Origin of the sequence: Amycolatopsis iheyensis (genome assembly GCF_024703995.1) — a bacterium.
Lineage (GTDB): Bacteria > Actinomycetota > Actinomycetes > Mycobacteriales > Pseudonocardiaceae > Amycolatopsis > Amycolatopsis iheyensis.
On the sequence record NZ_JAMXQV010000002.1, the window covers coordinates 288358 to 343949 of the forward strand.

Annotated in this window: 57 protein-coding genes (2 of these 57 only partly in view); 29 read left to right on the forward strand and 28 right to left on the reverse strand. The window is 72.3% G+C overall.

The window, feature by feature from the left end:
- Window positions 1–816, forward strand: partial view of a VWA domain-containing protein gene (locus M8542_RS05045; protein ID WP_257918801.1) — the 3' portion only. The gene continues 165 nt to the left of window position 1, outside the view; the window shows 816 of its 981 coding nt (coding positions 166–981); its start codon lies beyond the left edge, outside the window; it ends in the stop codon at window positions 814–816.
- Here M8542_RS05045 and M8542_RS05050 read toward each other — a convergent pair.
- From M8542_RS05050 to M8542_RS05080, 7 genes are read right to left on the reverse strand one after another with little or no spacing between them, the layout of a single operon-like run.
- The gene (locus M8542_RS05050) at window positions 767–1327 is read right to left on the reverse strand and encodes a hypothetical protein (RefSeq protein WP_257918802.1); all 561 of its coding nucleotides are present in this window, start codon (window positions 1325–1327) and stop codon (window positions 767–769) included. The two genes, M8542_RS05045 and M8542_RS05050, sit on opposite strands and share 50 nt — an antisense overlap.
- Before the next feature lie 23 nt (window positions 1328–1350).
- Window positions 1351–1812 (reverse strand): tRNA (cytidine(34)-2'-O)-methyltransferase, encoded by a 462-nt coding sequence (locus M8542_RS05055; protein ID WP_257918803.1) that lies wholly within the window; start codon window positions 1810–1812, stop codon window positions 1351–1353.
- Window positions 1813–1815: 3 nt separating this feature from the next.
- Window positions 1816–2247, reverse strand: a complete 432-nt coding sequence (locus tag M8542_RS05060) for an acyl-CoA thioesterase (RefSeq protein ID WP_257918804.1) — start codon at window positions 2245–2247, stop codon at window positions 1816–1818.
- A gap of 17 nt (window positions 2248–2264) precedes the next feature.
- On the reverse strand, window positions 2265–3254 hold the full coding sequence (locus tag M8542_RS05065; protein WP_257918805.1) for a TAXI family TRAP transporter solute-binding subunit: 990 nt from the start codon (window positions 3252–3254) through the stop codon (window positions 2265–2267).
- Window positions 3251–4642, reverse strand: a complete 1392-nt coding sequence (locus tag M8542_RS05070) for a sensor histidine kinase (protein WP_257918806.1) — start codon at window positions 4640–4642, stop codon at window positions 3251–3253. Before M8542_RS05070 ends, M8542_RS05065 begins: the two co-directional genes overlap by 4 nt.
- A gap of 3 nt (window positions 4643–4645) precedes the next feature.
- The gene (locus M8542_RS05075; protein ID WP_257918807.1) at window positions 4646–5314 is read right to left on the reverse strand and encodes a response regulator transcription factor; all 669 of its coding nucleotides are present in this window, start codon (window positions 5312–5314) and stop codon (window positions 4646–4648) included.
- 8 nt (window positions 5315–5322) lie between these two features.
- Complete coding sequence (locus M8542_RS05080) at window positions 5323–6633, reverse strand: MFS transporter (protein WP_257918808.1); 1311 nt, start codon at window positions 6631–6633, stop codon at window positions 5323–5325.
- Between the two features lie 183 nt (window positions 6634–6816).
- On the opposite strand from M8542_RS05080, the gene fabG reads away from it, so the two are divergent.
- Together fabG and fabI are read left to right on the forward strand one after the other, a co-directional pair.
- Window positions 6817–7521 (forward strand): beta-ketoacyl-ACP reductase, encoded by a 705-nt coding sequence (fabG, locus tag M8542_RS05085; protein WP_257918809.1) that lies wholly within the window; start codon window positions 6817–6819, stop codon window positions 7519–7521.
- A gap of 38 nt (window positions 7522–7559) precedes the next feature.
- Window positions 7560–8327 carry an enoyl-ACP reductase FabI gene (gene fabI / locus M8542_RS05090; protein ID WP_257918810.1) on the forward strand — a complete coding sequence of 256 codons (768 nt, stop codon included), beginning with the start codon at window positions 7560–7562 and terminating at the stop codon, window positions 8325–8327.
- A 3-nt stretch (window positions 8328–8330) separates the two neighbouring features.
- Here the strand turns inward: fabI and M8542_RS05095 are convergent, their stop codons facing one another.
- Together M8542_RS05095 and M8542_RS05100 are read right to left on the reverse strand one after the other, a co-directional pair.
- Window positions 8331–9491 (reverse strand): Cmx/CmrA family chloramphenicol efflux MFS transporter, encoded by a 1161-nt coding sequence (locus M8542_RS05095; protein ID WP_257918811.1) that lies wholly within the window; start codon window positions 9489–9491, stop codon window positions 8331–8333.
- Between the two features lie 70 nt (window positions 9492–9561).
- The gene (locus tag M8542_RS05100; protein ID WP_257918812.1) at window positions 9562–10143 is read right to left on the reverse strand and encodes a TetR/AcrR family transcriptional regulator; all 582 of its coding nucleotides are present in this window, start codon (window positions 10141–10143) and stop codon (window positions 9562–9564) included.
- Window positions 10144–10230: 87 nt separating this feature from the next.
- On the opposite strand from M8542_RS05100, the gene M8542_RS05105 reads away from it, so the two are divergent.
- Entirely contained in the window at window positions 10231–11274 is a 1044-nt protein-coding gene (locus tag M8542_RS05105) for a ferrochelatase (RefSeq protein ID WP_257919232.1), read from the forward strand.
- Between the two features lie 114 nt (window positions 11275–11388).
- Here M8542_RS05105 and M8542_RS05110 read toward each other — a convergent pair whose 3' ends face one another.
- Complete coding sequence (locus M8542_RS05110; protein WP_257918813.1) at window positions 11389–12186, reverse strand: Rv1486c family protein; 798 nt, start codon at window positions 12184–12186, stop codon at window positions 11389–11391.
- A 100-nt stretch (window positions 12187–12286) separates the two neighbouring features.
- Between M8542_RS05110 and M8542_RS05115 the strand changes: the two genes are divergently transcribed.
- Together M8542_RS05115 and M8542_RS05120 are read left to right on the forward strand one after the other, a co-directional pair.
- Window positions 12287–13684 carry an ATP-binding protein gene (locus M8542_RS05115; protein WP_257918814.1) on the forward strand — a complete coding sequence of 466 codons (1398 nt, stop codon included), beginning with the start codon at window positions 12287–12289 and terminating at the stop codon, window positions 13682–13684.
- Complete coding sequence (locus M8542_RS05120) at window positions 13681–15645, forward strand: VWA domain-containing protein (protein WP_257918815.1); 1965 nt, start codon at window positions 13681–13683, stop codon at window positions 15643–15645. Before M8542_RS05115 ends, M8542_RS05120 begins: the two co-directional genes overlap by 4 nt.
- Here M8542_RS05120 and fxsT read toward each other — a convergent pair.
- Window positions 15621–17870, reverse strand: coding sequence for an FxSxx-COOH system tetratricopeptide repeat protein (gene fxsT, locus M8542_RS05125; protein ID WP_257918816.1), 2250 nt, complete (start codon window positions 17868–17870; stop codon window positions 15621–15623). The two genes, M8542_RS05120 and fxsT, sit on opposite strands and share 25 nt — an antisense overlap.
- Window positions 17871–17998: 128 nt before the next feature.
- Between fxsT and M8542_RS05130 the strand changes: the two genes are divergently transcribed.
- On the forward strand, window positions 17999–18757 hold the full coding sequence (locus tag M8542_RS05130) for a MerR family transcriptional regulator (RefSeq protein WP_257918817.1): 759 nt from the start codon (window positions 17999–18001) through the stop codon (window positions 18755–18757).
- Between the two features lie 70 nt (window positions 18758–18827).
- Window positions 18828–20066, forward strand: coding sequence for a cysteine--1-D-myo-inosityl 2-amino-2-deoxy-alpha-D-glucopyranoside ligase (mshC, locus tag M8542_RS05135; RefSeq protein ID WP_257918818.1), 1239 nt, complete (start codon window positions 18828–18830; stop codon window positions 20064–20066).
- Between the two features lie 59 nt (window positions 20067–20125).
- Here the strand turns inward: mshC and M8542_RS05140 are convergent, their stop codons facing one another.
- Together M8542_RS05140 and M8542_RS05145 are read right to left on the reverse strand one after the other, a co-directional pair.
- Window positions 20126–21757 carry an ABC-F family ATP-binding cassette domain-containing protein gene (locus M8542_RS05140; RefSeq protein WP_257918819.1) on the reverse strand — a complete coding sequence of 544 codons (1632 nt, stop codon included), beginning with the start codon at window positions 21755–21757 and terminating at the stop codon, window positions 20126–20128.
- Window positions 21758–21914: 157 nt separating this feature from the next.
- A complete protein-coding gene (locus tag M8542_RS05145; protein ID WP_257918820.1) occupies window positions 21915–22391 on the reverse strand; it encodes a MarR family winged helix-turn-helix transcriptional regulator in 477 nt (158 codons plus the stop codon).
- 146 nt (window positions 22392–22537) lie between these two features.
- Between M8542_RS05145 and M8542_RS05150 the strand changes: the two genes are divergently transcribed.
- The 3 genes from M8542_RS05150 to M8542_RS05160 are packed head-to-tail and all read left to right on the forward strand — an operon-like array spanning window position 22538 to window position 25184.
- Window positions 22538–23125, forward strand: a complete 588-nt coding sequence (locus M8542_RS05150; protein WP_257918821.1) for an ArsR/SmtB family transcription factor — start codon at window positions 22538–22540, stop codon at window positions 23123–23125.
- Complete coding sequence (locus M8542_RS05155; protein WP_257918822.1) at window positions 23122–24387, forward strand: MFS transporter; 1266 nt, start codon at window positions 23122–23124, stop codon at window positions 24385–24387. Before M8542_RS05150 ends, M8542_RS05155 begins: the two co-directional genes overlap by 4 nt.
- Window positions 24351–25184 (forward strand): metallophosphoesterase family protein, encoded by an 834-nt coding sequence (locus tag M8542_RS05160; protein WP_257918823.1) that lies wholly within the window; start codon window positions 24351–24353, stop codon window positions 25182–25184. Before M8542_RS05155 ends, M8542_RS05160 begins: the two co-directional genes overlap by 37 nt.
- A 146-nt stretch (window positions 25185–25330) precedes the next feature.
- Here the strand turns inward: M8542_RS05160 and M8542_RS05165 are convergent, their stop codons facing one another.
- Window positions 25331–25876 (reverse strand): CGNR zinc finger domain-containing protein, encoded by a 546-nt coding sequence (locus M8542_RS05165; protein ID WP_257918824.1) that lies wholly within the window; start codon window positions 25874–25876, stop codon window positions 25331–25333.
- A gap of 38 nt (window positions 25877–25914) precedes the next feature.
- Here M8542_RS05165 and M8542_RS05170 point away from each other — a divergent pair, with 38 nt between their 5' ends.
- A complete protein-coding gene (locus tag M8542_RS05170; RefSeq protein ID WP_257918825.1) occupies window positions 25915–26850 on the forward strand; it encodes a phosphotriesterase family protein in 936 nt (311 codons plus the stop codon).
- A 1-nt stretch (window position 26851) separates the two neighbouring features.
- Here M8542_RS05170 and M8542_RS05175 read toward each other — a convergent pair whose 3' ends face one another.
- The gene (locus M8542_RS05175; protein ID WP_257918826.1) at window positions 26852–27757 is read right to left on the reverse strand and encodes a PAC2 family protein; all 906 of its coding nucleotides are present in this window, start codon (window positions 27755–27757) and stop codon (window positions 26852–26854) included.
- Between the two features lie 38 nt (window positions 27758–27795).
- On the opposite strand from M8542_RS05175, the gene metH reads away from it, so the two are divergent.
- From metH to hisG, 6 genes are all read left to right on the forward strand, one after another.
- The gene (metH, locus tag M8542_RS05180) at window positions 27796–31350 is read left to right on the forward strand and encodes a methionine synthase (protein WP_257918827.1); all 3555 of its coding nucleotides are present in this window, start codon (window positions 27796–27798) and stop codon (window positions 31348–31350) included.
- A gap of 42 nt (window positions 31351–31392) precedes the next feature.
- Complete coding sequence (locus M8542_RS05185) at window positions 31393–32025, forward strand: HAD family hydrolase (protein WP_372508493.1); 633 nt, start codon at window positions 31393–31395, stop codon at window positions 32023–32025.
- Between the two features lie 58 nt (window positions 32026–32083).
- Entirely contained in the window at window positions 32084–33547 is a 1464-nt protein-coding gene (locus M8542_RS05190; protein ID WP_257918829.1) for an AlkA N-terminal domain-containing protein, read from the forward strand.
- 8 nt (window positions 33548–33555) lie between these two features.
- Window positions 33556–34062 carry a methylated-DNA--[protein]-cysteine S-methyltransferase gene (locus M8542_RS05195; RefSeq protein WP_257918830.1) on the forward strand — a complete coding sequence of 169 codons (507 nt, stop codon included), beginning with the start codon at window positions 33556–33558 and terminating at the stop codon, window positions 34060–34062.
- A gap of 66 nt (window positions 34063–34128) precedes the next feature.
- Complete coding sequence (locus tag M8542_RS05200) at window positions 34129–34392, forward strand: phosphoribosyl-ATP diphosphatase (RefSeq protein ID WP_086681128.1); 264 nt, start codon at window positions 34129–34131, stop codon at window positions 34390–34392.
- Between the two features lie 46 nt (window positions 34393–34438).
- Window positions 34439–35284, forward strand: a complete 846-nt coding sequence (gene hisG, locus M8542_RS05205; protein WP_257918831.1) for an ATP phosphoribosyltransferase — start codon at window positions 34439–34441, stop codon at window positions 35282–35284.
- A gap of 40 nt (window positions 35285–35324) precedes the next feature.
- On the opposite strand, the gene M8542_RS05210 is transcribed toward hisG, so the two are convergent.
- From M8542_RS05210 to M8542_RS05220, 3 genes are all read right to left on the reverse strand, one after another.
- Entirely contained in the window at window positions 35325–36263 is a 939-nt protein-coding gene (locus tag M8542_RS05210; protein ID WP_257918832.1) for a ParA family protein, read from the reverse strand.
- Window positions 36264–36327: 64 nt separating this feature from the next.
- Window positions 36328–37119, reverse strand: coding sequence for a thioesterase family protein (locus M8542_RS05215; RefSeq protein ID WP_257918833.1), 792 nt, complete (start codon window positions 37117–37119; stop codon window positions 36328–36330).
- The gene (locus M8542_RS05220; RefSeq protein WP_257918834.1) at window positions 37119–38021 is read right to left on the reverse strand and encodes a RecB family exonuclease; all 903 of its coding nucleotides are present in this window, start codon (window positions 38019–38021) and stop codon (window positions 37119–37121) included. Before M8542_RS05220 ends, M8542_RS05215 begins: the two co-directional genes overlap by 1 nt.
- Window positions 38022–38326: 305 nt before the next feature.
- Here M8542_RS05220 and M8542_RS05225 point away from each other — a divergent pair, with 305 nt between their 5' ends.
- Complete coding sequence (locus M8542_RS05225; RefSeq protein WP_257918835.1) at window positions 38327–39478, forward strand: site-2 protease family protein; 1152 nt, start codon at window positions 38327–38329, stop codon at window positions 39476–39478.
- A 62-nt stretch (window positions 39479–39540) separates the two neighbouring features.
- Window positions 39541–40371, forward strand: a complete 831-nt coding sequence (locus M8542_RS05230; protein ID WP_257918836.1) for a tRNA (adenine-N1)-methyltransferase — start codon at window positions 39541–39543, stop codon at window positions 40369–40371.
- Between the two features lies 1 nt (window position 40372).
- Here M8542_RS05230 and M8542_RS05235 read toward each other — a convergent pair whose 3' ends face one another.
- Both M8542_RS05235 and M8542_RS05240 read right to left on the reverse strand, forming a co-directional pair.
- Window positions 40373–40819, reverse strand: a complete 447-nt coding sequence (locus tag M8542_RS05235; protein WP_257918837.1) for a hypothetical protein — start codon at window positions 40817–40819, stop codon at window positions 40373–40375.
- Window positions 40820–40829: 10 nt separating this feature from the next.
- Complete coding sequence (locus tag M8542_RS05240) at window positions 40830–41669, reverse strand: hypothetical protein (protein WP_257918838.1); 840 nt, start codon at window positions 41667–41669, stop codon at window positions 40830–40832.
- 365 nt (window positions 41670–42034) lie between these two features.
- Here M8542_RS05240 and arc point away from each other — a divergent pair, with 365 nt between their 5' ends.
- Window positions 42035–43837: a proteasome ATPase gene (arc, locus tag M8542_RS05245; RefSeq protein ID WP_257918839.1), complete on the forward strand. Its 1803-nt coding sequence runs from the start codon at window positions 42035–42037 to the stop codon at window positions 43835–43837.
- Window positions 43838–43888: 51 nt separating this feature from the next.
- Here arc and M8542_RS05250 read toward each other — a convergent pair whose 3' ends face one another.
- Window positions 43889–44821 (reverse strand): DMT family transporter, encoded by a 933-nt coding sequence (locus M8542_RS05250; RefSeq protein WP_257918840.1) that lies wholly within the window; start codon window positions 44819–44821, stop codon window positions 43889–43891.
- Window positions 44822–44922: 101 nt separating this feature from the next.
- Here M8542_RS05250 and M8542_RS05255 point away from each other — a divergent pair, with 101 nt between their 5' ends.
- Window positions 44923–45771: a DUF3626 domain-containing protein gene (locus tag M8542_RS05255; protein WP_257918841.1), complete on the forward strand. Its 849-nt coding sequence runs from the start codon at window positions 44923–44925 to the stop codon at window positions 45769–45771.
- Here the strand turns inward: M8542_RS05255 and M8542_RS05260 are convergent.
- Window positions 45748–46629: a TIGR03620 family F420-dependent LLM class oxidoreductase gene (locus M8542_RS05260; protein ID WP_257918842.1), complete on the reverse strand. Its 882-nt coding sequence runs from the start codon at window positions 46627–46629 to the stop codon at window positions 45748–45750. The genes M8542_RS05255 and M8542_RS05260 overlap by 24 nt on opposite strands.
- A gap of 67 nt (window positions 46630–46696) precedes the next feature.
- Window positions 46697–47035, reverse strand: coding sequence for an ArsR/SmtB family transcription factor (locus tag M8542_RS05265; RefSeq protein WP_257918843.1), 339 nt, complete (start codon window positions 47033–47035; stop codon window positions 46697–46699).
- A gap of 46 nt (window positions 47036–47081) precedes the next feature.
- On the opposite strand from M8542_RS05265, the gene M8542_RS05270 reads away from it, so the two are divergent.
- The 3 genes from M8542_RS05270 (at window position 47082) to M8542_RS05280 (ending at window position 49015) form a co-directional block, all read left to right on the forward strand.
- Window positions 47082–47420: a hypothetical protein gene (locus M8542_RS05270; protein WP_257918844.1), complete on the forward strand. Its 339-nt coding sequence runs from the start codon at window positions 47082–47084 to the stop codon at window positions 47418–47420.
- Window positions 47417–48358, forward strand: a complete 942-nt coding sequence (locus M8542_RS05275) for an aldo/keto reductase (protein WP_257918845.1) — start codon at window positions 47417–47419, stop codon at window positions 48356–48358. Before M8542_RS05270 ends, M8542_RS05275 begins: the two co-directional genes overlap by 4 nt.
- 63 nt (window positions 48359–48421) lie before the next feature.
- On the forward strand, window positions 48422–49015 hold the full coding sequence (locus tag M8542_RS05280; RefSeq protein WP_372508494.1) for a hypothetical protein: 594 nt from the start codon (window positions 48422–48424) through the stop codon (window positions 49013–49015).
- Here M8542_RS05280 and M8542_RS05285 read toward each other — a convergent pair.
- A complete protein-coding gene (locus M8542_RS05285; protein ID WP_257918847.1) occupies window positions 49006–49524 on the reverse strand; it encodes an NUDIX domain-containing protein in 519 nt (172 codons plus the stop codon). The genes M8542_RS05280 and M8542_RS05285 overlap by 10 nt on opposite strands.
- A 42-nt stretch (window positions 49525–49566) precedes the next feature.
- Between M8542_RS05285 and dop the strand changes: the two genes are divergently transcribed.
- From dop to prcA, 4 genes are all read left to right on the forward strand, one after another.
- On the forward strand, window positions 49567–51069 hold the full coding sequence (gene dop / locus M8542_RS05290) for a depupylase/deamidase Dop (RefSeq protein ID WP_257918848.1): 1503 nt from the start codon (window positions 49567–49569) through the stop codon (window positions 51067–51069).
- Between the two features lie 86 nt (window positions 51070–51155).
- Window positions 51156–51350: a ubiquitin-like protein Pup gene (locus tag M8542_RS05295; protein ID WP_013226725.1), complete on the forward strand. Its 195-nt coding sequence runs from the start codon at window positions 51156–51158 to the stop codon at window positions 51348–51350.
- A 126-nt stretch (window positions 51351–51476) separates the two neighbouring features.
- A complete protein-coding gene (prcB, locus tag M8542_RS05300; RefSeq protein ID WP_257918849.1) occupies window positions 51477–52331 on the forward strand; it encodes a proteasome subunit beta in 855 nt (284 codons plus the stop codon).
- Between the two features lie 53 nt (window positions 52332–52384).
- Window positions 52385–53185 carry a proteasome subunit alpha gene (prcA, locus tag M8542_RS05305; RefSeq protein WP_257918850.1) on the forward strand — a complete coding sequence of 267 codons (801 nt, stop codon included), beginning with the start codon at window positions 52385–52387 and terminating at the stop codon, window positions 53183–53185.
- Window positions 53186–53230: 45 nt separating this feature from the next.
- Here the strand turns inward: prcA and M8542_RS05310 are convergent, their stop codons facing one another.
- From M8542_RS05310 to M8542_RS05325, 4 genes are all read right to left on the reverse strand, one after another.
- Window positions 53231–53575: a hypothetical protein gene (locus tag M8542_RS05310; protein ID WP_257918851.1), complete on the reverse strand. Its 345-nt coding sequence runs from the start codon at window positions 53573–53575 to the stop codon at window positions 53231–53233.
- The gene (locus tag M8542_RS05315) at window positions 53539–53961 is read right to left on the reverse strand and encodes a class I SAM-dependent methyltransferase (protein ID WP_257918852.1); all 423 of its coding nucleotides are present in this window, start codon (window positions 53959–53961) and stop codon (window positions 53539–53541) included. The genes M8542_RS05310 and M8542_RS05315 overlap by 37 nt, the downstream gene beginning before the upstream one ends.
- 45 nt (window positions 53962–54006) lie before the next feature.
- Window positions 54007–55173: an alpha/beta hydrolase gene (locus tag M8542_RS05320; protein ID WP_257918853.1), complete on the reverse strand. Its 1167-nt coding sequence runs from the start codon at window positions 55171–55173 to the stop codon at window positions 54007–54009.
- 103 nt (window positions 55174–55276) lie between these two features.
- Window positions 55277–55592, reverse strand: the 3' portion of a protein-coding gene (locus M8542_RS05325) for a bifunctional phosphatase PAP2/diacylglycerol kinase family protein (RefSeq protein WP_372508495.1). 1109 nt of this gene lie beyond the right edge of the window; only the last 316 of its 1425 coding nucleotides appear in the window; its start codon lies off the right edge, out of view — the gene reads right to left on this strand; its stop codon occupies window positions 55277–55279.

Sequence of the window (55592 nt, forward strand, 5' to 3'; positions counted from 1 at the left end):
GTCCGGCACCTGCCGGCGGTGCTGATCGTGCTGTCGCTGCTGATCCTCACGGTGGCGCTGGCCGGGCCGACCGCCGAGCAGAAGGTGCCGCGCAACCGCGCGACGGTGATGCTGGTGATCGACGTGTCGCTGTCGATGGAGGCCACCGACGTCGCGCCGACGCGGCTGAAGGCGGCGCAGGACGCGGCGACGCAGTTCGCGCAGAACATGACACCGGGGATCAACCTGGGCCTGATCTCGTTCGCGGGCACGGCGACGGTGCTGGTCAACCCGACCACCGACCGCAACGGCGTGATCAAGGCGATCGAGAACCTCAAGCTGGCCCAGTCGACGGCGACCGGTGAAGGCATCTTCGCGGCGTTGCAGTCGGTGGAGAGCTTCTCGAGCGTCGTGGGCGGCGCGGACGGTCCACCGCCGGCGCGGATCGTGCTGATGTCCGACGGCAAGCAGACCGTCCCGGAGGACCTGTACGCGGCGCGCGGCGGGTACACGGCGGCGCAGGCGGCGAAGCAGGCGGGCGTGCCGATCTCGTCGATCTCGTTCGGCACGACGCACGGCTCGGTCGACATCGACGGCAAGGCCCAGCCGGTGAGCGTCGACGACGAGTCGCTGCGGGAGATCGCCCGCCTGTCGGGTGGCGACTTCTACAAGGCTGCGAGCGCCGAGGAGCTGAAGAAGGTCTACGGCGACCTCGGCGAGCAGATCGGCTACGAGCTCAAGGACGCCGACGCGAGCAAGCCGTGGGTGGTCGTGGGAATGCTGATCCTCATGCTGGGCGCGGCGGCGAGCTTGTTCTTCGGGCAGAGACTGCCGTGACCCAGGCTCGGCGGACGCCGTAGAGGCTTCCGCCGAGCAGGGTCACCCCGGAGAGCACGCCGCTGACGAACGGCACCCACGCCGCGGCGCTGCCCAGCAGCACGAGCCCGGCGACACCGAGCACGGTCAGGACCACGCCGACCACGAGGATCGAGCGCGTCTTCCACGCCGACGCCAAGGCGACGAAGTGCAGCCCGACGATCGTCGCGATCCACGCGACGTTCGCCTGCACGGGCGCGTCGAGCAGGCGCAGCACGAAGAACCCGGCGACCAGCAGGACCACTTCGCCGAGAACGATGAACCGGTAGCTCGGCCCGAACATCGGCCGGCCTTCGAGCGTCGGCCGCCCGCCGGCCCGGAGGCCGAGGAACACCACGGCGGCCAGCGCGAGGACGGCTAGGCCGCGCAGGACCCAGCCGATCGCCGACGGAAGCGGGTCACCGGAGTTGACCAGGACGAACACGGTGCCGAACGCGGCGCCGATGAGCGCCCCCAGGAACTGCTGTCGCATCCGGCGAACCTACCGGACGGTGATCAAGCGCCCGCGAAGCCGTTCTGCCGCCACGCCTCGTAAACCGTGATCGCCGCGGTGTTCGCGAGGTTCAGCGACCGGCTCGTCGGCAGCATCGGCAGCCGCACGCGGTCGGTCACCTCCGGCGCCTCCTGCACCGGCACCGGCAGGCCGACCGACTCCGGCCCGAACATCAGCACGTCTCCCGGTCCATAAGGGACATCCGTGTACAGCCGCTTCGCCGAGGCGCTGAACGCGTACACCGTCGCCGGCAGCAGCACCTCCCACGCCGCTTCGAGCGACGCGTGCACGTGAACCCGGGCGAGGTCGTGGTAGTCGAGCCCCGCCCGGCGCAGTTGCTTGTCCTCCAACGTGAACCCGAGCGGCTCGACCAGGTGCAGCTCGCAGCCCGTGTTGGCCGCGAGGCGGATCGCGTTGCCCGTGTTCGGCGGGATTTCCGGGTGGTAGAAGAGAACTCGGAACACGGCTCAGGCCCCGAGGTCCTCGAGCAGGGCCGCGTACACCTTGCGGACCGCCTCGGGCGGGGCCGCTGGGCGCACGGTGGCCGGGTCGATGAAGACGTAGCGGATGTTCGCCGCCAGCAAGAGGGTGCCGCCGCGGTGGATCTCGAAGTCGAAGACCAGCGACGTCGTGCCGAGGTGGGTCAGGTACTGGGAAACGACCAGGTCCTCGTCGAAGCGGGCCGGGGCGCGGAACTTGAGGTTGGCCTCCGCCACCACGACGTCGCCGCCGTGGGCCAGGAACTCCTCGTGCGAGCCGAACAGGGCCTTCTCCGCCTCGAAGGCGCACATGTCCACATAGGCCATGTAGTGGGCGTTGAAGACGATGCCCTGGCCGTCGCACTCGTGGTAGCGCACGCGCAACGGCATCTCGACGATCGGGCGGCGGGGTTGCGTCACGGGCCCCAATCTAGCGCTCAGCCGTGCAGCGCCCGGTACGCGGCTGCCGCGCCCGGCTGCAGCGGCACCGGCTGGGTGCCGATCAACGTCCGCACGTCGAGGAACTGCGTCCCGACGGCCTCGGCCGGGACGAGGTCGGTCGCCCGCCCGACGAGCAGCCGGACGACCGCCGCGGCGACGTCGTCGGGCAGCGCGGGGGAGCAGACCAGCAGGTTCGCCACACCGATCGTGCCCAGTGCCCCCACCCCGCGGTAGGCCTGGTCCGGCACCTGCACCTGGTCGTACACCGGGCCGTACGCGGCGCGCAGCGCGGGCACCACCGCGTCGAGCGGCAGCAGCGCGATCGGCGTGGTGCGGGTGAGGTCGGCGAGCTTCGGCGTCGGCACCCCGCCCGACCACAGCATGGCGTCGATCCGGCGGCCGGCCAGCGCGCGGACGGCGTCGTCGAAGAGCAGGTGGCGGACGTCCACCGAGACTCCGGCCTTGGCGAACAGCCGCTCGCCGAGCTGGGCCGCGCCGGACCCGCCCGCGCCCAGCGACACCGGACGGCCGGCGAGGTCGGCGAGCCGGCGCACCGGGCCGTCCGCGCGGACCACGAGCTGCAGGTAGTTCTCGTAGACGCGGCCGAGGGCGAGCAGCGGCACCTTGCCGGCGAACGGCGGGTTCCCGGCGAGCGCGGTCTGGGCGACGTCGGTGAGCACCAGGCCGAGGTCGGCCTGCCCGCGGCGAACGAGCTCGACGTTGGCGACACTCGCCTCGGTCGGCACCGCGGTGGCATGCAGCAACGGCTCGGCCCGGGTCAGCTCGGCCGCCAGCAGCTCGGCGAAGGCCAGGTAAAACCCGCCGCGCTCGCCGGCGGCGATGGTCACCGTGCGCTCCGGCCCGGTGTAGCCGGACGTCGAGCAGCCGGCCAGCGCGAGGCCGAGGCCGCCGAGGAGTGCGGTGCGCCGGGTGAGGTTCGTGGTGCCTCCACCGCCGAGCAGTGCGGTGCGCCGGGTGAAAGTCATGGCGCCTCCGCCAGCGGTAGCGTCACGCGTACTTCGAGCCCGCGCGGCAGGGCCTGCCGCAGTTCGAGGACGCCGCCGCGGGTGCGTACCTGCTGGTGCGCGATGGCCAGCCCGAGCCCAGTGCCCCGGGTCGCGCCTTCGCCACCCGCGCGCCAGAACCGCTCGGTCGCCCGCGCCCGGTCCGCAATGGACAGTCCCGGCCCGTCGTCGCGGACGACGAGGGTCGCCGTCTCCGGGCCGCTTTCCCAGTCGGTGGTGATCTTCGCGCCGCGGCCGGCGTAGTGGACGGCGTTGTCCAGCAGGACGTCGAGGATCTGCGCGAGCTCGCCTTCCGGACAGCGCACGGTCACCGGCTCGTCGTGGCCCGGTGGCGGGACGAGGGCCGACCCGGCGTCGTCGGCGGCCGGGCGCCAGGCGTCGACGCGCTCGGCGAGCACCGAAGCCAGGTCGCAGGACTCGTCCGTGCCGCCGGCCGCGACCCGCGTCGCGGTGCTCTCGGCCAGCGCGAGCGCCAGCATCCCGTCGAGGAGCTTCTCCAGCCGCTCCACCTCGGCCACGGTCGCGCGGTAGGTGGCGCTGTCGCCCTCGACCCGGTCGGCCAGGGAGTCGACGCGCAGCCGCAGCGCCGCCAGGGGGTTCCGCAGCTGGTGGGAGGCGTCGGCGACCAGCCGGTGCTGCTGGTCGGCCGCTTCGAGCACGGCTTCGGACATCCGGTTCACTTCGCCGGCCAGCACCCGCAGTTCGCGCGGCCCGGCGCGTTCGGGGACGTGCGCGCGGTGCCCGGCGGCGACGGCCAGCACCCCGGTTTCCAGCTCGTGCAGCGGCCGCACCATCCACCGGGCCAGCACGACGGCGAGCAGCACGAACACCACCGCGACCAGCAGGGCGCCGGCGCCGATGGTGCCCCAGCGGGTGGCGACGTCCGCGGCCGCCGTGGTCACCGACGCCCGCAGCACCACGACGCCGGACACCCGCGTGCCGGTGCCGACCGGTCGCGCGAAATAGGCCGGTTCGGCCGACCACGGGTCGAGCTGGTCCACCCCCGGCGCGGGCTCGTTGCGCATGGTGGCCTCCACCAGCGCGTGCACTGCCGGGTCCGCCACGCTCAGCCCACCGGCCTGGACCAAGGGGTCGCGTCGCGCGTCGACGATGACGACGCCTTCGCCGTACAGCTCGGCGTAGCGGGTGGCGTCGGCGGAAAGGGCCGCGGAGTCGCGCGTGTCGACCGCCTGCTGGGCCAGCACGACGAACCGCTCGACGTCGGCGGTGCGGGCGATGACCAGCTGCTGGGTGCGCTGCTCGGCGGTCGAGGCCAGCAGCGGCAGGGCGAACGCGGCGACCACCGCGAGCGCCAGCGCGACCAGGACCACCAGCAGCCGGGTGCGCACGGTTCAGCCCCGGCCGAGCCGGTAGCCGAAGCCGCGGATGGTGGTGAGCAGGCCCGGCCGGTCGAGCTTCGCGCGCAGCCCGGTCAGGTGGACGTCGAGCGAGCGCGAGACCGCGAGGTAGGCGTCGCCCCAGACCTCGTCCATGAGCTGCTGGCGGCTGACCGCGGTGCCGGGGCGCGCGGCGAGCACGGCGAGGATCGCGAACTCCTTGGTGGTGAGCCCGATGTCGTGCCCGGCCACCAGGACGCGGCGGGCGCCGAGGTCGATCTCGACGTCCTCGACGCGCACGACGTCACCGGCCGGCGCCTCCCGGGCGACGGCGCGCCGCAGGACGGCGTCCATCCGGGCCAGCAGCTCGGCCAGCCGCACCGGTTTCGTCAGGTAGTCGTCGGCGCCGAGGCGCAGGCCGCGCACGATCGAGCGTTCGTCGCCGCGGGCGGTCAGCACGATGACCGGAACCGGCGACACCGCGCGGATCTTGCGCAGGACGTCGAGCCCGTCGAGATCCGGCAATCCGAGGTCCAGGAGCACGAGGTCGGCGTCGCGGTGCCGGCTCAGGGCGTCGGCCCCGCGGCCGACGCTGGTGACGGGGTGGCCGCGCGCGTGCAGCGACTCGGCGAGCGCGCCGGCGACCCCGGCGTCGTCTTCGACGAGGAGCACCCGCACGGCCATCCCCTTCGTCAGCGCTCTTCGAGCTCGGAGGTCTTCGAGGTTTCCCGCATTGTGCCGTAGACGATCAGGGAAACCAGGACGCAGCCGGCGACGTACCAGAAGAACACCGACTCGTGCCCGGCACTCTTCAGCGCCTGCGCGATCAGCTCCGCCGTGCCGCCGAAGATCGCGACGGTCAGCGCGTAGGGCAGGCCGACGCCGATGGCGCGGATCTTCGTCGGGAACAGCTCGGCCTTGACGATCGCGTTGATCGAGGTGTAACCCGCCACGACGACGAGCCCGGCCAGGACGAGGAAGAACGCGCCGACCGGGTTCCGGGTCGAGCCCATCACGGTCATGATCGGCACGGTGAGCAGGGTGCCCGCGATGCCGAAGAACAGCAGCAGCGGGCGGCGACCGATCCGGTCGGACAGCTTCCCGGCGAGCGGCTGCAGGATCGCCGCGAGCAGGATCGCCGCGAACAGGATGATGGTGACCGTGCGCCGCGGGATGTGGGCGGTGTTCTCGAGGAACTTCTGGCTGTAGGTGGCGAAGGTGTAGAAGGCCACCGTGCCGCCGAGGGTCAGGCCGACGACGAGGGCGATCTCCTTGGGGTACTTGGCCAGCGCGCGCAGCGTGCCGCGTTCGCCTGCCGTCGTTTCCGCTTCGCGTGTGTAGCTCTCGGACTCGTCCATGCCGCGGCGCAGCCACATGACGCTGAGTGCGGCGACCGTGCCGACGCCGAACGCGATCCGCCAGCCCCACGACGTCAGCTGCTGCTCGGTGAGCAGGCCCTGCAGGATCAGCTGGAGGCCCAGCGCCAGCAGCTGGCCGCCGTAGAGCGTGACGTACTGGAAGCTCGAGTAGAAGCCGCGCTTGCCGGGGGTGGCCACTTCGGACAGGTAGGTGGCCGAGGTGGAGTACTCGCCGCCGACCGACAGCCCCTGGATCAGCCGGGCGACCAGCAGCAGGATCGGCGCCGCGAGCCCGATCGTGTGGTAGCTCGGCGTCACGGCGATGAGCAGGGACCCGCCCGCCATCAGCGTGACCGAAAGCACCAGCGCGCTGCGCCGGCCGAAGCGGTCGGCGAACCGGCCGAGCATCCAGCCACCGAGCGGGCGCATCAGGAACCCGACCGCGAACACGGCGGCGGTGCCGAGGAAGGCCGCGGTCGTGTCGGTCGTCGGGAAGAAAGACTTGGCGAAGTACGTGGTGAACGCGGCGTAGGCGTACCAGTCGTACCACTCGACCAGATTGCCGATGGAGCCGCGCAGCACGTTGCCGATCACGCGCTTCTCACTGACGGCGCCCTCGGCGGGCCCGCTGATCCGGGTTGTCATCGTCGACCTCCTGTGTTGCGACTCACGGTGACCAACCAGCGGGTAACCAGCAAGGTCGGAGGGCAGTTCCTAACACCCGCTTAGGACGGTCGCGGTTCGCGCGGGCGCGGGTGCGCGACCCGGCGGTGCTGCCGATAACCTCGTGCGCGTCAGCAGCGCACGTTCACGAAGAGGGAGAACACTGTGGGACGGTCCGTTCTGGTCACCGGGGGCAACCGGGGCATCGGTCTGGCGATCGCCCGGGACCTCGCCGAGCAGGGGCACCAGGTCGCCGTCACCCACCGTGGTTCGGGCGCACCCGAAGGCCTCTTCGGGGTCCAGGCGGACGTCACCGACGCCGAGCAGATCGACGCCGCGTTCAAGCTCGTCGAGGAGCACCAGGGCCCGGTCGAGGTGCTGGTGTCCAACGCCGGGCTGACCGACGACACGCTGCTGATGCGGATGAGCGAAGACCAGTTCGAGCGCGTCGTCAACGCGAACCTCACCGGCGCCTACCGGGTCGCGAAGCGGGCCTCCCGCGGCATGCTGCGCGGCAAGTGGGGCCGGTTCATCTTCATCTCGTCGGTGGTCGGCCTGTCCGGCTCGGCGGGCCAGGCCAACTACGCGGCGTCGAAGGCCGGTCTGGTCGGCTTCGCGCGTTCGCTCGCCCGTGAGCTCGGCTCCCGCAACATCACCTCGAACGTCATCGCGCCCGGGTTCGTGCACACCGACATGACCGACGAACTGCCCGAGGACCGCAAGAAGGAGATCCTCGCGCAGGTGCCCTCGGGCCGCTACGCCGAGCCGGCGGAGATCGCCGCCGCGGTGCGCTACCTGGCCTCCGAGGACGCCGGCTACGTCAACGGCGCGGTGCTGCCCGTCGACGGCGGCCTCGGCCTCGGCCACTGACCTTTCCCCCGTTTCCCGAACCACGACTTGGAGGACCCGTGCCCGGACTGCTCGAAGGCAAGCGCCTGCTGATCACCGGCATCATCACCGACGCCTCGCTCGCCTTCCACGCGGCCAAGATCGCGCAGCAGGAGGGCGCGAAGGTGGTGCTGACCGGCTTCGGCCGGATGTCGCTGGTCGAGCGCATCGCGAAGCGGCTGCCCGAAGAGGCGCCCGTGATCGAGCTGGATGTCACGAACTCCGAACACCTCGACGGCCTCGCCGACAAGGTCCGCGAGCACGTCGACGGCCTCGACGGCGTGCTGCACTCGATCGGCTTCGCCCCGCAGACCTGCCTCGGCGCGCCGTTCCTCGACGCGCCCGCCGAGGACGTCAAGACCGCGATCGAGATCTCGACGTACTCGTACATGTCGCTGGCGAAGGCGTGCCTGCCGCTGATGGGTCGCGGCGCGTCGTACGTCGGCATGGACTTCGACGCGCGCGTCGCGTGGCCGGTCTACAACTGGATGGGCGTGGCGAAGGCCGGGCTCGAGTCGGTCAACCGGTACCTGGCCAAGGAGCTGGGCCCGCAGGGCATCCGGGTCAACCTGGTCAGCGCGGGCCCGATGAAGACGATGGCCGCCAAGTCCATCCCGGGCTTCGTCGACCTGGAGGACGGCTGGGGCGAGCGCGCGCCGCTCGGCTGGGACAGCACGGACCCGGACCCGGTGGCGAAGAGCGTCTGCGCGGTGCTCTCGGACTGGCTCCCGGCCACGACCGGCTCGATGATCATGGTCGACGGCGGGGTCCACTTCCTCGGCGTCTGAGCCTCACGCGGCCACGAGCTCACGGTCGTCGTTCCGCCGCACGGTGGCGGCGACCGTGAGCGCGGCCAGCGTCGCCGCGCCCAGGGCGATGCCGGTCCACGCCGCGCTCGGGAAGCCGAGCCCGGCGCCGATCGTCAGGCCGCCCAGCCACGGCCCGATCGTGTTGCCGACGTTGAACGCCGCCGTCGTGCTGGCGCCGACGAGCGTCGGCGCGTCGCCGGCGGCTTGGAAGGCGTTGAGGTTCAGCGCCGGGTTGGCGCCGAAGGCGGCCACGCCGAAGACGAGCACCGCCGCGACGGCCACGAGCGCGTCGGTGGTGAGGGCGAGCACGAGCAAGGCGGCCAGCGCGAGGCCGAGGCAGCCGTAGAGGGTCGCGTACGGCCGCCGGTCGGCCAGCCGCCCGCCCGCGCTGATCCCGATCAGCGCGCCGACGCCGAACAGCGCCAGCACACCGGGCACCCACTCGCCGGGCAGGCCGTCGGTCTCGGTCAGCAGCGGCGCCAGGTAGCTGAACGCGGCGAAGATCATCGCCTGGCACAAGGCGATCACGCCGAGCGCGAGCCAGACGCGGCCGCGCCGGTACAGCCGCAGTTCGCCGCGGACGCCCAGCGGTCCGCCGGTCGTCTCGGGCACCAGCAGCGCCACGCCGGCCGCCGCCACGAGCGTCACCGCCGCCACCGCCCAGAACGCCGTCCGCCAGCCCGCGTGCTGGCCGAGGAACGTGCCGGCGGGCACCCCGGCGATGTTGGCGACGGTCAGCCCGCCGACCAGCACCGCCATCGCGCGCCCGCGCCGCTCGACGGGGACGAGCGCGATGGTGGTCGCCAGGGCGACGGCCCAGAACCCGGCGCAGGCCAGCGCGGCGACCACCCGGGTCGCGAACAGCAGCGCGTACCCGGTCGCGAGCGCGCCGACGACGTGCGCGGCGAGGAAGACCACGAGCAGCGTCAGGAGCGTCCGGCGGCGGGGGAGCCGCAGGGTGCCGATCGCCAGCAGCGGCGCGCCGACGACCATGCCGATCGCGAAGGCGGAAATCAGCAGCCCGGCGTCGGGGATGCTCACGCCGAGGTCGGCGGCCATGCCGGGGAGCAGGCCGGTGATCATGAACTCGGACGTGCCCAGCGCGAACACGCTGAGCCCGAGGACGAAGACGGCCAGGGGCATGAGGGTTCCTCCCGGTTGTGGATCGGTCAGTACAAAATCAAGGCATGCTCAATCCGGCATGGTGTGACGCTCAGCGTGTGATGGCTTTCAGTGCGAGGTCCGCGACCGCGTGCATGCGGGCGCGGGCGGTGCCCCGGCGGGCCATCACGCGCAGGCCCGAGGTGGTGCTGAGCAGGAACTCCGCGACGTCGGCGGGGTCCAGGCCGTCCTGGAGGCTGCCGTCGAGCACGCCTTCGCGGACGCATTCGGTGAACATGACCAGGTTCCGGTCGGTGTCCTCGCGCAGCGCGTCGCCCACTTCGTCGTCGGGCAGGCCCAGTTCGGCCAGCGTGTTGACCACGAGGCAGCCACGCCTGCGCTCTTCGACGTCGTCTTCGATGGCGCTGTCGAGGACCGCGGCGATCCGCTCGGCCGCGGTGCCCGGGCCGTCGAGGATCGCCTGCCGCTTGCCGAGCTGGGTGCCGGTGTAGTGCGCGAGTGAACGGCGGAAAAGTGCCCGTTTGCTGGTGAAGGTGTTGTAGACGCTGCTGCGGCCGAGCCCGGTGGCCTCGCACAGGTCCTGCGTCGACGTCGCTTCGTAGCCGTGTGCCCAGAAGGCGTGCATCGCCTTCTCGACGGCGGCGGTTTCGTCGAACTCGCGTGGCCTGGCCATGGCGTCACTGTAGCAGAGTTTTGTACTGGTCGATTCATAACTGGCCCGCGTCAGCGTGCGGGCCGCCACATCGGCAAGATGGCAGGGGTGGGATACGACGCGTTGCTGTGGCTTTCGTTCGGCGGTCCGGAAGGGCCTGACGACGTCATGCCGTTCCTCGAGAACGTCACCAGGGGCCGCGGGGTGCCGCGGGAGCGGCTGCTGGAGGTCGCCGAGCACTACCGGCACTTCGGGGGCGTCTCGCCGATCAACAAGCTGAACCGCGACGCGATCGCCGCGGTCGAGAAGCAGCTCTCGGCCGCCGGCGTCGACCTGCCGGTGCACTTCGGCAACCGCAACTGGCACCCGATGGTCGAGGACACGCTGTCGGCGCTCACCGAGTCGGGCGCTTCGCGGGTCCTGGTGTTCCCCACGAGCGCGTACGGCGGCTACTCGGCGTGCCGCCAGTACGACGAGGACATCGAACGCGCCCGCGCCGCGGTCGGGGCGGGGGCGCCCGAGCTGGTGAAGATCCGGCAGTTCTTCGACCACCCGCTGTTCGTCTCGGCGGTGGCGGACGGCGTGCGCGCGGCCCACGCGTCCTTGGGCGACGTGGCCGGCGTCCGCACGGTGTTCACGGCGCACTCGGTGCCGTCGAGCGCGGACCGCGCGTCGGGCCCGCCGTCGGAAGGCGGAAACCGCTACTCCCGCCAGATCGCCGAGGCGGCGCGCCTGGTGGCGGCCGAGGCGGGGATCGAAGAGTACGACGTGGTGTGGCAGTCGCGGTCCGGGCCGCCGCAGGTCCCGTGGCTGGAGCCGGACATCGTCGACCACATCGACGCGCTGCACGCCGCGGGCGTGCCGGGTGTCGTCGTCTCGCCGATCGGGTTCGTCTCCGACCACCTCGAGGTGATCTGGGACCTGGACAACGAGGCCGCGGAGCGCGCGGCCGAGCACGGGATGAAGTTCGCCCGCGCGGCGACGGCGGGCTCGGACCCGCGGTTCGCCGAGCTGGTGGTGGAGCTGGTGCGCGAGCACACGCACGGGGCCGAGCCACGCAAGCTCTCACCGTTCCCGGCGGCGGGCTGCACGATCAACGGCGCGCCGTGCGCCGTGGGCTGCTGCGAACCGGCCAAGCGCCCGGCCCGCTGACAAGCGCCCGGCCCGCTGACAAGCGCCCCAATGTGGTCTTGGTTGCGTCTGACGCACCCAATGTGGCCTTCGGTGCGTCTGACGCACCGAAGGCCACATTGGGGCGCTTGAGTCTCAGCCTTCGCGGGCCGTCTGCTCCGCGAACACCCGCACCGCCTCGTTGACCGCCGCGCTCCGGGCCGTCCGGACCGCGTCCGACAGCGGCCGCAACGCCTGAGCCCGCAACGACGAAGCCGAAGCCGACAGTGCGCCGCCCGGGTCGTCCGACGACGCGATCGCGAGGATCGCCGCGATCTCCTCCGCCCGTTGCAGCACCCGCAACGCCCGGCCCGGCGTGCCCGCCGGCCAGTCGACATCGGGCCGGGAACGCAAGTGCGCCGAAAGCTCCGCCCGCACGCCGGGGCGGTCCGAAGCCACGTCCAGCGCCTGCAGCGCGCCCGCGCTGGCGCGGATCGCGTCCGTCAGCCCGTGCTCGGCCTCGGCCAGCCCGACGTACTCCGGCGGCGAAGCCGGCGACACCGAGTACACCGTCCAGCGCACCAGACCCTCGGCGATCGGCTCCGGCACCAGGCCGGCGCCCAGCTCGGGGAGCACCACCGCGTCGCCCGCGCGCAGGGCCGCTTCCGCGAACGGCCCGCCGCCGCCGAGGCCGCGGACGTCGCCCGGGACCGGGAGGACCAGCGTCATGCTTTTCGCTCCCTGCGAACGCAGGGCCATCAGCAGCTGCACCGGGGTGGCCGCCCGGTTGAACGCGAGCGGGAGCTGGAACGCCTCCGCGGCGGCCGCGTCGGCGGCGACCACGTCATGGGCCTCACCCCACGCGAGCAGGGCGTCGAGGACATCGTCGGAAGCCGCGGCTCCGTTCAGCCACGCGGACGACCAGACGGCGAAAGTCGCACTGGGACGGCACACGACGCCCTATTTTACCGGCCCCTCCCGGACTTCGGCAGCGCGCCCACGCTGGAGTCGCTCCACGTCGACGCACCGCCGATCCCGCAGTAGCGTCGAACGGGTGAACGCAGTTCCAGACGCTCTTCCCCGCACCGCCGGGGCCCTGCGCGCGGCCGGGTACGAGCCGCGCCCGATCGCCCAAGAGATTCACGACAACCTCCTCGAGGCGCTCAAGGCGGGCGAGGACGCCTGGCCGGGCATCGTCGGGTTCTCCCGCACCGTGCTGCCGCAGCTCGAACGCGCGCTGCTGGCCGGCCACGACGTCGTCCTGCTCGGCGAACGCGGGCAGGGCAAGACCCGCCTGCTCCGCACCCTCGCCGGCCTCCTCGACGAGTGGACGCCGGTCATCGAAGGCTCCGAGCTCGGCGAACACCCGCTGCAGCCGATCACGCCCGCGTCCCTCCGCCGCGCCGCCGAACTCGGCGACGAGCTGCCGGTCGCCTGGCGCCACCGCTCCGAGCGCTACACCGAGAAGCTCGCCACGCCGGACACCTCGGTCGGTGACCTGATCGGCGACGTCGACCCGGTGAAGGTCGCCGAGGGCCGCAGCCTCGGCGACCCCGAGACGATCCACTTCGGCCTGGTCCCGCGCGCCCACCGCGGCATCGTCGCCATCAACGAGCTGCCCGACCTCGCCGAGCGCATCCAGGTCGCGCTGCTCAACGTGATGGAGGAGCGCGACATCCAGGTCCGCGGCTACACGCTGCGGCTGCCGCTGGACGTCCTGCTCGTCGCCACCGCGAACCCCGAGGACTACACCAACCGCGGCCGCATCATCACCCCGCTCAAGGACCGCTTCGGCGCCGAAATCCGCACGCACTACCCCCTCGACGTCGAGTCGGAGGTGGCCGTCGTGCGGCAGGAGGCCAACCTGGTCGCCGAGGTCGGCGAGCCGCTGCTGGAAGTGCTCGCCCGGTTCGTCCGGAACCTCCGCGAGTCGCCGGTGATCGACCAGCGCTCCGGCGTGTCGGCGCGGTTCGCCGTCGCGGCGGCGGAAACCGTGGCGGCCGCGGCGCTGCGACGCTCGGCGCTGACCGCCGAGGAGCCCGCCGTGGCCCGGCCGGTCGACCTCGACGCCGTCCCGTCGGTGCTGCGCGGCAAGATCGAGTTCGAGCCCGGCGAAGAGGGCCGCGAGATCGAGCACCTCGTGCACCTGCTGCGCCGCGCGATCGCCGAGACCGCCCGCGAGCGGTTCGCCGGCCTCGACCTGCGCCCGCTCGCCGACGCCGTCGCCGAAGGGCACCTGGTCGCCACCGGCGAGCGCGTCCCGGGCAAGGACGTCCTCGAAGCCCTGCCGGAGCTCCCGGTGCTGCACGAGGTCGCCCAGCGGGCCGGTGTCGGCGCCGACGAGCCCGCCGGGCGGATCGCGGCCGCCGTCGAGCTCGCCCTCGAATCGCTGTTCCTGGCCCGCAGGCTGGCCAAGGACTCCGACGACACGACGACCGTCTACGGCCGATGACCGCGGTCCCGCTTCCCGACGGCTACTCCTACGGCCCGTGGCACGACGGGCCGGACCCGCTCGCGCCGCCGGCCGACCTGCGTGACGCCCTCGACGAGATCGGCCGCGAGGTCATGGCCGGCGCGTCGCCGCGGTCCGCACTGGAAGAGCTGCTCCGGCGCGGCACCGACCGGACGTCGGGCCTGGACGAGCTGACCCGGCGGCTCTGGCAGCGCCGGTCGCAGATCCAGCGCCGCAACAACCTCGACGGCACCCTGCAGGAGGTCCAGCGCCTCCTGCGGGAAGCCCTCGACGCCGAGCGCCGGGAGCTGTTCCCGGACCCGGACGACGAAGCCCGCTTCCGGGAAGCGCAGCTCGACGCGCTGCCGCCGGGCACGGCCGCGGCCGTCAACGAGCTCGCGAACTACGACTGGCGGTCGGAGCAGGGCCGCGAGAACTACCAGCAGATCCGCGACCTGCTCGGCCAGGAGCTGATGGAGTCGCGGTTCCAGGGCATGAAGCAGGCGCTGCAGAACGCCGGGCCCGAGGACGTCGAGCGGATCAACGAGATGCTCTCCGACCTCAACGACCTCCTCGCGGCGCACGCCCAGGGCGCCGAGGACATCCAGGCGCGCTTCGACGACTTCATGGCCAAGCACGGGGAGTTCTTCCCGGAGAACCCGCGCAACGTCGAAGAGCTGATCGACGCGCTCGCCGAGCGGTCCGCGGCGGCCCAGCGGATGCTCAACTCGATGTCGGCCGAGCAACGCGCGGAGCTGGCCGAGCTGACCCAGCAGGCCTTCGGCGACCCGCGTCTCGCGCAGCAGCTGTCGCAGTTGGACAGTCAGCTGCGTGCCGCGCGGCCGGGCGAGGACTGGGACGGCTCGGCCCGCTTCCGCGGCAAGAACCCGCTCGGCATGGGTGAAGGCGCGCAGGCGATGGCGGACCTCGCCGAGCTCGACGCGCTGGCCGAGCAGCTCGGCCAGTCCTACCCGGGTGCCCGCCTGGAGGACATCGACGTGGAGGCGCTGGAGCGCCAGCTCGGCACGGACGCCGGCGTCGACGCGCGGCGACTGTCCGAACTGGAGCGTGAGCTGCGCCGCCAGGGCCTGTTCGAACGGGCCGCCGACGGCACGCTCCGGTTGTCGCCCAAGGCGTTGCGGCGCCTCGGGGAGACGGCGCTGTCGGACATCGTGAACGCGCTGCGCGGCAAGACCGGCGAGCGCGAGACCGAGTCGGCGGGCGCGGCCGGCGAGCCCACCGGCGCGTCGCGGCCGTGGCGGTTCGGGGACATGCAGCCCTGGGACGTGCCGCGGACCATCCGCAACGCCGTCCTGCGGTCGGTGTCGGTGGGGGAGCGCGCGGTCCGCCTCGACGTCGAGGACGTCGAAGTGGTCGAGACCGAGCACCGGTCGCGGGCGGCGGTGGCACTGCTGGTCGACACGTCGTGGTCGATGGTGCAGGAGGGCCGCTGGCTGCCGATGAAGCGCACCGCGCTGGCCCTGCACCAGCTGATCAGCACGCGCTTCCGCAACGACGCGCTGCAGCTGATCACGTTCGGCCGCTACGCGACGTCGGTGGAGCTGCCGGAGCTGATCGGGCTCGAGGGCGCGTGGGAGCAGGGCACCAACGCCCACCACGGGCTGCTGCTGGCGGGTCAGCACCTCCGGCGGCACCCGGACGCCCAGCCGGTGGTGCTGATGGTGACCGACGGCGAGCCGACGGCCCACCTGGAACCGGACGGCGAAGCGATCTTCGACTACCCGCCCCAGCAGCGGACCCTGCTCAAGACACTGTCCGAAGTGGACAGGCTGGCGAAGCTGGGCGCGTCGGTGACGGTCTTCCGCCTGGGCGACGACCCCCGGCTGACGGCGTTCGTGGACGTGATCGCCCGGCGTTCGGGCGGCCGGGTGGTGGCCCCGGACCTCGACGGGCTGGGCGCCGCGGTGGTCGGCGACTACTTGCGGACGCGACGGCGCTGAGCGGGTAGCTCGGCGAGATCGCTTTCGGCCTGGCGGGTGTAGGGGTGCTCGGCCCCGAGCACCCGCCGGTAGTCGGTGGTGACGGCCGCGAGGATCTCCCGCGCGGCTTCGGTCTCCCCGGCCCGGAACCGGGCGAGGCCGAGGTTGCGGCGGGCGTTGAGGGTGCCGGTGTGGTCGGGGCCGAGGACGCGGGTGCGGTCCTCGACGGTGCGTTCGAACAGGTTCCGGGCTTCGGTGGTCTTGCCGCCGTCCAGCAGGGCGCGGGCGAGGAACAGCCGGACCCGGATGGTCTCGGGACTGTCGGCCGGCCGGTCCCGTTCGGCTTCGGTTCGCAGCCGGCGCAGCAGGCCGATCGCCTCGTCGTGCCGCCCGGCGGCCGAGTACGCGGCGGCGCGGTACTGCGCCCACCACAGGGAGGTCGCGAGGGGTGCGTTGGTCTCGTGCAGCGCGATGCCCTCCGCGACGCGGCCGATTCGCACGTAGGTGCGGGCGAGCTCACCGCGGGAGTTGATCGTCGACGAGTGGTCCGGCCCGTGCACTCGCAGGTTCTCCCGCAGGTCTTCTTCGAACACGGCAACGGCTTCGTCGAGCCTTCCGGCCGAGCGGAGCGTGCTGGCCACGTTGATGCGTGCGTACAGCGTGGACTGGTGGTCCGGGCCGAGCGCCGCGAGCGCTTGGTCGAGGTTCTCCTGGTGCACCTTGAGTGCCCGGTCGAGCAAGCCCGCGCCCTCGCAGCAGAAGCCGAGGGTGTTGCGGGCGTTGATCGTGCGCGGCGAGCGCGCGCCGAGCAGCCGCGACCGGCGCTCGAGGATCCGTTCCGAGAGCGTGACCGCCTCGGCCATCCGGTCACCGGCCATGCATGCCCGGCGCAGGGAAAGCACGGATTCGTCGGTGTCCTCGTGGTCGACCGGCAGGTACGCGTCGTGGTCCGCGAGCACTTCACGGCCGAGGGCACGAGCTTGGGCGAACGCGTTCACCTCGACCAGGAGAACGACCGACCGACGGCGCAGCCGCAGGATCCGGCCGAGCCGCGGGGCCAGCTGAGCCGACGTGAGTGACCGGAAGTGCTGCCACAGCGAGGCCGCGTGGTCGACCAGATCGACGGACTCGTCCGCCTCCACCACGTCGAACGCTCGGTCCAGCGCCTTCGCGAGCCGCTCCTCCGCGTGCAAGCGGCCCAGCAGCGCGCGTTGGGTCAACCGGTGCATCGTCACCACCTCGCCGGTGACATCGAACCCGGCCAGGGACGCGCCGGTCAGTGCGCCCAGTGCCGCGTCGACCGCCACCGGGTCCGGGCCCAGGCGGTGGGCCAGCTCGCGCCGGACACCCCGGGCCGCCAGCACCGACAACAGCTCCGCGAGGGCCTGGGCGCGGCTGTCCCGGGCCGTCACGGTCCGCAGCGACTCCAGCGTCGTGTCCTCGACGCACGCCGGGTAGCCCTCGCCGGGCACCCGTTCCAGCAACGCCGTGAGCGGCGCGTGCGGCAGGCGCTCGAGGTAGGTGGCGAACGTCAGGCGCTGCCGCCGGATCACCCCGCCCGCTTGGGCCAGCGCCAACGGCAGGCAGCCCAGCTCGCGCGCGACGCCGGTCGCGGCGTCGTCGGCCGGCAACCCCGATCGCGCGGCGAGGAACCGGACCGCTTCGGCGTCGCCGAACCCGGTCACCGGTACCGTGCCGCCGAGGATTTCGAAGTCCTGCACCGTGGTCGTGACGAGCACCCGGGCGCGGGTGGGCAGCCACTGGTTGAGCGCGTCCGGGTCGGTCGCGTTGTCGAACACCACCACCGGCCGGTCGAGCGTCTCCAGCCAGGCGAGCCCGGTGCGGGCGGCCGCCTCCGCGTCGGCGACCGCGTCCGTCAGCCCGGCCCGGCGGGCCAGTTCGGCGTAGGCCCGGACGGTGTTGGCGGGGTCCTCGGCGGCCACCCAGACCACCGTCGAACGCCGGCCGCGGACGTACGCGGCGGCGAGGTGGGTCTTGCCGACGCCGCGGCCGCCGAGCAGCACGCAGAACGGGCCCGCCGCGAAGGTCTCGTCGATCCGGGTCAGCAGCACGCGGCGGTCGACGGCCGAGAGCGGCTCGCGGGGGATGTCACCGAGCGTGAGTCGCGTCACGGGCTTCGGCGGCTTCCGCTTCGACGGGGTCCGGCGCAGCTGCAGGTACGCGATGACCGCCGCGACCAGGGCGATCACGGCGCCCGCGCTCCCCACCGCGACCTCGGCGCTCATCGAGTCAGGGTAACCGCGTCGGCCGCGGCGCGACGGCTACGGAAGGGTGACGCTTGACCCTCACGCCGCGTGAGGCACCACCGTCGTCACCGCAAGGGCCACACGGCCGGAGAGGAAGGGGGAAACCGATGGGCCACCCCGTGGGGAAGGTCGCGGCACTGGCCGGGATCACCGTCCGGACACTGCACCACTACGACGAGATCGGCCTGCTCGGCCCGAGCGGGCGGACGCACGCCGGGTACCGCAGCTACTCCGACGACGATCTCGACCGGTTGCAGCGCATCCTGTTCTACCGGGAGCTCGGGTTTCCCCTCGAGACGATCGCGACCCTCGTCGACGACCCGGGCATCGACGCCGACGCGCACCTGAAGCGGCAGCGCGAGCTGCTGGTGGCGCGCATGGGCGAGCTCGGGCGGATGGTCGCGGCCGTCGATCGCGTGATGGAGGCGAGAGCCATGGGAAACGCACTGACGCCCGAGGAGAAGTTCGCGGTGTTCGGCGGGTTCCGCGAGCCGGACGGCTACGCGGAAGAAGCCGCACGGCGCTGGGGCCACACACCGGAATGGCAGGGCGCGGCGGCACCGTCCAAGGAGGACCTGGCGGCGGGGGAGGCCGACCGCCGGGACTGGGTCGCGCGCCTGAACGCGGTCCTGGACGCGGGTGGCGCCCCGGACGGCGCCGAGGCGATGGACCTCGCCGAGGCGCACCGGGCCATGCTCGCGCGGGTCATGGGGGAGTGCTCGTACGAGACGCAGGTCCGGATCGGTGAGCTGTACGTCACCGAGCCGGTCCAGCTCGGCTTCCTGGTCCGCGAGGACGAGCAGCGCCCCGGCGTCGGCGAGTTCGTCCGCGACGCCATCAGGGCGAACGCCGCGCGCCGCGGCTAGCACTGGGCCACGTGGGGGAGCAGTCCCACCGGGCGGGAGGGTGCCGGAGCGAACGCTTACAGTCGAGGGTATGCAGACTTGGTCATCGGTCGACGTGCCCCGCATCCCCGGCACCCCCCGCCCGCTGCGGCTCCACGACACGGCCACCGGGCAGATCCGCCCGACCGCGCCCGGCGCCACGGCCCGGATGTACGTCTGCGGCATCACGCCCTACGACGCGACGCACCTGGGGCACGCCGCGACGTACCTGGCCTTCGACCTGGTGAACCGCGTGTGGCGGGACAACGGGCACGACGTCCACTACGTGCAGAACGTCACCGACATCGACGAGCCGCTGCTCGAGCGCGCCGAGCGCGACCAGGACGACTGGGTCGTGCTCGGCATGCGCGAGACGGCGCTGTTCCGCGAGGACATGACCGCGCTGCGCGTGCTGCCGCCGAAGCAGTTCGTCGGCGCGGTGGAGAGCATCCCGGAGATCGTCGAGGTCATCGCGAAGCTGCTCGCCAACGGCGCCGCCTACCGCGCCGACGACCCGGAGCACCCGGACGTCTACTTCGACCACTCCGCGACCGGGAAGTTCGGCTACGAGTCGAACTACGACGAGCCGACCATGCGGAAGTTCTTCGCCGAGCGCGGCGGCGACCCCGATCGCGCCGGCAAGCGCCACCCGCTGGACGCGCTGCTGTGGCGCGTCGCCCGGGAAGGCGAGCCGTCGTGGGAGTCCGAGCTCGGCCCGGGCCGCCCGGGCTGGCACATCGAGTGCAGCGCCATCGCCGTCAACCGGCTGGGCCTCGGGTTCGACCTGCAGGGCGGTGGTTCGGACCTGATCTTCCCGCACCACGAGTACAGCGCGGCGCACGCCGAAGCCGTTGCCAAGGACGGGCCGTTCGCGCGCCACTACGTGCACGCCGGGATGATCGGCCTCGACGGCGAGAAGATGTCGAAGTCGCGCGGGAACCTGGTGTTCGTGTCGCGGCTGCGGGCCGACCAGGTCGACCCGGGCGCGATCCGGCTGGCGCTGTTCGCCGGCCACTACCGCGCCGACCGCCCGTGGACGGCCGAACTCCTGTCCGAGGCGGAGGCCCGGCTCGCCCGCTGGCGCGAAGCGGTTTCGCTGGCCACCGGACCGTCCGCCGAGGACACGATCTCCCGCCTGCGCGACCACCTGTCCGACGACCTCGACACGCCGAAGGCCCTCGCGGCGATCGACGCCTGGGCCATCGAAGCCCTGCGCCGCGACGGCACCGACACCACGGCCCCCGGCCTGATCCGCATCGCCGTCGACGCCCTCCTCGGCATCACCCTCTGACCCTGCCCGAGGCGGCACTTTCCCTACGAAAGTGCCGCCTCTGACCGGTGTATAACGGGCTAGACGGCGGCGGGGTGGCCAGCGGCCAGTTCCAGGTGGTCGCCCGACCAGTCGCGGCGCAGCCACCGGTCGTGGGACGCGATGACGACGGCGCCGGGAGCCGACTCGAGAGCCGCGAACAGTTCTTCCGCCAGGGTCAGCGAAATGTGGTTCGTCGGCTCGTCGAGCAGCAGCACGTCCGGCGGGTCGGCCAGCAGCACCGCCAATGCGAGCCGCCGTCGCTGGCCCACCGAAAGCGCGCCCACCGGCTGCCGGAGGTCCCGCGACGCCAGCAGGCCGAGCCGGCTCAACGCCGGAGCGTCCTCGCCGAGCGCGTCCCGGTAGACGCGGGCCGCCGTCCGCTCCGGCTCGGCGAACGCGACGTCCTGCTCCAGCAGCCCGACCCGCACGCCGTGTCCGAAGTGGACGCTCCCGCTCGCCGGCGTGAGCCGGCCGGCCAGCACCGACAGCAACGTCGACTTCCCGGCGCCGTTCCCGCCGGTGACGAGCAGCCGGGCCGAACCCTCGACGTCCAGCCGGGGCAGGCTCAGCCGGCCCGGAACCTCCAGGGCGCGCACCGAGATCGCCGGGCCGTCGCCGGTGGGGTGGCCGGTGAGCTCGGCGCGGAACCGCAGTGGCGCCGGGGGTTTGCGCACCTGATCACGTTCGAGGTCCTCGAGCCGCTGTTCGGCGTCGCGGACCCGCCGCGAGATCGTCTTCTGGACGCGGGCGCCCTTGAACTTGTGGATGAACTTGTCGTTGTCGCGCGGCCCGCGGCCGTAGGCGACGTTGCGCGCCGTCACCGCGACGGTCTCGCGAAGCTCCTTCAGCTCCTCCTGTTCTTCGGCGAAGCGCTGTTCCCAGCGCGCCCGTTCGGCTTTCTTGTGGCCGAGGTAGTCCGAGTAGCTGCCGCCGTAGCGGACCGCGCCGCCGGCTTGCCGGTCGGCCGCCGCCGGGTCGAGGTCGACGATGTCGGTGCAGACGGCGTCGAGGAACACCCGATCGTGCGAGGACAGCACGACGATCCCGGACAGCTCGGCGAGGTGCCGTTCCAGGAACTCCATCGCGGCGTCGTCGAGGTGGTTGGTCGGCTCGTCCAGCAGCAGCGTCTCCGGCCGCCGGATCAGCAGTGCGGCCAGGCCGAGCCGCGAGCGCTGCCCGCCCGAGAGCGTGCCGAGCCGCCGGTCCGGTTCGACGCCGCCGAGGCCGAGCCCGTCGCAGACGAGCTTCGCGCGGCGGTCGGCGTCCCAGAGGTCGTGGGCCTGCGCCCACTCCAGCACCCGGCCGTACTCCTCGAGCACGCCTTCGTCGTCGGGGCGGTCGGTCATCGCCGTGGTCAGCTCGTCGAGCCGGGCCGTGGCGGCGCGGATCTCGGCGAGCGCGTCGTCGAGGACGTCGGCGAAGGTCGCGTCCATCGGGAACGGCAGCTCCTGCAGCAGGAACCCGACGTCCGGACCGCGGAGGACCTCGCCGGAGCGGGGTTCTTCGAGCCCGGCGAGCAGCCGCAGCAGGGTGGACTTGCCGGTGCCGTTCTCGCCGACCAGGCCGAGCCGTTGCCCGGCCGAAGCGGTCAGCGAGACGCCGTCGAGCACCACGCGGGTGCCGTAGCCGAAGACGACGTCCTTGGCCTGCAGGGGAAAAACGAATGACATGTGCGATCACCGGGCCCGGATGAGAAGAAGCGGAAATCCCGCCGGGCGTCGTGGCACGCGGGAGCTCGGGCTCGACCGGGTGCCGCCTCGGAAGCGGGATGGGCGCGGTTCAGTTCCTCATAGTGGAGCCAGGTTAACGCAACAACCGTAGAGTTAGTCAACTGGTTATGACGTGGGTCACATCGGGCACCTGGGCGGCGGACCGCTCGGCCGCCGCGGTGCCGTCGGTGAGGAACTCCAGGAGGGCCGTCAGCTGGCGGCGGTCCAGCCGGGCGAGGCGCTCGCCGACGAACCGGGCCATCGGCGCGTAGAGCTCGGCGAGCTCGGCCATCCGGTCGGGCAGCGGCCGGACGACGAGCCGGCGGCGATCGGCCGGATCGGGGGCGCGCTCGGCGAGGCGGTGCTGCGCCATCCGGTCGAGCAGCCGGGTGAACGCGCCGGTGCTCATCCCGAGCAGCCGCGCGAGCTCGGTCGGGGAGTCGCTGACGCCGCCGTGGAGCAGGTGCAGGCAGTGCAGCTCGGTCGGGGTGACGGCCATCCGCTCGGCGACCGCCGCGTGGAAGAGCGCGGTCGACCCGACGAACCGGGGGAGGGCGAGGGCGGCGGCGGTGGCGAGTTCGCGCTGGTCGGGCAACGTCCATCCAAGGTCGGGTGATGACGCAGTCACTGCTTCGCGCAGTCACTGCCCCACGAACGATAGCGAACCGGGTTGACAAACCCGCAGGCGGGGCCGAGTCTGAAAGAAGTCTTTCGAAAGAGTTCTTTCAGATTGGACGACCGATGGCCGAGCTGCCGCCGCGCAAGCGGATCGAGGACGCCGAACTGCTGCGGGCGCTGTCGCACCCCCTGCGGTCGGCCCTGCTGCACCACCTCACCGCCGTCGGCCCGCGCACGGCGAGCGAATGCGCCGAGGCCGTCGGCTCGACCGCGTCGAACTGCAGCTGGCACCTGCGGCAGCTCGCGCAGTACGGGCTCGTCGAACGAGCCGAAGGGGAGGACGGGCGCGAACGGCCGTGGCGTGCTCGCCAGGTCGGGCTGGAGCTGGGGGAGCTGGCCGACGACCCCGTGCAGCGGGCGGCCCAGCTCGGCGTCGTGGGCGCGACCCTCGGCCACGAGCAGGAGCTGACCCAGCGCTACCTCGACTCGCTCGACGGTCTCGACCCGGCCTGGCGGGCGGCGTCGGGACTGAGCACCTACGCGCTGCGCGTCAGCCCGGCCGAGCTGACCCGGCTGGTCGAAGCGATCGACGCGCTGGTCCGCCCCTACGTCAGCGCGATCCGGACCGACGCGCCGCCCGACGCGCGCCCGGCGCACCTGGGCCTGCGCGCGTTCCCGCGCATCGACCACACGGGGAAGGCGGAGGAATGAAGCAGCTGCTGGGCGTGCCGGCGTTCGCCCGGCTGTGGGTGGCCGCGTTCTTCGGCGAGACGGCCGAGTGGATGCTGCAGGTGGCCCTGCCGGTGTACGTCTTCCAGCGCACCGGCTCCGCCGCGACGACGGCGTTGAGCATCGTGCTGGGCCTGCTGCCCGCCGTGCTGCTGAGCCCGGTCGCCGGGGTCGTCGCCGACCGGTGGAACCGGCGCGCGGTGCTGTTCGGCGTCTGCTGCGGGCTGGCCGTGGTCGCGCTGCCGCTGCTGGCCGAACCCGGCGTCACGGTGGTCTACGCGGTGATGGCCGCGCAGGCGGCACTCGCGTCGGTGTTCGAACCGGCGCGCAACGCGCTGGTCCCGGAGCTGGTCGGCGTCGAGGAGGTCACCGGCGCGAACGGGCTGATGAGCGTCAACGGCAGTGTCGCCCGGCTGGCCGGGGGCTGGGCCGGCGGCGCGCTGCTGGGCTTCGGCGGGCTCGCCGACGTCGTCACCGGGTACCTCGCGGTGCTGGTGGTGGCCGGGGCGCTGCTGGCCAAGCCGTTCCGGCGGGTGAGCGCGCCCGCGCCCCGGCCGGCGCGGGAGCCGGTGGTGCGCGCGTGGCTCGACGGCCTGCGCGAGCTGACGCACAACCGGCGGCTCGCCCGGACCGGGCTGGCGCTCGTGTGCACGTCGCTGGCGCAGGGCATGTTCCTGGTCCTGTTCGTGGTGTACGTCCTGGAGGTGCTCGGCGGCAGCGAAGCCGACGCCGGCCTGCTGCGGGGCGTGCAGGCGATCGGCGGGCTGGCCGCCGGCTTCGCGGTCGCCACGGTGGCCCGGCGGATCGCGCCGGCCGCGCTGCTCGGCTGGGGGTCGGTCGTGCTGGGCCTGCTGTCCGCGGTGATCTGGAACCTCGCGCTGGTGACGACGGCGCTGGGGGTGTACGTCGGGCTGTTCGCGCTGGCGGGCGCGCCGGGCGTGGTCGTCGGCGCCGGGTTGCTGTCGGAGGTGCAGAGCGCGGTCGCGCCGGCACGGGCCGGCCGGGTGCTCAGCACGACGTTCGCCCTGGTCGCGACCTTCACCACGGCCGGCGCGCTGCTGGCCGGCGCCCTGGTCGCGACGACCGGGCCGGCGGTGCTGCTGAACGTCCAAGCCGGCGTCTACGTCCTCGCGGGAGCCCTGATGCTGGTGCGGAAAACCCGTGGGTTTGACGATGGCAGCGCCGCCCCGATGGTTACGGTGGAGGGGTGCCGCACCTCTTCGCCACGAGCGACCTCCACGTGACCCACGAGGGCAACGGCCCGATCCTCGACTCCGTCGTGCCCGAGACCCCCGGCGACTGGCTGCTCGTCGCCGGCGACGTCGCCGAGCGGGCCGACGTGGTGATCGAGACGCTGAAGACGCTGCGCGGCCGGTTCGCGAAGGTCGTCTGGGTGCCCGGCAACCACGAGCTGTGGACGACGAAGGGCGACGACTGCCAGCTGCGTGGCCAGGCCCGCTACGAGCACCTCGTCGACCGGTGCCGCGAGATCGGCGTGCTGACGCCCGAGGACGAGTTCCCGGTGTGGGAGCACGCTTCGCGGCCGCTGACCATCGCGCCGCTGTTCCTGCTCTACGACTACAGCTGGCGGACACCCGCCGCCGAGGGCAAGACCCTCGAAGAGGCGCTGAACCAGGCGCGCGAGGCCGGCGTGGTCTGCACGGACGAGTACTTCCTGCACCCGGACCCGTACCCGAGCCGTCAGGCGTGGTGCGAGGAGCGGCTCAAGCTGAGCACCGAGCGCCTCGACGCGATCCCCGAGGACCACGGCACGATCCTGATGTCGCACTGGCCGCTGCACCGCCACCCGACGGCGCCGCTGTACTGGCCGGAGTTCGCGCTGTGGTGCGGCACGACCAAGACCGAGGACTGGCACCTGCGCTACCGCGCGGAGATCGCGGTGTACGGGCACCTGCACATCCCGCGGACCACCGAGGCGGACGGGGTCCGCTTCGAGGAGGTTTCGCTGGGTTATCCGCGGGAGTGGCGGAAGCGGGCGCGGGGTGCGGTGCCGATGCGCCGGATCCTCTGGCCGTCGTGATCGGGCGGTGCCGGGGCTGACCCGCGGTGCCGCCGGGGTTGAGGCGCGGCTGGGCCGATGTGCCGGATTCTGTGGCCGTCGTGATCGGGCGGTGCCGGGATTGACGCGCGGTGCCGCCGGGGTTGAGGCGCCGCATCCGCCGGCCGTCAAGATTCCGCGCGTCGTCGTTCCCTGAGTGCGCGTACCCGCCCACGGCTGGCGCAGGCGGGCGAAGGACACCAGCGCCGCCGCCCGCCCGGGTCGGCGAACACCCCGCGGCAATCCTGTTCCGGGCACGCCCGCAGGTCGTGCCGCAGCGGCCCGGTGAGCCAGTCCGCCGCTTGGTGCGCGAGCCGCGCGAACGCGGCGTCCGCGGTCGGCGGCGCGCTGCGGTGCAGCTGCTCCAGCGCGGCCAGGTGCATCGGCTCCGCGACCAGGAACGCCGACAGCGGACTCACCTGATCGGCCTTCGGCGCGACCCCGTCGACCGCGCCCAGCGCGAGTTCGCGCAGCACCTCCCGGAGCCGGTGCGCAGCCCGTAGATCGGCGTGGGCGAGCGGTGCGAGCGGCGTCAGCTCGACCGCAGCCAGCCACTCACGCAGCCGCTCCGGGGTCGGGATGCGCTCGACCGGCCGCGCGCCGAAGTGCCGGCCGCGGGTGGCGAGCAGGTTCAGCCACGGCGCGCCCATGTCGAGGCGGAAGTCTTCCGGCATCTCGCCATCGTAACGGGTGAGGCGTTACACTCGGCGGCGTGACTGGGGACCCGCGGGTACGGACGGTGCTGGGCGACATCGAGCCGGCTCTTCTGGGCGTGACGGACGCGCACGACCACCTCTTCTTCGCCTCGAAGCTGCTGCCCGGCCAGGAGCTGGACGACCCGACGGCGGCGACCGAGCTGCTCCTGGCCTTCAAGGTCGCCGGCGGCTCGGCGCTCGTGCAGTGGACGCCGTACGGCCTGACCCGGCGGACCCGCGAGCTGGCATGGATGTCGAACGAGATCGGCGTGCACGTCGTCGCGGCCACCGGTCTGCACCGCGCCGAGCACTACGCGCCGGCGATCCTCGGCCGCGTGATCGACGGCCTGGTGAAGGAGTTCGTCGCCGACCTGACCGTGGGCACGCAACCCGCCGACCTGCCCGACGAGCCGCGGACCGGCCCGCGTGCCGGGCTGGTCAAGGTGGCCGGCGCGTTCCACACGATCGACTCCCACGCGCGGCTCACGATGACCGCCGCCGCGGTCGCCCACCAGGAGACCGGCGCGCCGATCGCCGTCCACCTGGAACACGGCACGGCGGCGCTGGAGACCGTCGAGCTGCTGTGCGGGAAGCTCGACGTCCCGCCGGACAAGGTGATCCTCGGGCACCTCAACCGGAACCCGGACGCGCGGCTGCAGCGGGAGATCGCCGAAACCGGCGTGTTCCTCGGGTTCGACGGCCCGTCGCGGGCCAACCACGCCACCGACTGGCGGCTCTTCGACGGCCTCGAAGCTCTGGTCGAGGCCGGGCACGGCAGCCGGATCCTGCTCGGCGGAGACACGACAACCGCGGCGGCGCGGTACCAGCCGGGCGCGCCTTACCTGCTCACTACGCTGGCGCCACGACTGACGAAGCAGCTGGGTGGGGACGTCGTGACCGCCATGCTGGTGGCGAACCCCGCCCGGGCGTTCGCCACCAGCTGGCTCGCGTGACTCAGCGCAGGCCGAAGCCTTCCTGCCCGCCACCGCGGCCGCGGCGGCGCAGGTAGCGCTCGAACTCGGCGGCGATCTTGTCGCCGCTGACGTCCTGCTCCGCGACCTCGGTCTGGGCGTCGCCGCGCTCTTCGAGGCTGCGGACGTACTCGCTGATCTCCTCGTCCTCGTCGGCCATCTCGCTGACCGTGCGCTGCCACTCCTCGGACTGCTCCGGCAACGCGCCCAGCGGGATCTCGACGTCGAGGATGTCCTCGAGCTTGTGCAGCAGGGCCAGCGTCGCCTTCGGGGACGGCGGGTGCGACACGTAGTGCGGCACCGCGGCCCAGATCGACACCGCCGGGATGCCCTCCTGCACGCAGTAGTCCTGCAGGATGCCGACGATGCCGGTCGGGCCCTGGTAGTTGTTCAGGTCGAGCCCGTAGAGCGACGCGGTGTCCTTGTCGTAGGCCGTCCCGGTGACCGGGACGGGCCGCGTGTGCGCGGTGTCGGCGAGCAGCGCGCCCAGCGTCACCACGGTCGCGACGTCGAGCTGCTTGATGTGCTCCAGCAGCTCGGCGCAGAAGGCACGCCAGCGCATGTTCGGCTCGGGTCCCTGCACGAGCACCACGTCGCGGTCGAACCCGTCGGGGCGGCACACCGACAGGGTCGTCGTCGGCCAGTCCACCCGGCGAGTGACGCCGTCCACCATGCGGACGGTCGGGCGGCTGACCTGGAAGTCGTAGTAGTCGTCGGGCTCCAGCTCGGCCAGCGGCGTGGCGTCCCAGTTCAGCTGGAGATGCTCGACGGCCCGGCTGGCCGCGTCACCTGCGTCGTTCCATCCTTCGAAGGCGACGACCATCCAAGGCCGGGTGGGTTCGGTGCGGTCGCCGGGCGGCCGCGGGGTCTCGTCGACGGGCTCACTCACCAACCCAGCCTACGACCACCGGCCTTACCCTGTTCAGCATGTCCGACCGGGTGTCGTCGCCGTTCCTGGAAGCCCTCCGTTCGCGCGTGCTGGTCGCGGACGGGGCGATGGGCACCGCCCTGCAGGCCCACGACCTGAGCCTCGACGACTTCGGCGGGCTCGAAGGCTGCAACGAGATCCTCAACGTCACCCGGCCGGACGTCGTGCGGTCCGTGCACCGCGGCTACCTCGAAGCGGGGGCGGACGCGGTCGAGACCAACACTTTCGGGGCCAATTTCGCCAACTTCGCCGAATACGACATCACCGGCCGGATCTTCGAGCTCGCCGAGGCCGGCGCGCGGCTGGCCCGCGAGACCGCCGACGAGTTCGCGACCCCGGACCGGCCCAGGTTCGTGCTCGGCTCGGCCGGCCCGGGCACCAAGCTGCCGACCCTCGGTCACGCGCCGTTCACCACGCTGCGGGACGCCTACCGGGAGGAGGTCCGCGGCCTGCTCGCCGGCGGGGCCGACGCGGTGATCGTCGAAACCACCCAGGACATCCTCCAGACCAAGGCGTCGATCATCGGCGCGCAGCGCGCGATGACGGCCGAGGGCAGGCAGGTGCCGATCCTCGCTTCGATCACCGTCGAAACCACCGGCACCATGCTGCTCGGCACCGAGGTCGGCGCGGCGCTGGCCGCGCTGGAGCCGCTCGGCATCGACGTCATCGGGCTCAACTGCGCGACCGGGCCCGCCGAGATGAGCGAGCACCTGCGGCAGCTGGCCAAGCACGCCCGGGTGCCGCTGTCGGTGATGCCGAACGCCGGCCTGCCCGAGCTCGGCCCGGCCGGCGCGGTGTACCCGCTCGGCCCGGAAGCCCTGGTCGAGGCGCTCACCGGGTTCGTGCGCGAGTTCGGCGTCGGCCTGGTCGGCGGCTGCTGCGGTACCACCGACGAGCACATCCGGCAGCTCGCGGCGGCCGTCTCCGACGCGAAGCCGGCCGCCCGGCGGCCACGGCCCGAGCCGGGCGTGTCGTCGTTGTACCAGGCGGTGCCGTTCAAGCAGGACGCCAGCGTGCTCATGATCGGCGAGCGGACCAACGCCAACGGCTCGAAGGCGTTCCGCACGGCGATGCTGGAAGGCCGCTGGGACGACTGCGTCGAGATCGCCCGCGAGCAGACCCGCGACGGCGCCCACCTGCTGGACCTGTGCGTCGACTACGTCGGGCGCGACGGCACCGCTGACATGGCCGAGCTGGCCGGCCGCCTCGCGACCGCGTCGACGCTGCCGATCATGCTCGACTCCACCGAGGTCCCGGTGCTGCGCGCGGGCTTGGAGCGGCTGGGCGGCCGGTGCGCGGTCAACTCCGTCAACTACGAGGACGGCGACGGTCCGGAATCCCGCTTCACCCAGGTGATGGCCCTGGTGAGCGAGTACGGCGCCGCCGTCGTCGCCCTGACCATCGACGAAGAGGGCCAGGCTCGGACCGCGGAGAAGAAGGCCGGCATCGCCTCACGGCTGATCGCGGACATCACCGGCAAGTGGGGCGTGCGGACGGCCGACATCATCATCGACGCGCTGACCTTCACCATCGCCACCGGCCAGGAAGAATCGCGCCGTGACGGCGTCGAGACGATCGAGGCGATCCGCGAGATCAAGCGCCGCCACCCCGAAGTCCAGACCACCCTCGGCCTGTCCAACATCTCCTTCGGCCTCAACCCGGCCGCCCGGCAGGTGCTCAACTCCGTGTTCCTGCACGAGTGCGTCCAGGCCGGGCTCGACACCGCGATCGTGCACGCGTCGAAGATCCTGCCGATGGCCCGTATCCCGGACGACCGGCGCGCGGTCGCGCTGGACCTCGTCTACGACCGCCGTCGTGACGGCTATGACCCGCTGCAGGAGCTGATGGCCCTGTTCGAGGGCGTGAGCGCGGCGTCGTCCAAGGCGTCGCGGGCCGAGGAGCTGGCCGCCCTGCCGCTGTTCGAACGCCTGGAACGCCGGATCGTCGACGGCGAGCGCACCGGCCTCACCGAAGACCTCGACGCCGCGCTGGAGCAGCGACCCGCGCTGCAGATCATCAACGACACCCTGCTGGCCGGCATGAAGACCGTCGGCGAGCTGTTCGGGTCCGGGCAGATGCAGCTGCCGTTCGTGCTGCAGTCCGCCGAGGTGATGAAGGCGGCCGTCGCGCACCTCGAGCCGCACATGGAGACCGGCGACGACTCGGGCAAGGGCCGGATCGTGCTGGCCACCGTCCGCGGCGACGTGCACGACATCGGCAAGAACCTGGTCGACATCATCCTGTCCAACAACGGCTACGAAGTGGTCAACCTCGGCATCAAGCAGCCGATCACGACCATCCTCGACGCCGCGGCCGAGCAGGGCGCCGACGCGATCGGGATGTCCGGGCTGCTGGTGAAGTCGACGGTGATCATGAAGGAGAACCTCCAGGAGATGAACTCCCGGGGCGTCGCCACGCGCTGGCCGGTGCTGCTCGGCGGCGCCGCCCTGACCCGCTCGTATGTGGAGAACGACCTTTCGGAGCTGTACCTGGGCGACGTCCGCTACGCCCGCGACGCGTTCGAAGGGCTGCGGCTGATGGACGCGCTCATGGCCGCCAAGCGCGGCGAGTCGCCGATCGTGGCTGCCGGGGCGGACCAGAAGCAGCAGGAGCGCAAGGAACGCCGCGCGCGGTCGCTGCGGATCGCCGAGGCGCGCAAGGCCCGCAAGGCCGAGGAGGAAGCTCTCGAGGGCCCGCCGCCGGCGCGGTCGGCCGTCGCCACCGACGTCCCGCTGCCGACGCCGCCGTTCTGGGGCCGCCGCGTGGCGAAGGGCGTCCCGCTGGCCGACTACGCCGCCATGCTCGACGAACGCGCGACGTTCATGGGGCAGTGGGGGCTCAAGGGCGCCCGCGGTGGCGCCGGGCCGAGCTACGACGACCTCGTCGAGTCCGAAGGACGGCCGCGGCTGCGGTACTGGCTCGACCGGCTGACCGCCGACGGCGTCCTGGCGCACGCGGCCGTCGTCTACGGCTACTTCCCGTGCTTCGCCGAGGGCGACGACCTCGTCGTGCTCACCGAGCCGTCGCCCGACGCGCCCGAGCGGCTGCGCTTCACCTTCCCGCGCCAGCGCCGCGACCGCCGGCTGTGCCTGGCCGACTTCTACCGCCCGCGCGAAGCGGGCGAGGTGGACGTCGTGCCGTTCACGGTGGTGACCATGGGCCGGCCGATCGCGGACTACGCGAACGCGCTCTTCGCCGCCGACGCCTACCGCGACTACCTCGAGGTGCACGGCCTCGGCGTCCAGCTCACCGAGGCGCTGGCCGAGTACTGGCACTGCCGCATCCGGGGCGAGCTGACCCTGCCCGGGGGTGTGGCGGTCGCCTCAGAGGACGCCGACGACGTCGAGGAGTTCTTCAAGCTCGGCTACCGTGGAGCACGGTTCTCCCTGGGCTACGGCGCCTGTCCCGACCTCGAGGACCGGGCGAAGATCGTCGCGCTCCTCGAGCCGGGCCGGATCGGCGTGAAGCTGTCCGAGGAGTACCAGCTGCACCCCGAGCAGTCGACCGACGCGATCGTCTGCCACCACCCCGAAGCGAAGTACTTCAACACCTGAGGAGACTCCACTGTGGACGGACTGGGCGCCGTGTTGTGGGACATGGACGGCACGCTCGTCGATTCCGAGAAGCTGTGGGACATCGCCCTCTACGAGACGGCGGAATGGCTCGGCGGCCGGCTTTCCGAAGAGCAGCGGATGACCCTCGTCGGGTCCAACATGGACGACACGTCGGCGTACCTGCTCGAAGTCGTCGGCCGTTCGGTCACCCCGGAGTCGGTCGCCTCGACCGGCGAGGAGATCCGCCGCCGCACGGCCGGCCTGTTCGACGACGAGCTGCCGTGGCGCCCGGGCGCTCGCGAAGCACTGGCGGCGGTCCGCGCGGCCGGCGTGCGCTCGGCGCTGGTCACCTCGACCGAGCGGGACCTGACCGAGCTGGCGCTGAACACCATCGGCCGGGAGTTCTTCGACGTCACCGTGTGCGGTGACGAGGTCGAGGGCCTCAACAAGCCGCACCCGCGGCCGTACCTCAAGGGCGCGGAGCTGCTCGGCGTCGATCCGGCGCGGTGCGTGGCGGTCGAAGACTCGCCGCCGGGCACGGCCTCGGCCGTCGCGGCGGGCTGCACGGTGCTGGTCATCCCCAACGACGTCCCGGTCGAGCCGGGGGAGCGGCGGGTCTTCCGCGACACCTTGGTGGGCATCGACGTGGCGGCGCTGGCGGCCCTGCTGGGCTGACACGCCCATGTCGCATTTCCGCTAGCCGTCGTCGGCGCACTCGGCGATGCTGGACCACGTGCACGAAGATTTCGAACAGTGCGTGCGGGCCGTGCAGGCGAAGGACGCCCGCTTCGACGGGTGGTTCTACACCGCCGTCCTGACCACGAAGATCTACTGCCGGCCCAGCTGCCCGGTCGTCCCGCCGAAGCCGAAGAACATGAGCTTCTACCCGAGTGCGGCCGCCGCGCAGCAGGCCGGGTTCCGGGCGTGCAAGCGGTGCCGTCCCGACGCCAGCCCGGGTTCGCCGCTGTGGAACGAGCGCGCCGACCTCGTCGCGCGGGCGATGCGGCTGATCGCCGACGGCGTCGTCGACACCGAAGGCGTCAGCGGCCTCGCCGACCGGCTCGGCTACAGCGTCCGCCAGGTCCAGCGGCAGGTGTTCGCCGAGCTCGGCGCCGGTCCGCTGGCGCTGGCGCGGGCCCAGCGCGCGCAGACCGCGCGGACGCTGATCGAGACGACCACGCTGCCGATGACCGAACTGGCGCTGGCCGCCGGGTTCGGCAGCATCCGGACGTTCAACGACACCGTCCGCGAGGTGTTCGCGCTCTCGCCGACCGAGCTGCGGCAGCGCGCGAAGGGCAAGCCTTCGGGCACGGCCGGCGCGATCGTCCTGCGGCTGCCCTACCGGAAGCCGCTGTGCCCGGACAACCTCTTCGGCCACCTCGTGGCCACCGGCGTGCCGGGGGTGGAGGAGTGGCGCGACGGCGCGTACCGCCGCACGCTGCGGCTGCCGCACGGCCACGGCGTCGTCGCGCTCCGGCCCGAAGACGGACACATCGCCTGCCGGCTCACCCTGACCGACCTGCGGGACCTGCCGGCCGCCACCAGCCGCTGCCGCCGCCTGCTGGACCTCGACGCCGACCCGGTCGCCGTCGACGACCAGCTCGGCACCGACCCGCTGCTGGCGCCGCTCGTCGCGGCCGCACCGGGCCGCCGGGTGCCGCGCACGGTCGACGGCGCCGAGTTCGCCGTCCGCGCGGTGCTCGGCCAGCAGGTCTCGACGGCGGCGGCCCGGACCCACGCGGCCCGGCTGGTCGTCGCGCACGGCGAACCGATCGAAGACCCCGAGGGCGGTCTCACCCACCTGTTCCCCTCGGCCGAGGCGCTGGCTTCGCTCGACCCCGAGACCCTCGCGATGCCGCGCAGCCGCCGCCGGACGCTGCTCGCGCTGGTCTCGGCGTTGACCGGCGGCCTCGACCTCGGCGCGGGCAGTGACTGGGCCGGGACGCGGGCCGAGCTGACCGCGCTGCCCGGCTTCGGGCCGTGGACAGTCGAGAGCATCGCGATGCGCGCACTCGGCGACCCGGACGCGTTCCTGCCCACCGACCTCGGCATCAAGTACGCCGCCGAAACCCTCGGGCTCGGCGGCCAGGCCGCCGTCGTCGCCCGGTCCGCCGCGTGGCGCCCCTGGCGCGCCTACGCCACCCAGCACCTGTGGGCCACCGGTGACCACGCGATCAACCGGATGCCCGCCGCCTAGGAGGTCCCATGCGTTCCCACACCGTCGTCGACAGCCCCTGCGGCCCGCTCACGCTGGTCGCCGAGGACGACGCCCTCTGCGGGCTCTACATGCACCAGCAGCGCCACCGCCCGGCCGAGGCGACGTTCGGCTCTGCCGGTTCGGCCGAGGTCTTCGCCCGGACCGAGACCCAGCTGGCGGAGTACTTCGCCGGCGAGCGGCGCGAGTTCGACCTGCCGCTGGCCTTCGGCGGGACGCCGTTCCAGCGCTCGGTCTGGGCGGCGCTGCTCGAGATCCCGTACGGCGAGACGGCGACCTACGGCGAGCTGGCGCAGCTGCTCGGCAAGCCGTCGGCCGCGCGAGCGGTCGGCCTGGCCAACGGCAAGAACCCGGTTTCGATCATCGTGCCGTGCCACCGCGTGATCGGTTCGACCGGCTCGCTGACCGGCTACGGCGGCGGGCTGGAACGGAAGGAGTACCTGCTCGGCTTCGAACGTCGTCCCAGTCCTCGGGAGGCACCGTCCACTTCGGTGTGAGATCCACGGCATCCGCGGCGGGCCGGGGCGGCGTGGCCGGGGCCGGGGTGGAAGGATCTGCAGACCGTGAAGACCTTCGATGAGCTGTTCGCGGAGCTTGCCGAGCGCGCGCGTACCCGTCCCGACGGGTCCGGCACCGTCGTCGCCCTCGACGCCGGGGTGCACGCCCAGGGCAAGAAGGTGCTCGAGGAAGCCGGCGAGGTGTGGATCGCCGCCGAACACGAGTCCGACGACCGCCTCGCCGAGGAGATCTCCCAGCTCCTGTACCGGGTGCAGGTGCTGATGCTCGGCCGTGGCCTGTCGACCGAGGACGTCTACCGCTACCTGTGACGGGTCGCGCGGAGAACGTCTTGTGACGAACGAGGAGAAAAGCGAAATGCTGCGTGTTGCCGTGCCGAACAAGGGAGCCCTCGCCGCCGCGGCGACGGAGATGCTCGGCGAGGCGGGCTACCGCAAGCGGCATGAGCAGCGCGACCTGACGGTGCTCGACACCGTCAACGAGGTCGAGTTCTTCTTCCTGCGGCCCAAGGACATCGCGATCTACGTCGGCTCCGGTGACCTCGACCTCGGGATCACCGGCCGCGACCTCGCGCTCGACTCCGGCGCGCCGGTCGAGGAGATCCAGGCGCTCGGCTTCGGCGGCTCGACCTTCCGCTACGCCGCCCCGGCCGGTCGCGAGTGGAAGCCGGCCGACCTGCACGGCAAGCGCCTGGCGACGTCGTACCCGCGGCTCGTGCGCGAGGACCTCGCTCGTCACGGCGTCGAGGCCGAGGTCATCCGGCTCGACGGCGCGGTCGAGATCTCGATCCAGCTGGGGGTGGCGGACGCGATCGCGGACGTGGTGGAGTCCGGCCGGTCGTTGCGGCAGAACAACCTCGTCGCGTTCGGCGACCCGATCTGCGTGTCGGAAGCGGTGCTGTTGCAGCGTCGCGGCACGGACGAGAGCCGGGCGAAGTCCCAGCTGGCCGCGCGCCTGCGCGGGGTGGTGTTCGCGCAGCAGTACCTGATGCTGGACTACGACTGCCCGCGCACGCTCGTCGAGCGCGCGATCGCGATCACGCCGGGCCTGGAGTCGCCGACGGTCGCGCCGCTGGCCGACGAAGACTGGGTGGCCGTGCGGGCGATGGTGTCGCGCAAGAAGGTCAACCTGGTCATGGACGAGCTGGCCGAGGTCGGCGCCAAGGCGATCCTGGCCTCGGACATCCGTTCCTGCCGCCTCTGACCTCGTGAGTGTTTAGGGCGGTTAGAACCGCCCTAAACACTCACGAGCGGGGACGGTTGGGTTTCTTGGGCAGCAGGTCGTAGAGGCCCTTGCGGACGCCGTTGTCGTTGGTGTTGCGGGCGACCGCGACCTCCGAGATGAAGTCCTCGAAGACGAACTCCTCGTCGGCCGGGATCACCGCGGGCGCCTGGTTCTGCTCCAGGTAGCTGTCGAGGGTGCCCGCGATCTCGCGGAACGACAGCGCCTGCAAGGTCTCCGGCGCGTACGTCGTCACCGGGACGCCGTTGGCCGCCGCCTCGTTCATCACCACGCCGAGAGGCAGGTGCGAGAGCATCGGGATGCCGAACTCGTACATCTCCTGCAGCGCCGCGGCCGCGTAGTGCGAGATCGGCCGCCGGTACAGGCTCGGGACGAGCCCGAACCACGACAGCGGCTGCCGCCCGACGGTCTGCTCCACGTACCGGACCTGGTCGGCCAGCAGCCGCAGCGCGCGGATGCTCGTCTTGTCCGGCTGGACCGGCACCAGGATGCCGTGCGACGCCGCCAGCGCGTTGTTCGTCAGCACGTCCAGCGCCGGCGGGCAGTCGATGATGCAGTGGTCGTAGTTGGCGAACTGGATGACCCGCGCCAGCTGCCAGCCCGGCACCCGGAACGAGTCGAGCCGCCGGATCAGGTCGAACATCCCCGGCGACGTCGGCACGACGTCGAGCGCGCCGCCCTTGCCCAGGTTGCTGCGCGGGTGCGGCACGACGAGCTCTTCGATCGGCCCCTTCCACGTCTTGGCCAGGGCTTTCGCCAGCGTGGGCGCGTCTCCGCGGACCTCGGACAGGCCGAGCATCTCGGTCGTCGCGTGGCCCTGCGGGTCGAGGTCGACGAGCAGCACCCGCCGGCCCCGCTCTGCCAGTGCGGCCGCGGTGCCGACGCTCAGTGAGGTCTTGCCGACCCCGCCTTTCTGGTTGACCACCGAGGTGATCTGCATGCCGGAGCGCTCCTCAAGTCGGTCGTTCCGCGAAGGTTATTGGATGCGGGCCCGTTGTGGGTGGCTATCCGCCCCCGGCCTGTCGCGGGCGCACCAGGAGAGCCTGCGCGCCGGTGGCGACCGGGCCGCCGGCGTCGTGCAGGATGCTCGTCGCCGTGCCGATGCCGTGCTGCCCGACCAGCGTGACCGCGTCGAGGCCGATCCACTCGCCTTCGGGCACCCGCCGCAGGTGCACGGTCAGCTCGGAGTTGATGAACCACCACCTGCGCGGGTCGAGGAAGTTCGACACGCCGTTGCCCGAGTCGGCGATCGTGAACAGCCGCTGCAGCCCGCTCGGCTCCTCGCCGTCGACCAGCGGGACGCGCTGACGCGCCCAGACCGCCGCCGGGCCCGGCATGTCCATGCCGCCGCGCACCGCGCGCCACTCCACGGCGTCGAGGTAGCCGGCCTGCCAGCCCTCCGGCCACGGCGACTCGGTCACGGTGTCCGGCGCCGGCAGGAGCGGTCCGGCGTCCGTGGCGGCCTCGGCCGTGTCGGCCGTCGCCAAGCGCCAGGCCGACGCCCGCGCCACGACCCGGTGCGCGTCGGCCAGCTCGGCCTGCAGCAGCTCGACCGACCGGCCGGGCCGCTCGACCCGGGCCCGCACGGTGAGCTCGGCGACCGGCGCCGGGCCGAGGATCTCGATCGTCACGCGGGCCAGCTCGGCCGGGTGCGCGGGTTCGACGTTTTCGAGGGCACGCACCAGCAACGCCGACGGCGGCCCGAAGTGCTGGGAGTCCGAAGACCACGGGCCGGCCGTGTGCGCGGTCGCGGAGTAGCGGTCGCCGCCGAGCGGGACGTAGAACGCGTCGGCCATCAGTCGGCCCGGTCCAGCGGCGTCTCGTCGCCCGCGTCGGGCTCCGGCCAGCCGGGGTACGCCGGCGGGGTGCCGCCGTACTCGGGGCAGTGCGCCTGGTGGTCGCACCAGTTGCACAGCTTGCTCTTGTTGGCGCGGAAGTCGCCGGTCCTGCCCGCCTTGAGGATGGCCTGCCAGATGGCTTCCAGCGTGCGCTCGAAGCGCAGCAGCTCGGCTTCGTCGGGGGTGTAGGCGAGGGACTGGCCATCGGTCAGGTACATGAGCTTGAGCTGGCGCGGCACGATCCCGCGCAGCCGCCACAGGACCACGGCGTAGAACTTCATCTGGAACATCGCCTTGGCCTCGCCGATCTCACGCGGCGCGGCGCCGGTCTTGTAGTCGACGACCCGGATCTCGCCGGTCGGCGCGACGTCGAGGCGGTCGATGTAGCCGCGCAGCAGCACACCCGAGCCGAGCTCGATCTCGACGTGCAGCTCGCACGCCTCGGGTTCGAGCCGGCGCGGGTCTTCGAGGTCGAAGTAGGCGTCGAGGAGCTTTTCGGCCGAGCGCAACCAGTCCGCGTGCTCCTCGGGCTTCTCGCCGTCGAACAGCTCGGTCCACTCCGGACGGTCCGCGGAGAGGTCCGTCCACGCCGGGCCGAGCAGCTCCCGCGCCTGCGCGGGGACGCGCTCGGCGGCCGGCAGCGCGAACAGCCGCTCCAGCACCGAGTGCACGAGCGTGCCGCGCAGCTGGGCCTTGGTCGGGACCTCCGGCAGCCGGTCGACCGCGCGGAACCGGTAGAGCAGCGGGCACTGCTTGAAGTCGCTGGCCCTCGACGGCGACAGCGCGGGCCGCCGCCGCACCTCGGTGGCGACGGCGGTGGCTGCGGGCGGATCCGTGGTGACGGTGTCGGCGTCGGGCATGGGCAGAGCGTAACGCCGGGGTACGACAGTTCCGTCGACCGCAACGCCCGCCGGCCCGACAGGTCCGGACAACTCGCGTACCCGGAGGGTCGGTTCACGTGCCCGGACAGTCGGTCGGCGTACCTGGAGGGTCGGTTCGCGAGCCGACCCTGCAGGTACGCGAGCCGACCTTCCACGTATGCGAGCCGACGCTCCAGGTACGCGAGCCGACTCTGCGGGTACGCGAGTCGTCCGTCCGGGTGCGTGGGCGACACCACCCGGGCCGGATCACCCGGTACCCACACCGGGGCCTCTAGGCTCTTCGCATGGCCGCGACCAGTGAGCAGGGCACCGGGGGCTCCCGGCAGGCCGTCCTGTCGGACGGCGGGCTCGTGCTGTTCCGGGTGGCCGGGGTGCCCGTGCTGCTGGCGCCGTCCTGGTGGATCGGGTCGCTGATCGTCGTCGTGCTGTACGCGCCGCTCGTCGGGCGGCTGCTGCCGGACGCCTCCACCCTGACGTCGTGGCTGCTCGCCGCCGCGTTCGCGCTGCTGCTGGGCCTGTCGGTGCTCCTGCACGAGCTCGGGCACTGCATTGCCGCGCTCCGGCTCGGCATCCCGGTGCGGCGGCTGCGGCTGTTCCTGCTCGGCGGCCTGTCCGAAGTGGCCCGGACGCCGAAGCGGCCCGGCCACGAGGGGCTCGTCGCGGCGGCCGGGCCGGCGGTGTCGCTGCTGCTCGGCGGCTTCTGCGGCCTGCTGATGTTCGCCGTGCCGCCGGACGGCGCGGTCTGGATGCTCATCGCCGAGTGCGCGGTCGCGAACCTCGCCGTCGGCGTCTTCAACCTCCTGCCCGGCCTGCCCCTGGACGGCGGGCGGCTGGTCCGCGCCGGGGTCTGGGCGGCCACCGGCATCCGCTCGAAGGGCACCCGCGCGGCGGTCGCCGGCGGCGGGGTCGTGGCCGCCGGGCTGCTCGTGTGGGCGCTGTGGGGCCTGGCGACCGGCAGCCCGGACCGCTGGCTGCGGCTGGGTGTCTGCGTCGTGACGGCCTGGTTCGTCATCCTGGGCGCGCGCTCGGAGCTGGCCGCCGAGCGGCGCCGCGGCTGGCCCGAAGGTCTGGTGCTGGCCGAGCTGGTCCGGCCGGTGCTGCAGCTGCCCGCCGAAAGCCCGGTGTCGGACGCGCTGGCCGCGTCGGCCGGGCGGGGCGTGGTGCTCGTCCGGGCCGACGGCGTCGCCGCCGGGCTGCTGGACATCGGCGCCGCGGAGCGGCTCGCGGGCTCGTCGCCGCACGCGCCGGCGGAGCTGGCCGCGGAGCCGATCCGGGCCGAGACCGTGCTGCTGGCCTCGGAGCCGGGGGAGGAGATCGTCGAGCGGGTCCGCGAGACCCCGGCGTGGCAGTTCCTCGTGGTCGACGACGAGGGCCGGCCGGCGGGCGTGCTGCGCCGGGACGACCTGCGGGCCGCGCTGAACCGCCGCACCCGCTGACGTCACGGCCCGGGCGGCCTGCGAAGATCTGTCGTCGGCCATTCGGGGTACAGGAGGAAGTGTTGTCGGTCAGCGGACCGTTTCGCGCGGGTGATCGGGTGCAGTTGACCGACTCGAAGGGGCGCCACTACACCCTGACGCTGGCCGACGGCGGTGAGTACCACACCCACCGCGGCGCGCTCGCCCACGACGACCTGATCGGCCGTCCCGAGGGCTCGGTGGTCATGTCGGCGGGCGGCTCGACGTACCTGGCGTTGCGCCCGCTGCTGCCGGACTACGTGCTGTCGATGCCGCGCGGCGCGCAGGTCATCTACCCGAAGGACGCGGCCCAGATCGTCATGTGGGGCGACATCTTCCCGGGCGCGCGGGTGCTCGAGGCGGGTGCGGGTTCGGGCGCGTTGACGTGCTCGCTGCTGCGCGCGGTCGGCTCGGAAGGGCACGTGAGCTCCTACGAGATCCGCGAAGACCACGCCGTGCACGCCGAGCACAACGTCGTGAAGTTCTTCGGCGAGAAGCCGGCGAACTGGTCGCTCACCGTGGCCGACCTGGCCACGCACGAGGGCGAGGTCGACCGGGTGGTGCTGGACATGCTGGCGCCGTGGGACCAGCTGCCGAACGTCGCGGCCCACCTCGTCCCGGGTGGCGTGCTGACCGTCTACGTCGCGACGGTCACGCAGCTTTCGCGCGTCACGGAGTCCCTGCGCGAGCAGCAGTGCTGGACCGAGCCCGAATCGTGGGAAACGCTGATGCGGCCGTGGCACGTGGTGGGCCTCGCGGTGCGCCCGGACCACCGGATGGTCGCGCACACGGCGTTCCTGCTCACCGCCCGGCGGCTCGCGGACGGCACGGTGTCCCCGCGCGTGTCGCGCCGGCCCGCCAAGGGCAAGGGCTGAGCTAGCCCGGCACGCACCAGCGCCCGTTCTCCTTGTGCAGCGGGAACGGCGTGTCCTTGGTGCCGCCGGCGGCTTCGACGTGGACCTTCGCGGTCGCCGACTCGCCGCGCAGCTCCACGGGGGCCGTCAGCTTCACCGTGACCGGGCCCGCCGCGTCCCATGTGCGTTGCAGCCCCGCCAGTGCCTCCGCGCTCTGTGGGCGGCAGGTCAGCTTGCCGAACGCCGCCGAGTCGTGGGCCGTGATCGCGTCGACGATCGCCCTGGCCAGGACGTTCACCGCCGCCGTGTCCACCGCGTCGGGCGCTGTCGACGTCGAGGCGCGGGTGGCCGGGGGTGGGCTCGACGGCGCCGGCGGGGCGCCGGACGGCGCGACGAGCAGCAGGCCCAGCACGACCCCCAGGCCTGCCACGCCGAGCAGCACCAGCCCGGCGACGAGCGCGCGCTTCACCGCCGGACGGTCACTTCGGGTCCTTCTTGACCGCCAAGAGGCACCACAACCCGGCTTCGTTCTTGCCGGTGAAGACCCCCTTCGCCGTCTGGCCGTTCACGCTGTTGGTCCAGTGCACGGTCGACGAGGTGCCGGAGTCCTGCGGCGCGCCGTCCAGCTTGAGCGAGATCTCGCCGGTGACCTCGCCGACCGAGTCGTCCTTGTGGACGCTGCGGCAGATGGCCGCGTCGAGGTCCTTGGCGTTCTTGCCGTTGTAGGCGTCGACGACCGAGTCGAACAGCTCCTGCGACGACGGCTTGCCGCCGGGGGCCGGGCCGCTCGCGGGCTTCGTGGTCTTCGTCGAGGGCTTGCTCGGCGAGGTGGTCTTGCTCTTCGGCGCGGACGTGGGCGCCGAAGAGCTGCTCGCGGGCGGGGCCGCGGCCGGGGTGTCGTCACCGCTGTTGGCCAGGACCAGCGCGGTCACCCCGCCACCGACGACGATCACCGCGCCGACCGCGATGCCGACGATGAGCCCGGTTTTCTTCTTCTTGGGCGGGGGCGCGTCGCCGAAGCCGCCGCCACCGTAGGGGTCGTAGCCGCCGAAGCCCTGCTGCTGCCCCCACTGGTCCTGCTGTCCGTACTGGGGGTGGCCCTGCGGGGGCTGAGCGCCCGGCTGAGGCGGGTAACCGCCCTGCTGCGGCTGCCCGTACGGGCCGGGCTGGCCGAACTGCTGGGTGCCGCCGTAGCCCGGCTGGGGCTGCGGACCGCTCTGGGGGTAGCCGCCGGGCTGCTGACCGTACGGGTCGGGCTGCTGCCCGTAGCCCCCGGGCTGCCGGCCGTAGCCGCCCGGTTGCTGCGGCGGGTAGGTCATCGGTGGCGCCCCCTCGCGTTCCTTCGGCTTCGGACCCCGGCCATCCAGCGGCCGACGTCGGCCCGATGCTAGCCATCGGGCCGCTCCACCGCGCGGTTAGGGCGGAACTCGCCCGAATCGTCATGCGCGGGCAGGGTTGGCGGGCCGGCGCCGGGGGTACTCCCGACGTGCTTGGTTCGTCCCAGCCCGGCCGACCTCGCGACGCGCCCGTGCCAAGGTACCGAAATGGCCGCTTGCGCTGCGGGAATGTCCGTGCTGGACCAGGCGAGGAAACCGCGACGCGCCGATCTTGTGATCCGGAAAGGCCTTTTCTTGTCGGTGATCGCCGGTACCGTGGAATGAAAAGCACTCCGAGGAGGTGCCCGATGCATCATGACCTTCCCGGAGGTCGGCGCGAGGAGGCCGACCCTTCAGCAACATCCGGAGCTGGGACGACGGCGGACGAGCAGGCTCGGCAGATCCGTTTTCTCGAGGAGGAAGTGGCGCTGCTGCGCCGCAAACTGACCGACTCGCCACGGCAGAACCGAGTTCTCGAACAGCGACTCGCCGAGGCCTCGGAAAGGGTGAGTCAGCTCACCGAGCGCAACACCAAACTGGTCGAAACCCTGCGTGAGGCCCGAGGACAGCTCCTCGCGCTGCGTGAGGAGGTCGACCGGCTGGCCCAGCCGCCGTCCGGCTACGGCGTCTTCGTGGAGGCCTACGAGGACAACACCGTGGACGTGTACACGGCGGGCCGGAAGATGCGGGTGTCGGTTTCGCCCGCGGTCGAGCTCTCGTCGTTGCGGCGCGGACAGGCGCTGCGGCTCAACGAGGCGCTCACCGTGGTCGAGGGCGGCGGTTTCGAACGCACCGGTGAGGTGTGCGCCTTGCGCGAGGTGCTCGCGCCGGACTCCGAGGGCGCGAGCCCGCGGGCGCTGGTGGTCGGGCACGCGGACGAAGAGCGGGTGGTCCTGCTCTCCGACCTGCTGGCGGAGCAGCCGCTGAAGCCCGGCGACTCGCTCCTGGTCGACTCCAAGGCCGGCTACGCGTACGAGCGCGTGCCGAAGGCGGAGGTCGAGGACCTGGTGCTGGAGGAGGTGCCGGACGTCCGCTACGAGGACATCGGCGGCCTCACCCGGCAGATCGAACAGATCCGGGACGCGGTGGAACTGCCGTTCCTGCACGCCGATCTCTACCAGGAGTACCAGCTGCGACCGCCCAAGGGCGTCCTGCTCTACGGCCCGCCGGGCTGCGGCAAGACGCTCATCGCCAAGGCGGTGGCGAACTCGCTGGCCAAGAAGGTGGCCGAGGCCCGCGGCGACGCGGCGGACGGGAAGTCCTACTTCCTGAACATCAAGGGCCCCGAGCTGCTCAACAAGTTCGTCGGGGAGACCGAGCGGCACATCCGCCTGATCTTCCAGCGGGCGCGGGAGAAGGCCTCCGAGGGCACCCCGGTGATCGTGTTCTTCGACGAGATGGACTCGATCTTCCGGACCCGTGGGTCGGGCGTGTCGTCCGACGTGGAGACCACGATCGTGCCGCAGCTGCTCTCGGAGATCGACGGTGTCGAGGGCCTGGAGAACGTCATCGTCATCGGCGCTTCCAACCGTGAAGACATGATCGACCCGGCGATCCTGCGGCCCGGCCGCCTGGACGTCAAGATCAAGATCGAGCGGCCGGACGCCGAGGGCGCGAAGGACATCTTCTCCAAGTACCTGGCCGAAGGCCTGCCGATCCACGCCGACGACCTCGCCGAGTTCGGTGGCGACACCAAGGCGACGTTCGACGCGATGATCCAGCACACCGTCGAGCGGATGTACGAGGAGAGCGACGAGAACCGGTTCCTCGAGGTGACCTACGCCAACGGGGACAAGGAAGTCCTGTACTTCCGCGACTTCAACTCGGGCGCGATGATCCAGAACATCGTGGACCGGGCGAAGAAATCGGCGATCAAGTCGGTGCTGGAGACCAAGCAGCCGGGTCTCCGCGTGCAGCACCTGCTCGACGCGATCGTCGACGAGTTCGCGGAGAACGAGGACCTGCCCAACACCACCAACCCGGACGACTGGGCCCGGATCTCCGGCAAGAAGGGCGAGCGGATCGTCTACATCCGCACGCTCGTCACCGGCAAGAACCAGGACTCGGGGCGGGCGATCGACACCGCCACGAACACCGGTCAGTACCTGTAGTTCCGAACGCTCGATGGGGCGGTCGCTTCGGCGGCCGCCCCATCGGCGTGTCTACTCCCGCACCAGCTCGGCTTCGGGCAGCGCTTTCGGCGTCCGGCGCAGCCGGCCGTGGGCGGCGAGGATGCCCAGCACCACCAGCACCGCACCAACCGGCTGGTGCCAGCTGACCGGCTCGCCCAGCACCAGCACGCCCAGCAGCACGCCGACCACCGGTGTGAGGTAGGTCACCGCCGAGGCGTTCGCTGCACCCCAGGTCGCGATGATCCGCGTGTTCCAGACGTAGGCGAGGCCCGTGCCGAAGACACCGAGCGCGACCGCGCTCGCCACCACCGGCAGGCTCAAGTGGACGGGCGTCGTCGCGATCGCCGGCGCCAGCACACCCAGGATCACCGTGGCCGACGCGGTCTGCCCGAACGCGACGACGACCGGGTCCGTCCCGCGGGGTGAGACGAACCGGCGCATGTAGACGAAACACGCGCCGTAACACGTGGTGGCGCCCAAACAGGCGAGCTGGGCGGTCAGCTGGTGCGAGACGTCCACTCCCTGCCACACCCCGACGATCGTGAGCACGCCGAGGAAGCCGAGCAGCAGGCCCGTCACCCGCGGCGGTGTGAATCGCTCCTCGGGCAGGGCCGCGGCGGCCAGCAGCATCGTGATGAGCGGCGTGGTCGCGTTGAAAATACTGGCCAAACCGGACGAAATGTACTGTTCCGCCCACGAGAACAACAGGAACGGCACCACGCAGAGCAACACCGAAACCACCGCGAGATGGCCCCACAGCACGGGATCGCGGGGGAGCGGGCGCCGGCGCGCCGCCAGCACGACCGCCAGCGCGAGCGCGCCGAGCGCGACGCGGGCGAGCGCGATCTGAGCGGGGGAGAGCCCGCCGAGACCCACCTTGATGAACAGGAAACTCGCACCCCAGACGACCGCCAGCAGCGCGAACCGCACCGTGACGCCGAAACCCGCTGCTCCGAACCGCATGCCCGCAGTCAAGCGGGCGGACCTGCCGCCGGGCCAGCGGTTTTCGGACGTCTCGTTTCGTTTCGTATAACGACCTATACGCGCCGGGGTAGGCTGTCGCCATGGCGTGGGGGACGGAAGAGCCGTGGCGGCGCGCGCTCGCACACGTCGCGAACCGCGTGGCCGGGCCGCCGCTGCCGGAGGACCTGGCCGTCACGGTGCACTTCCACCCGGACCGGCTGGTGGGGGACGTGCCGCTGCTGCGCCACCTCGGCGCCGACGGCGTCTACCGCTCGCAGTTCGAGACCGGCACCGGCAACGGCGGGCTGACCGCCCACGCCGGCGGCGACCGCTGGCGCTGGGAGCACCGCATGTTCGGCGGCGTCTACGACGACCTGCCGCCCTCGGCCCGCCCCAAGTACGGCGCGCTGAACTACCGCCGGCGGCCGGCGGGGGCGTCCGTCCGGTTCGGCTCGTCGCACTTCAGGCTGAAGCGGGAAGTGCTGGCGCGGACCACGTTCTGCTACCCGGACAGCTTCGCCGAACCCGACGACTTCGGCACCGCCGAGCACTTCCCGTTGCTGCCGCTGGCCGAGGCGGACGCGGTGGACGAGCTCGACGACCACATCGAGGCCCACGTCCACGGCCCGCTCCGGCTCGCCACCGACGTCGAAGCCCTGGTGCTGGACCCGGCCTTCCGCGGCACCGACATCGAGGCGGCGGCCGCGGCGCTGCCCCTCCCGGTGTCCTGGCACCACGGCTTCCGGCTCCCGGTGACGACGCTGGCCGAGCACGCGGACTTCCGCGGTGCGGAGGTCGTGCGGGCCGGGTGCGAGATCGCCGAAGCCGGGTGGCTCGACGCCCGCGTCATCGGCGACGCCGTCCGCGCCGGCCGGCACGACCCCCAGGTGCTCAAGCGCGTGTGGCACTGCACCGCGCGGTTCGGGCTACGCGGGGACGTCGGCGGGTAGCAGCGCCTCGGTCAGGCGCCGCCAGTGCGGCATGGCCGAGGTGCCCGGCTTCGTGCCGATGACCTGGATTCCGACGTGGTCGGCGCCGGCGTCGAGGTGCTCGCGCAGCTTCGCGGTGACGGTGTCGAGGTCGCCCCAGAACACGAGGTCGTCGACGAGCCGGTCGCTGCCGCGGCCGCCGTCGATGTCCGCTTCGGTGTAGCCGAGGCAGCGGAACTTCGCGACGTTGTACTTCGAGGTCAGGTAGGTGTGCAGGTGGCCACGGGCGATCTCCCGCGCCTTGGTCGCGTCGGTTTCGAAGAGCACGGCGTGCTCGACGCCGAGGAACGGGCCTTCGCCGAGGATCTCGCGCGCCTGGGCCGTGTGCTCCGGGGTCACGTGGTAGGTGTGCGCTCCCGCCGAGCGGTCGCGGGCCAGCTCGAGCATCTTCGGGCCGTACGCGGCGAGCAGGCGCCGGATCGGCGTCCCGGATTCGGGGAAGGCGTCGAGGGCGTCGAGGTAGCCGGTCATCGCCCGCAGTGGCCGGGTGTCGCGCCGGCCGCCGCCGTAGCCGAGGCCCAGCAGGTGGCGGTCAGGGTAGGCCTCGGCGAGCAGCCGGGCGCCGTGGTGGGTCCACTGGGGCTCGCGCGACCAGATCTGCGCGATCCCGTTGACGACGACGAGGCGCTCGGTGGCCGCCAGCAGGAACCCGGCGTGCGTCAGGGCTTCCCGTCGCTCGCTTTCCGGGATCCAGATCGCCGGCCAGCCGAGTTCTTCCAGTTCCTGGACCGAATCCCGGATCAGGCCGGCCGGCTGGTCCTCGAAGTCGAACGTCCAGATCCCGTAGCGGCCCAGCCGCATCCCCATGACGGTGCTCATGCATCGAAGTATCGCAGATTTACGATATGAGTCAACCGGCCGGATCGCCGGCGGGGGAGGGGAGTGCTCAGAGAGAGCGGCCGAGCGTGGCGACGACCTCGGCGATCCGGGCTTCGTCGCGCTTGTAGTGCGTCCACTTGCCGACGCGGGTCGCGCGCACCAGGCCGGCACGCTGGAGCACTGCCATGTACGCCGACACGGTCGACTGCGCGAGCCCCAGCTTCTCCTGGATGTGGCTCACGCACACGCCGACCTCGTCCGGATCGGCGATCGCCCGCTCGACCGGGAAGTGCTTCGCCGGCTCCCGCAGCCACCCCAGCACCTGGAGCCGCACCGGGTTCGCGAGCGCCTTGAACACGTCGAGCAGCTGCTCGACGTCCGGCTCGGATTCCACGCGTGTCGTCATGCTGCCACCGAGTATATCGACGTATAACGCCCTATACTTCCGGGCTGTGACCGAAGAATCCCCGCGGCCCCGCGCGCCCATCACCGAAGCCGACGTCCTGGCCTGGCTGGAGACGACCGCCGCCGCCTTCCAGGCGGGGGAGGTGGGTGCCCAGGACCTCATCGACATCCTGGGGGAGCTCCGACGCGCGTCCGCCGCCTGTGCCGACGCCTCCGACTGGGCGCTGCTCGCGGCCCGCGAGGGTGGCGCGAGCCTCCGCCAGATCGCGCCGGTCTTCGGCAAGGGTTACGTCCGGGCGCCCGCCGCCCGTCTCGAGAAGCTCCACCGCCAGGCCCAGAACGCCGAGCAGTGGCTGGCCATCCTCCGGCACAAGCAGACCGCGTGAGCGGGCCCGTGGACCGCATCGCCCTCGGCCTGGCGGCGCTCGGCCGGCCCGCGTACATCAACCTGGGCCGCGACGGCGCGCTGCCGCCGGTGCGCGACGTGGCTTCGATGCGCGCGGCGACGTTCGAGGTGCTCGACGACGCGTACGCCGCGGGGGTCCGGCACGTCGACGTCGCCCGGTCCTACGGGCGCTCGGAGGAGTTCCTGGCCGGCTGGCTCGACGAGCGCGGGCACGCCGACGTCGAGGTGTCGAGCAAGTGGGGTTACGCCTACGTCGGGGACTGGCGGCTGGACGCCGAGGTGCACGAGGTGAAGGAGCACTCGGGCGCCCGGTTCGCCGCGCAGTGGGCGGAAACCCTTGCGCTGCTGGGGGAGCGGGTCGGTCTCTACCAGGTGCATTCGCTCACTGTGGACAGTCCACTGTTCACCGACGAGCCGTTGCTCGAGGCGCTGGCGGAGCTGTCGGTCAATGGTGTCGCGGTCGGGTTCTCGACGTCCGGGCCGGACCAGGCGGCCGCGATCGAGCGGGCGTTCGCGCTCGAGGTGGCCGGGCGCCCGGTGTTCTCCGCGGTGCAGTCGACGTGGAACGTCCTGGAGTCCTCGGCCGGGCGGGCGCTGGCGGTGGCCCACGCGGCCGGGAAGCGCGTGCTGGTCAAGGAAACCCTGGCCAACGGCCGGCTCGCGGTCGAGGCGCCGGCGGCGGTGCGGGACATCGCGGCGGCGCACGACGCCGGGCCGGACGCGGTCGCCGTGGCCGCGGTGCTGGCGCAGGAGTGGGTGGACCGCGCGGTCATCGGTCCGGCGAGCCGCGCGCAGCTGACGGCGAACCTGCGGGCCACCACTCTTTCCCTGGGCGCGGACGAGGAAGCCGCGCTCGCCGACCTGGCGGAAGACCCGGGGGAGTACTGGCGACACCGGTCCTCCCTGAAGTGGGACTGAGCGCTTGCACTACCCTTCGCTGGCACGAAACCGACGACAGGAGGCCGGGTGCGTCATCGTCAGGTGGTCGCCTTGGCGGCGGTCGCGCTGGTGGGCCTGACGGCCTGCGAAGGGCCCGATCCGAACAACCTCGAGACGTACTACGACGATCCGGCGCCGACGTCGGCGCCGGTCACGACCGAGGCGCCGGTGAGTCCGGCGAAGGCCGAACCGGTCACACCGCCGGAACCCGATCCCGGTCTGCTCGCGGAGCCCGCGCTGCTGTCCGATGCGGACGTCGCGGAGGAAGGTGTGCAGCCGGCCTCGAACGAGGTCGCGGGCTGCCTGGCGGACGGGCCGTCGGCGGGCAGCCGGACCGTGACCTGGCGCTATCCCAGCGGGTCGGCGCTGAGCCACCGCGTCGTGGTGTTCCCGGACCGCTCGGCCGCCCAGGCCGTGGCGGAGAACGAGTGCGCGGGCAAGACGGTGAGCGTCCCCGTCCAGCCCGGGGTCGAGCGGCAGCAGGCCTGGAGTGACGGCAAGACCTGCACGGTGCTGCTGGCCAAGGGGACGCTCGTGTCCGAGCTGACGGTCTCGGCGAGCACCGAGACGCGGGCCGTGGACGCCGCGAAGCGCCTTCTGCCGGCGATGACGGCGAAGCTGACGGCTCAGCCGTAGCGGCGAAACCATTCCTGGACGCCTTCGCGGCCGTCGGGGATGAACGGCAGCTCCGGCGCCGGGTCCTCGACCCAGGCACGCAGCTCTTCCAGCGGTAGCCAGCGGCCTTCGACGATCTCTTCGGCCTGGTGGTGGATCGGGCCGTCCCAGCGGACCTCGAAGGCGAAGTTGTGGCAGCGGTTGCGGCCGTCGTCGTACACCTTGGTGAACAGCGGGACCGGGTCCACCCCGTGGACGCCGAGCTCTTCGGCCAGTTCGCGGCGGGCGCATTCGGCCGGGGTCTCGCCGGCGGCGACCACGCCGCCGGCCCAGCAGTCCCAGGTCGAGGGGAAGACGTCCTTCACCGCGGTGCGGAGGTGCACGTAGACGGCGCTGCCGTCACCCGAACGGACCAGCACGACCCCGGCGGCGTGCCACAGCGCGTCTTCGCGGACGCGGGCGCGGGTGGTCGTGCCGACCACCGAGCCGGCCTGGTCATAGAGCGCAACGAGTTCGTCACTGCCTGGCATGGGTGCATCGTTCCACCATCACGACCCCGTAGGGTGGTGGACATGCGGCGGATCATGGGAACCGAAGTCGAGTACGGCATCTCCGTGCCGGGCGACGCGACGGCGAACCCGGTACTGACCTCGACCCAGGTCGTCCTGGCCTACGCGGCGGCGGCCGACATCCCGCGTGCCCGGCGGGCGCGGTGGGACTACGAGGTGGAATCGCCGTTGCGGGACGCGCGCGGCTTCGACCTCACCGGTCCCGGCGGGCCGGGGCACGACCCGGACGTCGAGGACCTGGGGGCGGCGAACGTCATCCTGACCAACGGCGCGCGGTTGTACGTCGACCACGCGCACCCGGAGTACTCGGCGCCCGAGGTGACGAACGCGCGCGACGCGGTCATCTGGGACAAGGCCGGCGAGCGGGTGATGGAGGAGGCCGCGCTGAAGGCGGCGTCCGTGCCCGGCCAGCCGCAGCTCCAGCTGTACAAGAACAACGTCGACGGCAAGGGCGCGAGCTACGGCACGCACGAGAACTACCTGTGCGCGCGCTCGACGCCGTTCACCGCGATCATCGCGGGGCTGACGCCGTTCTTCGTGTCGCGGCAGGTGGTGACCGGCTCGGGCCGGGTGGGGATCGGCCAGCAGAGCGAAGAGGCCGGGTTCCAGCTCTCGCAGCGCGCGGACTACATCGAGGTCGAGGTCGGCCTGGAGACCACGCTCAAGCGCGGGATCATCAACACCCGCGACGAGCCGCACGCCGACGCGGACAAGTACCGGCGGCTGCACGTCATCATCGGTGACGCGAACATGTCGGAGTACTCGACGTACCTGAAGGTCGGGACGACGGCGCTGGTGCTGGACCTGATCGAGTCCGGCATCCGCTTCGACGACCTGAAGCTGGACGAGCCGGTGAAGGCGGTCCACCAGATCAGCCACGACCCGACGCTGAAGACGCAGGTGGCGCTGGCGAACGGGAAGAAGTACACCGGGCTGGACCTGCAGTTCGCCTACCACGAGATCGCTTCGCAGAACCTGGAGCGCACGGGCGCGGACCAGGCGGCGAAGGAGGTCCTGCGGGTCTGGGGCGAGGTGCTGGACGCGCTGGCGCGCGACCCGGCGGAGTGCGCGGACCGGCTGGACTGGCCGGCGAAGCTGCGTCTGCTGGAGGGCTACCGGCAGCGGGACCAGCTGGCCTGGGGCGCGCCGCGGCTGCGCTTGGTCGACCTGCAGTACTCGGACGTGCGGCTGGCGAAGGGCCTGTACAACCGGCTGGTCACGCGCGGGTCGATGAAGCGGCTGGTGACCGAGGAAGAGGTGCTGGCCGCGGTGACGACGCCGCCGTCGGACACGCGGGCCTACTTCCGCGGCCGGGCGCTGGAGAAGTACGCGACCTCGATCGCGGCGGCTTCGTGGGATTCGGTCATCTTCGACGTGGGCAAGGAGTCCTTGGTGCGGATCCCGACCCTGGAGCCGTTGCGGGGGACGAAGGCGCACGTCGGCAAGCTGCTGGACGAGTCGGCGACGGCGGAGGACCTCGTGGAGGCGCTCACCGGTTCGGACTAGGCGTGACGCACCAGCGATCGCGGCGTTGCCCCGAATGTCGGGGCCGCTGGGTAGGCTAGGAAACATCAGCCACACCGGGAGGCGAGATGGCCCAGGAAAAGATCGAAAAGCACGGCGGTGGTGACTCCGACGAGGAGTTCGACGACACCGGCGCGGCGGGTCAGGAGCGGCGCGAAAAGCTCGGCGAGGACGTCGACACGATCCTCGACGAGATCGACGACGTGCTGGAGGAGAACGCCGAGGACTTCGTCCGGGCCTACGTGCAGAAGGGCGGCGAGTAGCCGCTCGGGGCTTCGCGCCCTTGCCGACCGTTCAGCCGGCGGCCCGGGCTCCGCGTGACGGGTCGCCGCACGCGGAGTTCCGGTCCCCACAAAACCGGCCCGCACAGATGGGATTTTTGAGCACGTATGGACAACACCAGGGGCATCTCGGGTCCCGCGCTGCCGGCCGCGTACTTCTCGTCGGCGACGTCGTCGTTTTCGGACTTCTTGCGGGTGCAGGCGCCGGAGCTGCTTCCGGAGCGGCGGGTGGCGGGTGGCGCGGCCGAGCTGGGCGTGCCGCACGGCACGACGATCGTGGCCTGCACGTTCGCCGGCGGTGTGCTGATCGCGGGTGACCGGCGGGCGACGTCGGGGAACCTGATCGCGAGCCGCGACATCGAGAAGGTGCACGTCACCGACGAGTATTCGGCGGTGGGCATCGCGGGCACGGCGGGGCTGGCCGTGGAGATGGTGCGGCTGTACGCGGTGGAGCTGGCGCACTACGAGAAGATCGAAGGCGTTTCGCTGTCGCTGGACGGCAAGACGAACAAGCTCGCCGGGATGGTCAAGGCGAACCTCGAGATGGCGATGGCCGGGCTGGCGGCGATCCCGTTGTTCGTGGGGTACGACCTGGAGGCCGAGGACGCCAAGCACGCCGGGCGGATCGTGTCGTACGACGCCGCGGGCGGGCGGTACGAGGAAAACGGCGGCTACGCGGGCATCGGCTCGGGTTCGCTGTTCGCGAAATCCGCGTTGAAGAAGCTGCACGACCCGGACGCCGACGTCGAGGGCGCGGTGCGCGTCGCGGTGGAGGCGCTCTACGACGCGGCCGACGACGACACCGCGTCGGGCGGGCCGGACCTGGTGCGGCGGATCTTCCCGAGCGTCGTGACGATCACCGCCGAGCGTGGGGCCGTCCAGCTGTCGGAGGCGGAGACCGCGGCCGTCGCGGAAGCCGTGGTGGCCGGGCGCATCGAGCGCCAGCAGAGCCGGCTCTCCTGACGCGGGGCTGAACCAGTGAACGTTGGAACACCGGAAGACCTGGAGCGCACACCGTGACGATGCCGTTGTATGCCTCTCCCGAGCAGCTGATGCGGGAGCGTTCCGAGCTGGCGCGCAAGGGCATCGCGCGCGGCCGGAGCGTGGTGGTGCTGAAGTACGCGGGCGGCGTGCTGTTCGTGGCGGAGAACCCGTCGGCGACGCTGCACAAGGTGTCCGAGATCTACGACCGGATCGGGTTCGCGGCGGTCGGGCGCTACAGCGAGTTCGAGAACCTGCGCGTGGCGGGCATCCGGCACGCGGATCTCAAGGGCTACCAGTACGACCGGCGTGACGTGAGCGCCCGGGCGCTGGCGAACGCCTACGCGGCGACGCTGGGCAGCATCTTCACCGAGCAGCTGAAGCCGTTCGAGGTCGAGGTCTGCGTGGCCGAGGTGGGGGTCAGCGCGGCGGAGGACCAGCTGTACCGCCTGACCTACGACGGCTCGATCTTCGACGAGCCGCAGTACATCGTGATGGGCGGCCAGAACGAGAAGATCGCGGCGAAGCTGAAGGAGACGTTCGAGGACGGCCTGGACCTCCAGGCGGCCCTCGGGGTGGCGGTGGCGGCGTTGCGGGCACCGAGCCAGCCGTCGGCGTCCTCGTCGGCTTCGTCCGCCGCGGGCACTTCGTCGTCGGGGAACGCTTCGGGCAACGGCAACGGTGAGGCCGACCCGATCAAGCTGGAGGTGGCGGTCCTGGACCGCGACCGCCCGCGCCGGTCGTTCCGCCGCCTGACGGGCACGGCGCTGGACGCGCTGCTGCCGGTGCCGGACCCGGCGGGCGAGGAGCCGGAGAGCAAGCCGGAAGGCGAGTAGGGATTTTCCGAAGGCGGGGGGCGCGGGTCGCGTCCCCCGCCTTCGTCATGCCGGCCGCCGGGCGAAGGCGAGCAGGTGCGCACTGGCGTGGAGGAGCAGCGGGTCTTGTTCGACGAGCCGCGCCGCCCGCACCGCGGCTTCGACGCGGTGGGGGAACTCCGGTAGGCCGGCTTCGTCCAGGGCGGGCCAGGAAGGTCCTTCGACCCCGAAGACGGCTGTGCCGGTGAAGCCCGCAGCGGTCGCTTCGTCGCGTAGCTCGGCCGCCGTGTGCCAGTGCGTGGCGACGAAGCCGACGTGACCGTCATACGCGCCGGTCTCGACGACCGCGCGGACCGGTTCGGCGCGCTCGGCCGTCAAGGTGCCCGCGGCGCCGGCCTCCAGCAAGGACAAGTAGCGGCTGATGCCCGCGGCCGCGAGGAGCCCGCCGCCGGTTCGACGAGGTGGTACAGCGGGCCCAGGAGCAGGACCACGTCCTGGCTCGCGTCGCCGGCGGCGAGGTCCCGGGCGTCCCCGGCTTCGGCCGTGACGCCGGGCAGGGCCGCCGCTTCGGCGACGTGGGCGGGCACGACGTCCACCAGGTGCACCCGATGGCCGTCGGTGGCCAGCCAGGCCGCGTGGACGCCGGTGCCGCCGCCGACGTCGAGGATCCGGGCGCGTTCGGGCAGGAACCGCCGCAGCAGTTCCCGGGTGCGCAGGAACTCCAGCCTGCCGTGCGGGGTGCGAGCCAGGCGGGCTTCTTCGGCGGGGCCGGTCGAGTAGTGCGTCACGAGGTCCATGTCCCAGGGTCTCGGACGCCTCAACCGGATTTCACGACCCGGATTTCACGACGTCGCCGGCGCCGCCCGGAAGTTCTGGTCGGCGAACGCCAGCAGGTAGGGCAGGGTCGCGCGGGCGGTGTGCCACGTGTGGTTGAACCCGCGCTCGGCGTGCACGACCGCTTCCTGCCCCCGCGCCCGCAGCGCGTCCGCGATCCGGTGGGCCGTCGTGACGTCGGTGGGCGCGCCCGTGCCCACCGCCAGCATCACCGAGATCGGCGCCGGGAAGCTCATCGTCGGCAGGTAGCGGCGTGGGGTGTTGGCGGCGATCGCTGCCCGGTTGCCGTTCAGCACGCCCACCGAGTCGTTGAGGTCGTCATACGGCAACGCGATCAGCAGGGTGGCGAACTCGTCGACGTGGTGCAGGCCGATGTTCAGCGCGCCGAAGCCGCCGCCGGACATGCCGCCCAGGGCTCGGTGGGCGCGGTCGGCCACCGTGCGGTAGTGCTGGTCGATCGCCGGGACCACCGTGCGGGCCAGGTACGTCTCCAGCTGCGGGCCGCCCGGGACGTCGAGGCATTCCCAGTCCGTCGCGGGGTTGCCTGCCGTGAGGTCGACGCTGACCACGATCATCGGCGCGATGACGCCGGCCTGCTGCAGGGCCAGCAGTGTGCCCGGCGCGTCGCCCGAGGTCAGCCAGTCGCGGGGGCCGCCGAACGGGTAGCCGTGGATCAGGTAGACGACCGGGTAGCGGCGGGCCGTGTCGGCCGCGTACCCCGGCGGCAGGACGACGTAGTTGCTGCCCGACGGGACGCCGTGGGCCGGGTCGGGCAGGTTCAGCACGTCGATGCGCTGGCCGGCGGCCGCCTTGCCCGCGCCGGCCTGGGGCGCACTCGGTGCTTCCTTGCCGTCGTCGAGCAGGCGGCCGGCCAGGTTGACCACCCCCGGGCCGCGCTGCAGCAGCCGGGCCAGGTCGTCGGACGTGCGCACGTACCCGACGTAGCTGTTCACCGCGGTGACCGCGGCGAGCAGCAGGAGGACGCCGAACGCGGTGAAGCCCCAGCGGCGCACCCGCCGCCGGTGCGCCAGAGCGATCACGACGGCGAGCACCGCCACCGCGGCCGAGGCGAAGGCCAGCCAGATCAGCGGCGACTCGAGCGGACCGAGGTCACGGGCGCGCGCGGTGATGTCGCCGGGCAGCACCGGATCGGTCGCCAGGCCGTGCCCATCCATCGAATCCCCGCTCGTCCCCTGGCCGCGGGCATGCTCGCCCGCATCTCGATCAAGACGCTAGCCAGGGGACGCTGTGGGTTCGTTGAGAAAACGTAAAGAGTTGTTAAAGGCGGTAGATGGTGAGCGCGCTGGGCCGGGACCGGAAGCGGAACCGGTTGCCCAGCGGCCCGACCTCGCCGTCGGTGGCGACCCGCCGGTGCCCGTCCAGCAGCTCGACGTCCAGCTCGGACACGTCCAGCTCCTGGTAGACGTGGCTGGCCGCCAGGGTCCGGGTGATCATCGCCAGCAGGAACCGGGCCCGCGAGTACGGCAGGTCGGCCCGCAGGTAACGGACGTCGAGCAGGCCGGTGTCGAGCGCCGGCCGCCGGCTGGGCGCGAAGCCCTTCGGCGCGTACGTGCCGTTGCCGACGAACAGCAGC

Excerpts from the sequence above, each read along its gene's own strand:
- mshC (WP_257918818.1), top strand. The coding sequence starts at position 18,828 with ATGCAGACTTGGTCATCGGTCGACGTGCCCCGCATCCCCGGCACCCCC.
- M8542_RS05250 (WP_257918840.1), bottom strand. The coding sequence starts at position 44,821 with ATGCGGTTCGGAGCAGCGGGTTTCGGCGTCACGGTGCGGTTCGCGCTG.
- M8542_RS05120 (WP_257918815.1), top strand. The coding sequence starts at position 13,681 with ATGACCGCGGTCCCGCTTCCCGACGGCTACTCCTACGGCCCGTGGCAC.
- dop (WP_257918848.1), top strand. The coding sequence starts at position 49,567 with ATGCGGCGGATCATGGGAACCGAAGTCGAGTACGGCATCTCCGTGCCG.
- M8542_RS05155 (WP_257918822.1), top strand. The coding sequence starts at position 23,122 with ATGAAGCAGCTGCTGGGCGTGCCGGCGTTCGCCCGGCTGTGGGTGGCC.
- M8542_RS05295 (WP_013226725.1), top strand. The coding sequence starts at position 51,156 with ATGGCCCAGGAAAAGATCGAAAAGCACGGCGGTGGTGACTCCGACGAG.
- M8542_RS05185 (WP_372508493.1), top strand. The coding sequence starts at position 31,393 with ATGGACGGCACGCTCGTCGATTCCGAGAAGCTGTGGGACATCGCCCTC.
- M8542_RS05140 (WP_257918819.1), bottom strand. The coding sequence starts at position 21,757 with ATGTCATTCGTTTTTCCCCTGCAGGCCAAGGACGTCGTCTTCGGCTAC.
- M8542_RS05165 (WP_257918824.1), bottom strand. The coding sequence starts at position 25,876 with ATGCCGGAAGACTTCCGCCTCGACATGGGCGCGCCGTGGCTGAACCTG.
- M8542_RS05260 (WP_257918842.1), bottom strand. The coding sequence starts at position 46,629 with ATGAGCACCGTCATGGGGATGCGGCTGGGCCGCTACGGGATCTGGACG.
- M8542_RS05265 (WP_257918843.1), bottom strand. The coding sequence starts at position 47,035 with ATGACGACACGCGTGGAATCCGAGCCGGACGTCGAGCAGCTGCTCGAC.
- M8542_RS05210 (WP_257918832.1), bottom strand. The coding sequence starts at position 36,263 with ATGCAGATCACCTCGGTGGTCAACCAGAAAGGCGGGGTCGGCAAGACC.
- M8542_RS05220 (WP_257918834.1), bottom strand. The coding sequence starts at position 38,021 with ATGCCCGACGCCGACACCGTCACCACGGATCCGCCCGCAGCCACCGCC.
- M8542_RS05320 (WP_257918853.1), bottom strand. The coding sequence starts at position 55,173 with ATGGATGGGCACGGCCTGGCGACCGATCCGGTGCTGCCCGGCGACATC.
- M8542_RS05315 (WP_257918852.1), bottom strand. The coding sequence starts at position 53,961 with ATGGACCTCGTGACGCACTACTCGACCGGCCCCGCCGAAGAAGCCCGC.
- M8542_RS05065 (WP_257918805.1), bottom strand. The coding sequence starts at position 3,254 with ATGACTTTCACCCGGCGCACCGCACTGCTCGGCGGTGGAGGCACCACG.
- M8542_RS05195 (WP_257918830.1), top strand. The coding sequence starts at position 33,556 with ATGCGTTCCCACACCGTCGTCGACAGCCCCTGCGGCCCGCTCACGCTG.
- fxsT (WP_257918816.1), bottom strand. The coding sequence starts at position 17,870 with ATGAGCGCCGAGGTCGCGGTGGGGAGCGCGGGCGCCGTGATCGCCCTG.
- M8542_RS05080 (WP_257918808.1), bottom strand. The coding sequence starts at position 6,633 with ATGACAACCCGGATCAGCGGGCCCGCCGAGGGCGCCGTCAGTGAGAAG.
- M8542_RS05285 (WP_257918847.1), bottom strand. The coding sequence starts at position 49,524 with ATGCCAGGCAGTGACGAACTCGTTGCGCTCTATGACCAGGCCGGCTCG.
- M8542_RS05050 (WP_257918802.1), bottom strand. The coding sequence starts at position 1,327 with ATGCGACAGCAGTTCCTGGGGGCGCTCATCGGCGCCGCGTTCGGCACC.
- M8542_RS05225 (WP_257918835.1), top strand. The coding sequence starts at position 38,327 with ATGGCCGCGACCAGTGAGCAGGGCACCGGGGGCTCCCGGCAGGCCGTC.
- M8542_RS05255 (WP_257918841.1), top strand. The coding sequence starts at position 44,923 with ATGGCGTGGGGGACGGAAGAGCCGTGGCGGCGCGCGCTCGCACACGTC.
- M8542_RS05075 (WP_257918807.1), bottom strand. The coding sequence starts at position 5,314 with ATGGCCGTGCGGGTGCTCCTCGTCGAAGACGACGCCGGGGTCGCCGGC.
- prcB (WP_257918849.1), top strand. The coding sequence starts at position 51,477 with ATGGACAACACCAGGGGCATCTCGGGTCCCGCGCTGCCGGCCGCGTAC.
- M8542_RS05095 (WP_257918811.1), bottom strand. The coding sequence starts at position 9,491 with ATGCCCCTGGCCGTCTTCGTCCTCGGGCTCAGCGTGTTCGCGCTGGGC.
- M8542_RS05150 (WP_257918821.1), top strand. The coding sequence starts at position 22,538 with ATGGCCGAGCTGCCGCCGCGCAAGCGGATCGAGGACGCCGAACTGCTG.
- M8542_RS05215 (WP_257918833.1), bottom strand. The coding sequence starts at position 37,119 with ATGGCCGACGCGTTCTACGTCCCGCTCGGCGGCGACCGCTACTCCGCG.
- M8542_RS05100 (WP_257918812.1), bottom strand. The coding sequence starts at position 10,143 with ATGGCCAGGCCACGCGAGTTCGACGAAACCGCCGCCGTCGAGAAGGCG.
- M8542_RS05130 (WP_257918817.1), top strand. The coding sequence starts at position 17,999 with ATGGGCCACCCCGTGGGGAAGGTCGCGGCACTGGCCGGGATCACCGTC.
- arc (WP_257918839.1), top strand. The coding sequence starts at position 42,035 with ATGCATCATGACCTTCCCGGAGGTCGGCGCGAGGAGGCCGACCCTTCA.
- metH (WP_257918827.1), top strand. The coding sequence starts at position 27,796 with ATGTCCGACCGGGTGTCGTCGCCGTTCCTGGAAGCCCTCCGTTCGCGC.
- hisG (WP_257918831.1), top strand. The coding sequence starts at position 34,439 with ATGCTGCGTGTTGCCGTGCCGAACAAGGGAGCCCTCGCCGCCGCGGCG.
- M8542_RS05240 (WP_257918838.1), bottom strand. The coding sequence starts at position 41,669 with ATGACCTACCCGCCGCAGCAACCGGGCGGCTACGGCCGGCAGCCCGGG.